A 55,133-nucleotide genomic window follows, 5' to 3' on the forward strand; every position below is an offset into this window, starting at 1 on the left:
CCAAAAAGGGGCCACCCCACAACCACAAGCCGTGGTGCGGCCCCAACTCACGATCCAGCACCGATTCCAACGCGAGGCCAGCGATCCCGCCCCCAGCAGCAGCACCAATCCCGCGCCCACCCAAAATCAAAACGCAACAGGCTCATTTCCGGGGTTTTTCGACATCTATTGCGGGTCAGATCCGCCGCCGGGGACTAGCGCTGGGTGGCGCCGAACCGCTGGGCGGCCAGGTCCACCGCATTCGCCCGGGCCGCCGAGGCCTCCTCGGCGGTCAGCGTGCGGTCGGCCGCCCGGAAGCGCAGCCCGAAGGCCAGCGACTTGCGGCCCGCCGGAATGGCGGTGCCCTGGTATTCGTCAAACAGGGCAACGTCCTCGAGCAGTTCGCCGGCGCCTTCGCGCAGGGCCTCCAGCACGGCCGCGGCGGGGACCTCGGCCGGCACCACCAGCGCCACGTCCTGCGTGGCGATCGGGTAGGTGGAGATCGACCGGGCCACGATGACGTCCGGGGCGGCGTCAAACACCAGGCTGGCGTTGATCTCCATGGCCACGGTACGCGCCGGCAGGTGCCGCTCCGCCAGCAGCTTCGGATGCAGCTCGCCGGCGTAGCCCACGACCTCCCCGGAGCGCAGCGTCAGCGCGGCGGTCCGGCCGGGGTGGAACGCCTGGTGCGAGCCCTGCTCCACGACCAGGTCAACCCCGACGACGTCCGCCACCAGGCGGGCGGCGTCAATGGCGTCGGCCCAATCCCAAGTCCGCGGCGTGTGGCCCGGCGCGGCCGGGGTGTCCTTGCCCGTGAAGAGGGCGCCAATGGTGAGCGGCTGGTACGGGATGCCGTCATAGAGGGCGTCCAGGACGTCCTCGGAGGGCTTCACCCCGAGCGGCGGGATCGACGCGGTGCCCACCGTCCCGGACGGCAGGAAGACCAGGCCGGACTCAAAGAGGGCCAGGTCGTGGAAGCCGCGCGAGTGGTTCCGCTTGGCGGTCTCGATCAGGCCGGGCAGCACCGAGGTGCGCAGGTAGCCGAACTCCTCGCTGAGCGGGTTCGCCAGCTTGATGGCCGCCCGTTCGGCGCCGGCCTGGGCCACCCCAAAGGTGTCGTTGCCGGCCTTGGAGACAAACGGGTAGGCCAGGATCTCGGTCAGCCCCGCGTCCGCCAGGGCCTGGACCACGCGGCGGCGCTGCTGCTGCGGGCGCGAATAGCCCCGGCCGGGAGGCGCCGTCGGCAGGGTCGCCGGGATCAGGTCGTAGCCCACCAGCCGGGCGATTTCCTCGGTCAGGTCTTCCGGGGTGAGCAGGTCGTGACGCCAGCTCGGGGGCGTGACGGCATAACCGCCGTCGACTGCCTCCACCCCGGCACCCAGGTCCGTCAGGGAGCCGGTGATCTGCTCCGTGGTGAAGTCGATGCCGATGCGCGCGGAGGCGAAGCCGGCCGGCAGGAACACGGAGACGGGCGCGGGCGCGGTGCCCACATCGGTGGCCGCGGTCTCCTCGATGCCGCCGGCGAGCTCGACCAGCAGGTTCACGGCACGCTGGGCCGCCTCATCGGCCACCTCCCAGTCCACGCCGCGCTCGAAGCGCTTGGACGCCTCGGAGGGCAACTTGTGCCGGCGACGGGAACGGGCGATCGAGACTTCCTCAAAGTGCGCGGCCTCGATGAGCACGGTGACGGTGGTGCCGGAGACCTCGGTGGCGGCCCCGCCCATGACCCCGGCCACGCCGATGGCGCCGGAATCGTCGGTGATGAGCAGGTCCTCGGCGTCCAGCGCGCGGACCTTCCCGTCGAGGGTCTTGAGCGTTTCGCCGACGGCGGCGCGGCGCACCACGATGTCGCCGGCGAGCTTGTCGGCGTCGTAGAAGTGCAGCGGCTGGCCCAGCTCGATCATGACGTAGTTGGAGATGTCCACGGCCAGGGAGATGGACCGGATGCCGGCCAGGCGCAGGCGCGCGGACATCCACGGCGGCGTCGGCGCGGCCGGGTTGATCCCTCGCACCGTGCGGGCCACGAACCGGTCGCAGCCGGGCCGGCCATAAATGGGTGCCTCGTCCGCCAGTCGGACCGGGTAGCCCGGGCCGCTCGGGGCGGCGACCGTCACCCGTGCGGCGGGATCCGTGAATCCGGTGCCCGTGGCGTGCGCGTATTCGCGGGCCACGCCGCGGATGCTGAACACGTAGCCGCGGTCCGGAGTCACGTTGATTTCCGCGGCCTCGTCGCGTAGGCCGAGCAGCTCCAGCGCGTCCGTGCCGAGCTCCGGGTCCAGGCCCAGGGTGCCGAGCACCAGGATGCCGTCGTGATCCTCGCCGATGCCCAGCTCGCGGACGGAGGCGATCATGCCGGCCGAGACGTGGCCATACGTGTTGCGCGGGGAGATGCGGAAGTCCCCGGGCAGGACGGCTCCGGGCAGGGTGACCACCACCTTGTCGCCCACCTCAAAGTTGTGCGCACCGCACACGATCCCCTGCACGCCGGAGGGATCGATCCCGTCGCCGGACAGCGTCTGGGCCTGCCCCTCGGGGACAACCCGCACGGTGCACCAGTTGATGGTCTTGCCGTTGCTCTGCGGCTCCTCCACCCGTGAGAGCACCTGCCCCACGACGATGGGGCCGCGGATGTCATCCAGGGGACGGTGCACGGCCTCCTCTTCGAAACCAACCTTGACCAGCTCGGTCATTACGTCTTCGGCGGTTGCGCCCGCCGGTACCTGCGCATACTCGCGCAGCCAAGTCAGTGGAATACGCACCGCTTAGATCTCCATCCCAAAGTGTTCGCTGAAACGTACGTCGCCCTCGATCATGTCGTGCATGTCGGCGACCTCATTGCGGAACATCAGCGTCCGCTCGATGCCCATGCCGAAGGCAAACCCGCAGTACTCGTCCGGGTCGATGCCGGCGGCCCGGAGCACGTTCGGGTTGACCATGCCGCAGCCGCCCCACTCGATCCATCGCGGTCCGCCCTTGGCTCCGGGGTGCCAGATGTCCAGCTCGGCGGAGGGCTCGGTGAACGGGAAGAAGTTCGGACGCAGCCGGATGCTCGCCTCGTCGCCAAACATCTGCCGGGCAAAGTGTTCCAGGGTGCCGCGCAGATCCGCCATGGACAGGCCCTTGTCGATAGCCAGGCCCTCGAACTGGTGGAAGACGGGCGTGTGGGTGGCGTCGAGTTCGTCGGTGCGGAACACCTTGCCCGGGCACAGCACGTAAACGGGCAGCTCACGTTCGAGCAGCGAGCGGACCTGCACGGGCGAGGTGTGCGTGCGCAGCAGCAGGTGGGCCTCGGGCGGCTCCACGAAGAAGGTGTCCTGCATTTCACGGGCCGGGTGGTCCGGCGCGAAGTTCAGGGCGTCGAAGTTGAACCACTCGGACTCAAGCTCGGGCCCCTCGGCGATTTCCCAGCCCATGCCCACGAAGATGTCGCTGACCCGGTCCTGCAGGGTGGAGAGGGGGTGGCGGGCGCCGGCCCGTCGGCGGCGCGGGGCGGCGGTGACGTCCACGGTCTCCTCGACCAGGATGCGTGCGGCATTTTCCGCCTCGAGTACGTCGGTGCGGGCCGCGAGCGCCTTGGCGACGCGCCCCCGGGAGGCCCCCATGAGCTTGCCGGCGGCGGCCTTGTGTTCCTTGGCCAGCCCGCCGATCTCCCGGTTGGCCAGGCTCAGCGGCGACTTGTCGCCGGTGTGCGCCAGTCGGGCGGATTTCAGCTCCTCCAGCGTGGCGGCGGCGGCGATGGCGGCGAGCGCGTTGTCCACCGCCGCCGTGATGGCGGCCTCGTCCAACGGGTCCGGCACGGGTTCAGTGATCGATTCCGGCGCGTCGGCCGTCTTTAAGGGATTGTCAGACATCTACAGTTTTTACCTAAGCTCGATTGCGAGTAAGCGGCGGGGCAGCACCTCCCGTCCCGACCATTCTAGTTGACCGGCCGGTACGGCATGGAAATTGGGGCCGGTCCGCCCGCCGGCCCGATCGGTACGCACTCTTTACCCGTTTGCCATCCCCTTCCCGGGCGCACATTGCTACGCTCAAGGCATGCCCACCCGTGCAGCCTCCCCTGTGTGGCGTACGACGCCGGCCACGCGCCTGGCGTTGCTGGCCTGCCTTGCCCTGGGGCTGGGGGCGGGCGGACTGGCCGGATGCGGTGTCTTGCTCCCGGGCCGGGTTACGCATTACACCCCCGGGCCCGCCGCCGTGCAGGGCGCCGCGGACTGCCTGGCCACCTCCTCTTGGCATGGGCCCGGCATGAGCCCGGCGCCGGATGTGGGAGCCACGTTGGGCAGCGTGCCGCCGGGATTTGTCCCGGTGGATGCTGTGCTGTGCTCGCCGGGCCCGCCCACCGCGCAGGGATCGACCGGGCCGCCACGGCAAACAATTCTTGAACAGCATCTCTCCGGAGACTACGAGCCGCTGCTGGCCGCCCTGGAGGAACACAGCGACCGCCAGGAGGGCGGCGTCTGCCCGGCCATGGCCGAACTCATCCCCGACCTCTGGCTGGTCAACGCCGCCGGCAAGGCGGTCCACGTGCAGTGGCCGCTGACCGGATGCGGCTTCAGCAAGCCGGGCGTGCGCAAGGCCCTGGACGCATTGGCCGTCTCGTCCGCCAGGACGCTCAACCTGCCCGCGACCGGCCCCGGGCTGCCTACCCCGGGCCCGCCCGTCCACTACACGCCGGGCCCGGCGGCCCTCCAGGCCGGCGTTGACTGCCTGGCATCGTCGATGGCGCTGCCGGCCCGGGACATCCCGCAGCCGGAGGTGTTGGACCTGATGGGCAGCGTGCCGGAGGGGTTCGTGCCGGTGGACGTGGTGGAATGCAGCCTGCACGTGGGGGCACCCGCAGGCACGTCCGCCCCGACGCCGGTCGCACCCACCATCGTGGAACGGCACTTCGTGGGCAACTATGCCCCGCTGCTGGCGGCACTGGCCCAGCAGAGCGAGCGCCGGGACGGCGTGGTCTGCGAAGCCAGCCTGGAGCTCATCCCGGACCTGTGGCTGGTCAATGCCGCCGGCAAGGCCGTCCACGTCCAGTGGCCGCTGGACGCGTGCAACAAGTCCAAGCCGGAGACGGCCAAGGCCTTGGCCGGGCTGCAGCCCGGGGCCACCCGCTCGCTCGATGTTCCGGCGGCACGATGAGGGCCCTGCTGGCCTGCGTGGCACTTGGCCTGGGCGCCGCCGGGCTCGCGGGCTGCACGGCGTTCGCAACCCACTTCACACCGGGCCCCGCGGTGCTCCAGGACGGCGTCGACTGCCTGGTCCCCTCGGAGTGGCGTCCCGACTACGGTCCCACCGACCCGGCGGCCCGGCTCATGGGCACCGTGCCCGCCGGCTTCGTGCCGGTGGATGTGGTGCGGTGCAGGGAGGACTTCCTGCCGACGCCCAACGCCACCACGGTGAAACGGGTGGTGCTGGCGGAGCACCTCCGCGGCGACTACGCAGCGCTGCTGGCAGCGCTGGCCCAGCCCAGTGATCGGGCGTACGGCGCCAGCTGCACGGACGACGCAGAGTTCATGCCCAATTTGTGGCTCGTCAATGCCGGCGGCCAGGCGGTGCACGTAATGTGGCCGCTGGATGCCTGCGGCAAGACCCGCGGCAAGCCCGACACCGCGAAGGCACTGGCGGCGCTGACGGTCGCATCAACCAGCACACTCGACGCCCCGGTGCTCCCGTGAGGGCCGCCGTGCGGGCCCGGCAGCTGGCCAACGCGCTGAACCTGTCCACGCCGGCCGGGCTGCTGCTGGCGGCGCTGACTCGCACGCCCGTGCAAGGCGGCCCGGACGGGCTGCTGCTCGGAACCGGCTACCGGCCCAGGCTGCCACCTGCGGAGGCCTTCACCGTGGGCAATGTGATCTTCTACCGGGCCGATCGGGGCTTCATCGATGCCCGGCCCACCCTGCTCCGCCATGAGGCGGCGCATGCCACGCAATACGCCTGGTGCTTGGGCCTGCCGTTCCTGCCGCTCTACGCCGCCTGCGCCGCGTACTCGCTGTGGCGCACGGGCGAGCCGGGCAGCCGGAATTTCTTCGAGCGCCGGGCCGGGYTGGCCGCCGGCGGTTATCGCGAGCAGCCCGTCATTGCCAGATGGCGGCGGGACCGCCTGGCCGGGCCCCGGACCATTGGCGGCACGCACCCCAGCGAAAGGACCCTCCCATGAACGAATCCGTCCCGGCCAACGCCCACACCGTCACGGTCACCGGAACCGGCTCCGTGGCCACCGCCCCCGACTACTTCCACATCAACATCGGCATCGAGGCGCAGCGGCCCACCGTCCGGGAGGCCTACGCGGCGGCCGGGGCCGCCCTCGCCGCCATCTCGGCCCGCCTGCTGGAACTGCACGTGCCCCGGGACGTCATCGGCTCCTCCGCCCTGGACGTGCGCGCCGAGACGCGGTGGCAGGACGGCGCGGGCTCCCTGATCACCGGCTACACGGTCTCCAGCACGCTCAATGTCATGCTCCGCTACGACGAGGCGGCCGCGGACATCGTGGCCGCCGTCGTCGACGCCGGCAACAACAGCGTCCGGCTCAACGGCCTGACGCCGGCGGTCTCCGACCCCTCGGCCACGCAGGACGCCGCCCGGGCACTTGCCTGGGCGGACGCGCAGCGCTCGGCCCTGCTGTATGCCGAGCTGGCCGGACGGGCCCTCGGGCGGGCCGTCGCCATCGTCGAGGGCCCCGAAAGATGGAACCCGCCCATGCCGTTCATAACCCAAACATCCCTGACCGGCGATGCCGCCCTGGCGGTGGAGCCGGGGCAACGCAGTGTAAGCGCCGCCGTGACGGTCACCTGGGAACTGATTTAGGCGTGCTTGCTAGATGGTGATTTCCCGCTTGAGGATCTTGCCGGTGGGGCCCTTGGGCAGCGAATCCAGGATGACCACCTTCCGCGGGAACTTGTAGGCGGCCACCCGCTGCTCGACAAAGTCCCGAATGTCGGCGGCGAGCGCCTCCGGATCGTCGGCGCCGGCCGCTCCGGGCTTGAGCGAGACCGCCGCGTACACCTCCTCGCCGTGGATGTCGTCCGGGCGGCCGACGACGGCGGCCTCGGCCACGGCCGGGTGCTCGTACAACACCTCCTCGACCTCGCGCGGGTAGACGTTGTAGCCCCCGCGCAGGATCATGTCCTTTTTCCGGTCGACGATGAAGTACACGCCGTCGTCGTCCATTCGGGCCAGGTCGCCGGTGCGGAACCAGCCGTCGGGGATCGCGGCGGCCGTGGCGTCGGGGTTGTTCCAGTACCCCTTCATCACGTAGGGGCCGGCGACGGCGATCTCCCCCACCGTGCCGGGCTCGACGTCGTGGCCGGCGTCGTCCACGATGCGCAGCCGGGCGCCGCGGACCGGGGTGCCGATGGAGCCCGGCTTGCGGATGCCGTCCACCTGGTTGAAGGTCACCACGGGGGAGGTCTCGGACAGGCCATAGCCCTCCAGCAGCGTGGCGCTGAAGGATCGTTCGAATTCACGCAGGATCTCCAGGGGCAGCGGCGAGCCGCCGGAGGCCGCCACGCGCAGGCTGGAGACGTCATAGTTGTCCCGGCCCGGCGCCCGCAACAGCGCGATGTACATGGTGGGCACGCCTTCAAAGATGGTGACCTTGTCCCGCTGGATGATCTCCAGGGCCTTGAGGGGATCGAACTTGGGCAGCAGCGTCACCGTGGCCCCCGCCATGACGGCGGCGTTCAGCGCGCAGGTCTGTCCGAAGATGTGAAAGAACGGCAGCCCGCCGAAGATCACGTCGCCCCGGCGGATGTCGAAGAGGCCGCGGGAGACCTCGGCGTTGCTGCGCAGGTTCTCGTGCGTGAGCTCCGCGCCCTTCGGCTTGCCGGTGGTCCCGGAGGTGTAGAGGATGACGGCGGTCTCATCCTGCCCGGCCTCCGTCACGCCGGTGCGCGGCTCGGTGCCCGCGAGCAGCCCCATGAAGTCGGCGTCGATGGGGATGACGGCGGTTCCCGCGGCGGCCGCGCCGTCGGCGGCCTCGGCCATGACCCCGTCCCACACGAAGGCCAGCGCGGCCCCGGAGTCATGCAGGTGGTATTCGACCTCCCGGGCCTTCAGCAACGGGTTCAGCGGCACCACGACCGCCCCGAACCGCAGTATCCCGTAGTAGATGGGCGGCATTTGCGGCAGGTTGGGCGAAATCACCGCCACCCTGTCCCCCGCCGTGACGCCGCGGGCGGCCAAGAGTCCGGCGACCTTTGCACTCAGGGCGTCCAGGGCCGCGTACGTGATCTCGATGCCGTCGAGTTTGATGGCGACCCCGCCCGGGTTCTCCGCCGCCGAGGTGGTGAGGATGGTGGCCAGATTGGTCATTGCCGGCTCCTTGCTGTTGGAACGGTTGCCGCGTGGTCGGCGGCAGTGGGTGGGGCGCCCGCCGGTGTGGGGACGGGCTGCCTTTGCCCATAGCCTAGACCCGGCGGTCACGCGGGATGTGATCTGCGGCATAAACCCGGCACGGCCCGCAGCGGGCCCCGCAGCGGGGGATGCTTCGAAACCCTTGACCAGGAATCGAATTTCTGTTCGAATGGAGGCATGCGGTGGACCAATCAGCAGCTCGTCCCGGACCTAGTTGGCAGCGACCTAGTTGGCAGCGATTCAGTTGGCAGCGATTCAGGGACCTCGAGGGCGGGGGCCGTCACGCTGCCCCTGCTGCCGCTGGCCGGGCTGGTCAAGAGCGTGAACACGCCCGAGTTTGCCGGGGTCACCTTTCACGAGGTGATCGCGAAGTCCGCCCTCAACAAGGTCCCGCGGACATCCTCCATGCCCTTTGAATGGACGGTGAACCCGTATCGCGGCTGCTCGCATGCCTGCGTGTACTGCTTCGCCCGCAAGAGCCACACCTACCTGGACTTTGATTCGGGCGCCGACTTTGATTCGCAGGTGGTGGTCAAGGTCAATGTGGCGCAGGTGTTGCGCCGGGAACTGTTCAAGCCGGCCTGGGGCCGGCACCACGTGGCGCTGGGGACCAACACGGATCCGTACCAGCGCGCCGAGGGCCGGTACAAGCTCATGCCCGGCATCATCGCGGCCCTGGCCGACTCCGGCACCCCATTTTCGATCCTGACCAGGGGCACGCTGCTGGCCCGGGACATCCCCCTCCTGCAGGAGGCGGGCCGGCAGGTAAGTGTCGGGATGGGCATTTCCCTGGCCCTGCTGGACGAGGACCTGGCCGCGGCGGTGGAACCGGGCACCCCCGCACCGCGGGCCAGGCTGCACCTGATCGCCAAGCTCCGCGACGCCGGCCTGCCCTGTGGGGTCATGGCCATGCCCATCCTGCCGTGGCTGACGGATTCCCAGGAGTCCCTTGACGCGTTGTTTGCCGCGCTGGCCGGGGCCGGCGCCACCGGGGTCACCGCGGGGGCGCTCTACCTGCGTCCCGGGACGCGCGAATGGTTCATGCAGTGGCTGGCCCGGGAGCATCCGGCCCTGGTGGGCCGGTATCGGCGCCTCTACGCAACGGGCGCCTACGCGCCGAAGGAATACCGGCAATGGCTGGCGGGCCGGATCACCGAGGCCAAGCGGCGTCACGGCCTGGCCGGCTCGGCCGGGTTCATCCACGACCCCCGCCCGCAGCGGGCACGCCAGTCCTCCGGCCGCCTCCGGGACGGCCAGGGCGGCGCGGGCAACGAAAAGGCGGGGACGGCCCGCGCCGTCCCCGCCCCCTCCGTGCTCGAACCGACCCTGTTCTAGGGCGGCGTGCGTCTGCCGGCTATCCGCTCTTGCGGCGGAATTCACGCTTGTGCGACGCGGCACCGTGCTGCTGGTTGATCTTGCCTCCGCCGGCGGCCTCGACACTGCCGTGGTGCTGGTTTTTCTTGTTCTCCAGCGCCTGGCGAAACTTTTCCTTGGTTTCTTCGCTGGCACCGCCGGGTGCCGCGGGGGCTTCTCCGTTGTGTTTTCCTGACGACGTCACTGCACAACCTCCTAAGACTTGAGTAACCCCCAGTCTGGCATAGGGAGCGCCGAATCCAACAGCCCTAGTGGCGCGTGTCCAGGGCCTGCAGGGCGTGGACAATCGGCAGGTCCGCCGGAATCCACGGCAGGGCCAGGATCTTCGCCCCGGCCAGCGGAACCCAGCACAGCTCGTCATGATCTTCCAGTGGCGCCGGGGACCCGTCCGTCACCTCCGCCAGCCACACCCGCATGGTGGCGGTGGAATGCAGGGGCCAGCCATCCGGCGTCGGCCCCGCCACTTCGGCGCCCAGGCGCACCGCCACGCCAAGTTCCTCCCGGAGCTCGCGGTGCAGCGCCTCGCGGGGGGCCTCCCCCGGCTCCACCTTGCCGCCGGGGAATTCCCACATGCCGGCAAATTCCGGCGGTGCGGTGCGGCGGGCGGCGAGCAGGCGGGCGGGCTGGGTGATCGAATCAACGATGGCGCCGCCGACGATTTGTTTGTGCAAAGTCACCTGCCCAGTGTAGGGCGAACTAGACTGGTGCGGGACAGCGCCGTCTTGCCCCATCCACGTCCCTGCCGTCCCGCGCAGGGACCGGCCCGTACCCGCACCGCGGAGTTCCGCCGTTTCCCAGTGAAAGCACCCTTCATGACCACGCTGAAATCCGGGCCCGCCACGAGGGCCGGCCACCCCAACGCCGCCGCCTGGGCCATCTTTTCCCTCGCGATCGGCGGGTTCGGCATCGGCACCACGGAATTCGCCATGATGGGGCTGCTGCCCAATGTGGCCGACGGCGTGGGCGTGTCCGTCCCGGAGGCCGGCCACGTCATCTCGGCCTACGCGCTCGGCGTGGTGGTGGGCGCCCCGTTGCTGGTGGCCATCAGCGCCAAGATGCGGCGCAAGACGCTGGCGCTGGGGCTCATGGCGTTGTTCACGCTGGGCAATCTGTCCTCCTTCTTTGCCCAGGACTACGGCACGCTCCTGGTGACCCGGTTCATCGCCGGCCTGCCGCACGGGGCCTACTTCGGCGTCGCGGCCGTGCTCGCCGCCTCGCTGGTGGCCCCCACCAAGCGCGGGCGGGCCATCGCCATGGTCATGATGGGCCTGGCCGTGGCCAACGTGGTGGGCGTGCCGCTGGCGACATTCGTCGGCCAGCAATTCGGCTGGCGGCTGATGTTTGTCATGGTGGCGGCGATCGGGCTGGTCACGATGGCGAGCATCGCAAGGGTCATCCCCTCGCAAAAGGCCCACCCCGACGCCGGGCTGCGCCGGGAACTGAGCACGCTGCGGCGCGGCCAGGTGTGGTTGACGCTGCTGATCGGCGTCGTCGGCTTCGGCGGATTCTTTGCCGTCTACACGTACGTGGCCAACACGATGACGGACGTGGCCGGATTCCCGGCCGACTTCATGCCGGTGATCGTGGGCCTGTACGGGCTGGGCATGGTGGCCGGCAGTTTTGTGGGCGGTAAGCTGGCCGACTGGTCCGTGCTGGGGAGCATCTTCATCATGATGGTCTTCATTGCCGTGATCCTGGTGGTGTATGCGTTCACGGTACACATCCAAGTGCTGGCCCTGGTCATGATCTTCATCATCGGCGCCTCCGGATCCATGCTGGTCCCCTCCCTGCAGACCCGCCTGCTGGATGTCTCCCCCGGCGCCCCCACCCTGGCGTCCTCGCTGAACCACTCGGCCCTGAACATGGCCAACGCGCTCGGCGCCTTCGCCGGCGGCCTGGTGATCAGCTGGGGCTGGGGGTTCACCGCCCCGGCCCTGGTGGGGGCCGGGCTGGCGGTGCTGGGCCTGGGCGTGGCGGCCGTCAGCGGACTGCTGGAGCGCCGTCGCCCGCTCAAGGCCCAACCCGCCCATGCTGCCCCGCGCGAGAACTGGCCCGCAAAACGCGAGAACTGACCCGCAAAAGATGTCGAAAAATGGACGAAAATCGTGATTTTTCGACATCTTTTGCGGGTCAGTTCTTGCGGGAGGGCGCTATGGCCGGGGGTCGGGGTCCTTGGCTGCCGAATAAATGTCCGGCTCCAGGTAGATGACCGTGGCAATGGGCACGGCCGCACGGACGCGTTGCTCGGCGGCATCGATGGCGGCGGCGATCTGGGCCCCCGTTTCGGCCTCGAGCACGGCGATTTTCGCCGCCACCAGCAATTCCTCCGGGCCCAGGTGCAGTGTCTTCAAGTGGATGATGCTGCCCACGCCCTGCCCCACCAGGGCGGCCTCAATGGCCCGGACGTCATCCACCGTGGCGGATTCCCCGAGCAGCAGCGACTTCGTCTCCACGGCGAGCACGACGGCCACGGTCACGAGCAGCACGCCGATGAGGGCCGTGCCGGCCGCGTCCCACAAACCGTTGCCGGTCGCCAGGGTCATCGAGACGCCGAACAGGGCAAAGACCAGGCCGAGGAGTGCCGCCGCGTCTTCCAGTAGGATGACGGGCAGTTCCGGGGCCTTGGCCGTCCGGATGAACTGCCCCCAGCTTTTGGAGCCGCGCGTGGCATTGGATTCCCGGATGGCCACCGCGAAGGAGCGGCCCTCCAGGATGATGGCGCCCACCAGTACCACCAGCGGAACCCAGGCCCATTGGGGCTCCATGGCGTGCGGGTGCTCCCACTTGGAGTAGGCCTCGTAGAGGGCAAAGACGCCGCCCACGCTGAACAAGATGATGGAGACCAGGAACGCGTACACGTAGCGTTCGCGGCCGTAGCCGAAGGGATGCTCGGGGCTGGCCTGCCGGGTGGCCCGCTTGCCGCCGACCAGCAACAGGATCTGGTTGCCGGAATCGGCCAGCGAGTGGATGGCCTCGGCCAGCATGGAAGAGGACAAGGTCAAGAAATATGCCACAAACTTCAGTGCGGCAATGGACAGATTTGCCAGCAGCGCCGCAACGATCGCCTTGCTGCCACCTCCGTGAGCCATGATGGGTTCCCCTCGCTGTTGCGGACCGGGCGGTCGCCGTGTCCAGTGCCAAATATTACCCGGCCCGGCGTTGGGCCCTGGCACTGGCGTAGAGGCAGACCGTGGCCGCGGTGCCCAGGTTCAGCGACTCCGCCGACCCGTACACGGGGACCGCCACGCGGAAGTCGGCCAGGGCCTTTTCCTCCCCGGCCAGGCCCTGGGCCTCGTTGCCGAACAACCAGAGGGTGGGGTGCTCCAGAGAGTACCGGGAGTCGGGCATTTCCTGTTCGAAGCTGCGGGCCGCACTTTCATCCTGGAGCAGGTCCAGGTTCAGCTGGCCGTAGCCGTCGGCGGCCAGCACGCCAAGGCCGGCGGTCCGGGCGGCCGTGACGACGTCGGCGAGTTCCGCCCCGAGGACGACCGGCAGGTGGAAGAGGGACCCGGCCGTGGAGCGGACCGCCTTGGGGTTGTAAATATCCACGCTGGAGTTGGAGAAGATGACCGCGTCCGCGCCGGCGGCATCGGCGGCCCGCAGCACGGTGCCGGCGTTGCCGGGGTCGCGAACCTGGCAGAGCATGGCGATGAGCTTGGGCTTGGCGGCCAGCACCGCCTCCAGCGGCACGTCCACAAAGTTGCACACGGCCACAATGCCTTGCGGGGTGACGGTATCCGTCATGGCCGAGAGCACCATGTCACTGGCGATGCGGATCTGCAGCCTGGCGCCGCGGTGGGCGGCCAGTTCCAGCATCTCCGGATGGCGTTTGAGAGACTCGACCGAGGCATAGACGGCCTCGACGATCGGGCTGCCGCCGGCGTCCAGGGAGTCACGGTGGGCCTGAAGCGCCTCGCGCACGGCCTGCGGGCCCTCGGCAAAGAACTGGCGGCGCTTTAAACGCGCCGAGCGCCCGGCCAGCTTCGCAACGTCCCTGACTCGATCGGCTCGAGGATTGGTCATTGCATCAGCTGGCGGGCGCCCGGATTCACTCATGTTTAGGACTCTAGCAGTCGCCAACCATGAACTCGGAACCTGTTGGTTCCGCGGATTTTTATGCTACTTGGCGGCCGGCGCAGAGGTGTCTGCCGGCAGCGCTGCCTTGGCGATCTTCACCAGCGCGGCGAAGGCGCCGGCGTCGTTGACGGCCAGGTCGGCCAGCATGCGGCGGTCAACCTCGATCTCGGCGGCCTTCAGGCCCTGGATCAGGCGGTTGTAGGTCAGGCCGTTGGCGCGTGAGGCAGCGTTGATGCGCTGGATCCAGAGGCGACGGAAGTCGCCCTTGCGCTTGCGGCGGTCGCCGTAGCTGTACACAAACGAGTGCAGCAGCTGCTCTTTGGCCTTGCGGTACAGGCGCGAACGCTGTCCGCGGTAGCCCTTGGCGCGCTCAAGAATAACCCGACGCTTTTTGTGGGCGTTTACCGCCCGCTTCACACGTGCCACGTGCGTACTCCTTCAAGTTCTGTATCCCAAGCCAATCGTGCCTGAGAAGGCTTTTATGAAATGACGTCGTCCCGGAACGGGACCAACGCCGATCAACTTGCGAAATTAGATGCCGAGCATCTTTTTGATGTTGCGGACGTCGGCCTTGGCGACCAGGAGGTCGCCCTTGAGGCGGCGCTTCAGGCTGGAAGGCTTGTGCTCCAGGTAGTGGCGGCGGTTGGCCTGCTGGCGCCGCAGCTTACCGGAACCGGTGAGCTTGAAACGCTTCTTTGCACCACTGTGTGTCTTCATTTTCGGCATGAGGACCTGTCTCCTTACGTATCCACCGGCGCTGCCTGTGGTTCTCTTGCAGCGACTGGTTGGGTCACTGTGGGGGTGTGTTTTCACCGCTGAGCAAAGGGATGAACCCTACTCAGCCGAGTCTTTCTTGGCGGCCGCGGGCACGCTCTTTGCAGAGCCGCCCTTGGCCGCGGGCTTGACGGCCGGCTTGGCCGCGGGCCGGGCCGCCGGCTTGACGGCGGCGGGCTTGGGCATCGGCTTGGGCATCGGGATCGGCCGGGCCGCGACCGGCTTCGGCGCGGCGGCCGGGGCCGCGACGGCGGGCTTGGCGGCCGGAGCCGGGGCCGGGGCCGCGACGGCGGACTTGGCAGCGGCCGGAGCCTTCGCAACGGGCGCCTTCGCGACGGGGGCCTTCACCGCGGGAGCCGCGGCCGGCGCCTTCGCAACGGGAGCCTTGATCGGCTCAGCCTTTGCCGGCTCAACCTTGACGGGCTCAGCCTTGGCGGGCGGGGCCGTCGTGGTCGCGTCCTCGGCCGGCGCGTCAGCCGACTCGCCGGCAGCGGCCGGTGCGTCGACGACGGCGGCGGAGGCGTCGTCGTCCGTCAGGTGCAGGCCCGAGGGCAGCAGCTCTGCCAGGGACTGGGTCATGGGGACCTTGTTGTCGCGGTCCACGTCGACGCGGGCGGTGCCGTTGGCGACGGCTTCGTTGTGGGCCTTGGCGTCGGCGCGCTGCTGTTGGCGACGGGCCTCTGCCTTGGCTTCGGCCTTGTTCTTCAACGGGCCGATCACCATGACCATGTTGCGCCCGTCAATGCGGGGGCTCGACTCCACGGCGCCGACGTCGGCGACGTCCTCGGCGAACTTCTGGAGCAGGCGGATGCCCATTTCGGGGCGCTGCTGCTCCCGGCCGCGGAACTGGATCATGGCCTTGACCTTGTCGCCGGCGCCGAGGAAGCGCAGGGCATGCCCGCGCTTGGTCTCGTAGTCGTGCTTGTCGATCTTCAGGCGGAAGCGGATTTCCTTCAGGACGGTGTTCGTCTGATTCTTCCGCGCTTCGCGGGCCTTGACGGCGGCCTCGTATTTGTACTTGCCGAAGTCCATCAGTTTGCACACCGGCGGCTTGGCCGTCGGCGCGACCTCAACCAGATCCAAGTCCGACTCAGCGGCAAGACGGAGGGCATCTTCGATGCGGACGATCCCTACTTGTTCGCCTGCTGGCCCAACCAACCGCACCTCGGGGACGCGGATACGATCATTGATGCGTGGCTCGCTAATGTGTAACTCCTGTTGCGAAAGATATGTGAACGCCACCAGCAAAGGAGAAGGCCTCCCATCGCTGATGCAATGTGGAAGCCTCTAAGAAATCGGTGCCGCTCAACCCCTCTGCAGGGGGTGCGGCCAGCCTCCCGTCCGGGACGCTCCGACCTGAACCAGACAACGCCAACTTCTTGGGTCGAAAGGTGGGAGAGGACTCCACTTGCAAACCGGACGCCGTAACCTTTGAACCCTGCCTTGCGGCGGGCATCGAATAACGACATCCAGTCGGTCTGTGACAAGCTTAGCAGTATGAGTAGCTCAGATAACAATCAGGACACCCCGGAGACCCGCCACAGTTTCGACGCCTCCCCCGAAGAGGCGCTCAGCGACGCCGACACCGCCGCCGTGGTGCGAGACATCGCCGAAGTTCCCGCCGTTGAGGTCATTACGACGGCGGCCGTCCACCTGATGAGCGCGGCCGCGGTCAAGTGCGGGCTGGCCGCCGGGCCGGACGCATCGGAGCTTAAGGACCTGGATGAGGCACGCAAGCTGATTACCGCGCTGGCCGGTTTCATCACCGCCGCCGCCCCGGAGATTGGCAGTCAGCATGCCGGGCCGTTGCGCGACGGGCTGCGTTCCCTGCAGCTGGCCTTCCGCGAGGCCTCCGAGTTCCCGGACGCACCCGGCAAGGGTCCCGGCGAGAAGTACACCGGCGCCGTCAACTAGCGTCACGGCCGAGCACAGCCCTTAACGTCCCTACGCCGCGTCGGTCCCGCCCAGGACATCCTTCGACTCCGCCGCCGGCTCCCCGAGCGCCCCTCCCGGCGCAGCGGCCCGGCGGCGCCGGATGTTCTGCGCGGCAAGCCCGGCAAGGGCCAGGACGGCGGCGATGAGGCCGGTGATGGCGAATCCGGCCCAGGGGCCGATGTGGTCGATCATGGCCCCGGCGAACGGTGCGCCCATGGCGCTGCCGATCGTCAGGGACGACCCGTACCAGCCCATGGCCTCCCCGCGCCGCCGCTCGCCGACCAGATCCGCGATGTGCTCGGCACTGGAAGTCAGCACGGGCGCACACAGCAGGCCGGGGAGGATGGAGAGCAGGCCCAGCGTCCAGGCATCGGTGGCGAATCCCATCGGAATGGTCAGCACGGCCATGGCCCCGAGCAGCCACAACGGACTGATGGAGCGTTTCAGGGAGCCGTAGATCAGCCCGCCCAGCAGCGACGCGCCGCACCAGAAGAAGAACACGATCCCCAGCTGGCCCACCTGGCCGTTGGCGCGCAGGACGGCGACCATGCCGACATCGGTGCCGGAGAGCACCAGGCCCGCCCCGAGCGCCGCCCCCAGGACGGCCAGGACCGCCAGGTTGACCCAGGCCAGGTTGTCGCGCGTGCGGTCCCGGACACGGCCAAGGTAGCTGCCGGCGGCCGAGGACTGGCCGGCCACGATTTCCGCCGGGGCCATGTCCGCCAGCGAATCCAGGGCGGCCTGGTCGCCGACGGCGACGTACGCGCCCTGCTGGCCGGTGCGGGTGGGCGGATTGAACCACATGAGCAGCAACCCGGCGACGGCGGAGGCCGCACCAATGATGATCAGGCCCACGACGGTGTGGATGGTGGTGGCGAGCACGACGCCGGCGGCCGGGCCGATCATGAACGTCACTTCGGCGCCCATGGAGTCCAGGGCGTAGGCCGTGCGGCGTTGCTCCGCCGGCACCATGACGCCCAGCGCCTGGCGCACCACCGAAAAGATGGGCACGGCGAAGAGTCCCCCGAGCACCGCGGCAACCACCAGGAGTTGAAAGTTCAGGAACGGGGCAATGGACCACACGACCACCTCGGCGATGACGGACGGTATCAGGGCCCGCCGGAGCCCGTGCAGGTCCACCTGGCGCCCCCGCCACGGTGCGCCCAGGGCCATGCCGAGGGTGATGGCGGCGGCCACCCCGCCGGCGGCCGTGTAGCTCAGGCCCATGGTTTGGACCACATGCAGGGTCAGCAGGACCCCGGCCGCGGCGTGCGGGATCCGGGCAATCATGGCGATCAAGAGCAGCCGTCGCACGGGTGCCAGCGCGAGTAGTTGCCGGTAGGCGGCAAAATTCACGTGCGTCTTCTCTCTCGGCGTTGAAGCAGGGCCACCGGCCCGTCAGGGGCCCGGTGCGGGGTGCGGATTCAAGAGGCGGATCGCGACGGAGTCGACAGTGGCGGCGAAATATTGATTCCCCGCCCAGGTATCCTGCAGGGCCGCTAGGACGGCGGCCACGGCGGGCTGGTCGAGCCCGGGCCGCAACGTGAGGTTGACGGTCAGTTCCGGCCCGGCGCCACCCCCGTGCACCAACCGTCCAGACGGTTCAGCGTTCTTGTCCCACAGGGATTCTATGCCCTGGCCGGCGGTGGCGGAAATGGCCAGCACGGCGGGGTGGGCGAGCGCCGTGACGGAGTCCGCCAGCACCGTCAGCACGGCCGGATCCTGGTAGCTGGGGATCCACGGGCGCTGCTGAGCCAGCGCCCACATCGCCGGGCGGCGGACGACGAACGGCCGCTCGCTCCCCGGGTCCACCACCAGCAACGCAGCGTCCTCGGCGACCGCGGACAGCGCGGCCCGGGCGGCATAAACGGCGACCGGGCGCGCCTGGGGGTGCCACCGCGAAAGGGCGGCCGCGTTGGTGAACACGGGCAGCGCGCGACGACCGTCCGGGGCCTGCACGGTCACCAGGGCCATGTCCGACTCCTTGTCGGCCGCGAGACCGTTCGCGCCCACGGTTTGTTCGGCCAGCTGCGCCACGATCGGGATGAACACCCGCGCCGTCGCCAGGCTCGCCACCACGTCGCCCTCGACCCCGGTCCCGGCGACCAGCCGCTGCACCGCCGCGGCGAAGTGCGCGTCGGTGGCGCCGTCGTCGTTCTCAAAGTTGTGGTATTTTTCCTGCGCCGGCAGATCCCGCCCCTGCCAGGGCTGCCCGGCGGAGTCCGTTGCCCCGCCGGCGCCGGCCAGCTTGGCGGCGATGTGCCCGGGCAGCGGCTTCCGGGGCGTCTGGGTCACGATCGTGCGCCGAGTTAGCGGCGGCCGGCCACGTCGAGGGCCTGGGGCAGCGTGAACTTCCCGGCGTACAGCGCCTTGCCGACGATGGCGCCTTCGACGCCGTCGCCCACCAGATCACGCAGCACGCGCAGGTCCTCAAGGCTGGAGATGCCGCCCGAGGCCACCACGGGCTTGGCCGTGCGGGCACACATTTCGCGCAACAGGTCCACGTTGGGGCCGCGCAGCGTGCCGTCCTTGGTGACGTCGGTGACGACGTAGCGGGCGCAGCCGGCGTCCTCGAGCCGGGCGAGCACCTCCCAAAGGTCCCCGCCGTCCTTGGTCCAGCCGCGGGCCGCCAGGGTGGTGCCGCGCACATCGAGCCCGACGGCGATCTGCTCGCCAAAGCGCGCGATGGCCCGGGCCGTCCACTGCGGGTTTTCCAGCGCGGCCGTGCCCAGATTCACGCGGGCCGCGCCCAGTTCCAGGGCGCCTTCCAGGGAGGCGTCGTCGCGGATGCCGCCGGAGAGTTCCACCTTCACGTTCAGCGCCTGGACCACCTCGCGCAGCAGGGGCAGGTTGGAACCGCGCCCAAAGGCGGCGTCGAGGTCGACCAGGTGGACCCATTCGGCGCCGTCGTTCTGCCAGTTCATGGCCGCCTCAAGGGGTGAGCCGTAGCTGGTTTCGGAGCCGGCCTCGCCCTGGACGAGGCGGACGGCCTGGCCGTCGGCGACATCGACGGCGGGCAGCAGTTCCAGGATGGGGGCGGTGGTGGTCATCGGGTCCTCAACGTTCTTCGGTGGTTACGGGCTGTGCGGCGCGGCCGGCGCCGGCTAGTTGGAAAGCGTGAACAGGTAGGCCGCCAGCAGGGACATGACGGCAAGGGCAATGAAGCTGATGGGGATCCAGCGCGGCGTTTTTTGCTGGTAGAACGCATACGCGCCGCCGATCAGCAACCCGGCGAGCCCCATGAGCAGCAGGGACCACATCTAGGCGGCCTGGCGCAGCGAGTCGACCCAGTTGCGCAGCAGGCGCGCACCGGCGTCGCCGGACTTTTCCGGGTGGAACTGGGTGGCACACAGGGGCCCGTTTTCAACGGCGGCAATGAAGGGTGCGCCGTGTTCAGACCAGGTGACCAGGGGCGGTTTCATCCGGGGCTGGACCACGTCAAAGTCCCAGGTGAGCACACCGTAGGAGTGCACAAAGTAGAACCGCTCCTCGGCGACGCCGTCGAACAGCATGGAGTCCGCCGGGGCCGTGACTGTGTTCCACCCCATGTGCGGGACGACGGCGGCGGGCAGCAGCTCCACCGTCCCGGGCCACTCCCCCATGCCTTCCTGGCGCACCCCGTGTTCCACCCCCGCCTCGAAGAGGACCTGCAGCCCCACGCAGATGCCCAGCACGGGCCGGCCGCCGGCCACGCGGCGACCGATCATCCGCAGCGCGTCAACGTTTTTCAATTCGGCCATGACGGATCCGAACGCGCCCACGCCGGGCACCACCAGGCCGTCGGCGGTCAGCACGTCCTCGGGCCGGGCGGTGAGGGTGACGGCGGCGCCGGCCCGCTCGAGGGCGCGCACGGCCGAGCGGACGTTGCCCGAGCCGTAGTCCAGGACGGTGACGGTGGGCGGGGTCGGGGTGGCGCTCATGCTTACAGCAGGCCCTTCGTGGACGGGATTCCGGTGACCCGCGGGTCCGGTTCGACGGCGGAGCGCAGCGCCCGGGCAAAGGCCTTGAACTGGGCCTCGACGATGTGGTGCGGATCGCGGCCGCCGAGCACGCGCATGTGCAGGCAGATCTGCGCGTGCAGCGTGATGGCCTCAAACACGTGGCGGGTCAGCGAGCCCGTGAAGTGTCCGCCGATCAGGTGGTACTCCTGCCCGGCGGGCTCGCCGCCGTGGACCAGGTAGGGACGGCCGGATACGTCCACGACGGCGTGGGCCAGGGCCTCGTCCAGCGGCACGGTGGCCTCGCCGAACCGGCGAATGCCGGCCTTGTTGCCCAGGGCCTGGCGGAGCACCTCGCCGAGGGAGATGGCCACATCCTCCACCGTATGGTGGGCGTCGATGTGGGTGTCGCCGGTGGCCTTGATGGTCATGTCGATGAGCGAGTGCTTGGACAGGGCGGTGAGCATGTGGTCGTAGAACGGTACCGCGGTGTCGATGTCGGAGACCCCGGTGCCGTCCAGGTTGATCTCCACGAGCACGGAGGATTCGCTCGTGGCGCGCTCGATGCGTGCGGTGCGTCCCTGGCCGGGCTTCGGGCTGTTCTCGGTCATCGTTGGATGGTCCTTAAGTGTGTGGCGTCGCTCAACGCGGTGCTGGCATGTCCCTCCAGTTTAGGAGGAGAGGGCGATTCCACCCAAAGCGGATCATTCTCCCCCGGGTGGGCGGCGGGGCTAGCGCCCCAGCAGGGCGCGCAGTCCCTCCAGGAAGGCCGTGGTTTCCGCCTCGGTTCCGGCCGTCACCCGCAGGTGCCCGGGAATGCCGACGTCGCGAATCAGCACGCCGTCTGCCAGGAGCCCCTCCCAGACGGCCTGGGGGTTGGCGAGCCCGCCAAAGAATACGAAGTTGGAGTCCGACGGCGACGGCGCCAGTCCCATGGCCGTGAGCTCGTTGACGATCCGGTCTCGCTGGACCTTGATGTGCTCCACATTGGCGAGCAGGGAGTCCGAGTTGCGCAGCGCCGCGACGGCGGTGGCCTGGGTGATGGCGGAGAGGTGATACGGGAGGCGGACAAGCCGGACGGCGTCCGTGACTTCGGGCGCGGCGGCCAGGTACCCGACGCGGGCGCCGGCCAGGGCGAACGCCTTGCTCATGGTGCGTGAAACCACCAGGCGCGGGCGGCCCGGAAGCAGGGACAGGGCACTCGGTGTTCCGGCGTGCGCAAACTCGGCATAGGCCTCATCAACGATGACGATGGCCTGCGATGCCGTCCCCGCCTCGTAGACGGCCTCGACGACGTCGAGGCCGAGGGCCGTTCCGGTGGGATTGTTGGGCGAGCACAAGAAGACGATATTCGGCGCCTGCTCGCGCACCTGGCGTGCGGCGGACTCCGCGGTCAGGGCGTAGCCCTCGGCGCGCACACCGGTGACGTAGGCGGTGCCCGTGCCGCTGGCCAGCAGCGGGTACATCGAATAGGTGGGCGGGAAGCCGATGGCCCGGCGGCCCGGCCCGCCGAAGGCCTGCAGGAGCTGTTGGAGAACCTCATTGGAGCCGTTGGCAGCCCAGATGTTCTCCTCGGTGAGGTCGTGGCCAAGATATGCGGCCAGGGCGCGGCGAAGCTCGGTGAATTCGCGGTCCGGGTAGCGGTTGAGTCCGTCAAGTTCGTTGGCGACGGCCTTCAGGATCGCCTCCCGGGCGTCCAGGGGCACCCCGAAGGTATTTTCATTGACGTTGAGCAGGATGGGGACGTCCAGTTGGGGGGCACCGTAGGGGTGCTGACCGCGAAGATCGTCGCGGAGGGGTAGCTGGCTGAGACGTTCAAACTGATCCATGCCACCAGTTTAAGTGGAGCCGGGCAAAGTTCCGAACTTGTGACGGCCCGCGGGCCGGCCGTCTTCGTCACATCAGCCTGCCCGCGGCCGTGGGGCGCCGCTATGGGGCACCGCTATTTGGGGCGTGGCACGTAGAGCTGCTGTCCGGCCTGGATGACCCCGGTGCTCAGGCCGTTCAGGGCCACAATCTCGCTGACCACGGCCCGGACGTCGCGGCCGGGATCGCTGGCCGCGGCGAGGGACCAGAGACTCTCACCCTGGAGGACCGTGACGGTGGAGGCGTAGTCGGCCAGGTTGACCCGGGTTCCGGTCACGGCGGCATTGGCCGGGCTGGCGACGGTTCCCAGCAGGAGGGCCAGCGCGACGAGGGCCACGACGGCGGCCGTGAGAAGCGCCGGGATGCCCAGGAACACCAGGCGGCCGCGGCGGGTCAGCCGGAGCGCGGCCGACGCCTGGGGCCAGCGGAGCGCGGCCGACGCCTGGGGCCGGCGGAACGCGGCCGACGCCTGGGGCCGGCGGGGCGCGGCCGACGGGGCGACCCGCACGGGTTGGGAAGGACCGGCAATGGAAATCATCAATGCGCTCATGACTTCGTTTCCTTTCACACAATGGAGATTCATCCCGAACCGCGATCCCTGCGGATCCCACGCCCGGGCGAACTTCCATGCTCAACATGTTCGATAGAACAGATGTTCTAACGTGTGTTCTCTAGTTTTAGCATCTATTGACTACTGTTGCCAAGACTCGATAGAACAAATGTTTGAAATTCGTCCATTTTTGGCTTAATCTAGGAGGAGGATTCGCAACATAAGGGCAGTCCACCAGCAGGCACTGACATTATTCGATTGCATCCAGGAAAGGACGACGACAATGGCGCCAGCAGAACCGTCGCATCGCATCCCCCAGGCCCCCAGCAGGGCCGGAATGAAGGGGTTGACGGTCCGACAAAAGAAGATTCTTGAGTGCATCCAACGGTCCATTGCCGACAAGGGCTACCCGCCCTCGATGCGTGAAATCGGCGACGACGTGGGCCTGGCGAGCTTGTCCAGCGTCACGCACCAGCTGACCCAGTTGGAACGCCACGGCTACCTGCGCAGGGATCCCAAGCGGCCCCGCGCCATGGAGGTGCTCATCCCGCTGGTCCTGGACAATGGGGTGGTGGAGATCGAAGGGGTCGACTCCCCGGAGCGTGTGCGCAGTTCGAACGGCCTGAACTTTGCCCAGCTGAGCAGTTCCTCGGACACGGCGTTTGTTCCGCTGGTGGGACGGATTGCCGCCGGCGGGCCCATCCTGGCAGACCAGATGGTCGATGACATCATGCCGCTGCCGCGCCAGATCGTGGGCAGCGGGGAGCTGTTCATGTTGAAGGTGGCCGGGGACTCCATGATCGACGCGGCCATCTGCGACGGTGACTGGGTGGTGGTGCGCCGGCAAAACACGGCGAACAACGGGGAAATCGTGGCCGCCCTGCTGGACGACGAGGCCACGGTCAAGACGTTCCGCCAGCGCGACGGCCACACGTGGCTGCTGCCGCAAAACACCCGTTATGAGCCCATCCTCGGCGACAGCGCGACCGTGATGGGCAAAGTGGTCTCGGTCCTGCGCAGCCTCTAGGCTGCCCCCGCACAGGCGCCCCCGTCATCGGACCGGGGCGCCTTGTCGTGTGTGGCGGATCTGTTCCGGCCGGCGTCTTCGCCGCCGGACGGGTTACCGGCCGGAGAGCCGTTGGAGGGCGGCCAGCGCCACGGAGCGGTCCCGGGTGGACCAGAACGGGGGCAGCGCGGCGCGCAGGAAGCCGCCGTAGCCGGCATTGGCCAGGCGGGAGTCCAGCACGGCCACCACCCCCCGGTCCGTGCTGGAGCGGATCAGCCGTCCCACGCCCTGGGCCAGGCGGACGGCCGCATGCGTGGCCGAGACGGCGATGAAGCCGTCGCCGCCGTTTTGGGCCACGGCCCTGGCCCGGGCGGTCACCAGCGGGTCGTCGGGGCGCGGGAAGGGAATCCTGTCGATCACCACCAGCCGGCAGGACGCTCCCTGCACGTCGACACCCTGCCACAGGGACATGGTCCCGAACAGGCACGTGTCCGCCTCCTCGGCAAACTCCTTGATCAGGGCCGCCATGGAGGAATCCCCCTGGCACAGGATCTTCACCGACAGGCTCTTGCGCAGCTTTTCGGCCGCGTCCTCGGCCGCGCGCCGGGAGGAGAACAAGGCCAGCGTTCCGCCGCCGGCCGCCGTGATGAGCGCGGCGAGCTCCGCGAGCTGTTCCGGAGAGGTGCCGAACCCGGGCTTTTGCAGATGGGCGGCCACGTACAGCATGCCCTGTTTCGTGTAGTCGAAGGGGGAGCCGACGTCGGCCCCGGTCCAGGCGGGCGCGTTGGCGCCCAACAGCCCCAGCCCGCCGGCGGTGGGCGTGAAGGAATCCCCGATGGCCAAGGTGGCGGAGGTCAGCACCACGGTGTGGTCGGCGAAAAGCCCCTCCCGGAGCTTGCCGGCCACGCTCAGCGGGGCGATGTTGATGACCGGCGGCTCGGCGTCGTCGGCCTTTTGGTAGCCCCGGCCCGGGGTGAACGTGCCCTGGCGGGACGTCCACACGACCTCGCGGGCGTCCCGTGCATCCAGGAGCCGCTCGCAGAGGTCGAAGACCAGGTTCAGCCGGGACCGGGCGATGGAGCGGCCGCCGTCCGCGGCGGCGTTGCCTTCGGGTTTGGAATCGGAGAGCGCCACACGTGCGGCGTCCCTGACCTGTTCGACGGCGGCGGTGTGTTCTGCGCCGAGGCCGTTGGGCAGCAGGCCGGTGGGGGTGCCGGCAAAGGCGAAGTCCAGGGCCGTGGCGGCGGCGTGCAGCGCCTCAACGGAAATGCCGGTGTGTTTGCGCGCGCTGGAGGCGGCGACCTGGACCATTTGGACGGACAGCTGGCCGGTCACCGCACCGGTCACCCGGTCCTGGAGTTCGTGGGCCTCGTCAATCACCACGATGTCGTAGTCGGGCAGCACGGCGATGCCCTCAAAGGCGCTGATGGCCAGCATGGCGTGGTTGGTGACGACGATGTCGGCCTGGCCGCCGCGGGCCCGGGCCAGCTCGGAGAAGCAGACCTCCGCGAGGGGGCACTTTTGCGCGCCCAGGCATTCCATGGAGGTCACGGACACCTGTCGCCACGCCTTGTCCGTGACGCCGGGCGTGAGTTCGTCGCGGTCGCCGGTGGCCGTTTCCTCGGCCCACTCGCGGAGCCGGACCACCTCGCGCCCCATCGCGGAGGACGGGCCGGCCTTGGCGCCGGGTAGATGGACCACGCTGGTGTCCTCACCCAGGCTGAACAGCGCCCCTTCGGTGGATTCCTCGGTGGGGAACCCGCCGCCGAGCTTGTGCTTGCACACGTAGTTGCTGCGGCCCTTGACGAGGGCGACGTCGATGGGCCGGGGCAGCAGCGGCCCGATCGCCGCGAGCAGGCGGGGCACGTCCCGGCCGACAATCTGGGCTTGCAGGGCCAGCGTGGCGGTGGCCACGACGGAGGGCTTCTCGCTCTCCAGTGCATGCACGATCAACGGGATCAGGTACGCCAGGGACTTGCCGGTCCCGGTGCCGGCCTGCACCAGCAGGTGGTCCCCGGACTCGATGGCGGCCACCACGCGCCGGACCATCTCCTGCTGACCGTCGCGGCGCTGTCCACCCATGGCCTCCACGGCGTGGTCGAGGAGCTCCAGGGCCCGACCGCCGAGCGAGACGGTGTCCACCCTCTCCTGGCGGACGGCCTCACTCATGCTGGACAAAGGGCGCCATCTCGGCGGCCAGGTCCTCGCGCACCTTCACCACGGCAATGGTTCCCGCGGCGCCGTGGTCCAGGCTGACGATCTCGGCATCGCTGCGGTGCAGCCGGTTCAGCACGTCGCCGCGGTCGTAGGGCACCAGCAGTGTCAGTTCCAGGCTGGGGCGGGGAATCGAGTGGCTGATGGCGGCCAGCAGCTCCTCCATGCCGGCGCCGGTGCGGGCGGAGACGACCACGGTGTTGTGCTCGCGCTGCCGCAGCCGCTCCACCACGAAGGGATCGGCGATGTCCGACTTGTTCAACACGATGATCTCGGGGATTTCGCGGGCGCCGACCTCGGCGATGACCGTCCGGACGGCGGCGATCTGGCCTTCGGGGTCCGGGTGCGCGGCGTCCACGATGTGCAAGATGAGATCGGCGTCGGCGACCTCCTCGAGCGTGGAACGGAAGGCCTCCACCAGCTGGGTGGGCAGGGACCGGACGAAGCCGACCGTATCGACCAGCGTGTAGCCCAGGCCGTCGTCCGTCTCGGTCTTGCGCACGGTGGGATCAAGCGTGGCAAAGAGGGCGTTTTCCACCAGGACGCCGGCATCGGTGAGCCGGTTGAGCAGCGACGACTTGCCGGCGTTGGTGTAGCCGGCGATGGCCACGGACGGCACCGCATTGCGACGGCGGTTGGCGCGCTTGGTCTCCCGGGCCGGCTTCATCGCGGCGATCTCCCGGCGCAGTTTGGCCATGCGGGTGCGGATCTTACGGCGGTCCAGTTCCATCTTCGTTTCGCCGGGGCCGCGGGAGCCGATGCCGCCGCCGGCGGTTCCGACCCGGCCGCCGGCCTGACGGGACATGGATTCGCCCCACCCGCGCAGGCGCGGGAGCAGGTATTCCATCTGGGCCAGCTCGACCTGGGCCTTGCCTTCGCGCGACTGTGCGTGCTGGGCGAAGATGTCCAGGATCAGGGCGGTCCGGTCGATGACCTTGACCTGGACGACGTCCTCCAGCGTACGGCGCTGGGAGGGGGCCAGTTCACCGTCAATGATCACGGTGTCGGCCCCCGTGGCCTGGACGATGTCCTTGAGCTCCTGGGCCTTGCCGGATCCCAGGTACGTGGCGGGGTCCGGCTTGGCCCGGCGCTGGACGAGCCCGTCAAGGACCTCGGAGCCGGCGGTTTCGGCCAGGGCCGCCAATTCCCGCAGGGAATTCTCGGCGTCGGCCATGGTGCCCTCCGTCCAGAGTCCGGCCAGCACGACGCGTTCGAGCCGCAGCTGCCGGTACTCGACCTCGGTGACGTCTTCCAGTTCCGTGGACAGCCCGGCGGTGCGGCGCAGGGCATGGCGTGCCGCCAGTTCCGATTGATCGCCGTCGACGCTGCTGTGCGGCTGGGAGAGGGCGGACAGGGCCTGCGCCCGGCCGCTGAAGGGATGGGCCGCGGCGGTCCCGGACTGGGGGTCCTCCGCGTCGAGGCGCTCGTCAACATGCACGGCCCGCGCGGCCGCCGCGTCCTTGGCCAGGATACGGTCGATCACGGCCTCAATCTCGTCCACGGAGAGGTCCGGGCGGGACTTTCCCGCGGAATTGCCGGCGGGCACAGTGTTCCCGGCGGAACCGTGAGGTGCGGATGCGTTGGACATATTCTCCTTATTAGCGATTACCTCAATCGTAGTCCCGGGCACCGACAGACACACCTTTGTCCGTCCGGCTGTGGATAACGCCACACGGGCGGCGCGGTGGGGCGGGACCTAAGGCGGGCCTAGATACCCAACGGCGCCATTCCCCACTAATCTGGCAGAACTATGGGTATTCAGGGTGCAGATCACTATTTCAGTTCACAACCGTCAACGCCGATGAAGCGCCGTCCCCTGCGGGTGGTCCTGGCGTCGGCGGAACGGCAGTTGCAAACCGCCGGCGGCATCTTCAGCCCGGACGGCGTGGACAAGGGCACCGCGATCCTGCTCGGACAGGCGCCGCCGCCGGCCGAGACCGGCAACCTGCTCGACATCGGCTGCGGGTGGGGACCGGTGGCCCTGACCCTGGCCCTGCGCTCCCCCGGCGCCACCGTGTATGCGGTGGACGTGAACGAGCGCTCCGTCGAACTGACCGGCGACAACGCCCGGACCCTGGGCCTGTCCAACGTTCGCGCCTCAACCCCCGACGCCGTGGACCCCGGGCTGCGGTTCAACACCATCTGGTCGAACCCGCCGATCCGGGTCGGCAAGGCCGAGCTGCATTCGATCTTGCTCATGTGGCTCCCCCGGCTCGCCGAGGGCGGCACCGCCTATTTGGTGGTCCAGAAGAACCTGGGCTCGGATTCGCTGCAGCGCTGGCTTGCCGCCGAACTGGCCGAACAGTTCCCGGCCCTGGGACTGAAGGTCAGCCGCGACAGCACCACCAAGGCCTTCCGCATCCTCAAGGTCGCCCGGCCCGCGGCGGGCTAGGCCAGGACCCCGTCGGCCACGATGACGGCCGGGCCGCTTAGTTCCACGTGCTCGCGCCCGTCCGGGCCGGGGAAGAACCGCACGCCCACCACACCGCCGGGAACCGTCACCGACCACGTGTCGGGGGCATCCGCACCGGCCCAAAAACGGGTGGCAACGGCGGCCGCGCACGCGCCCGTCCCGCAGGAAAGGGTCTCCCCCACGCCGCGCTCGTGCACGCGCATGCTGATGTGGCCGACGTCGTCCGTCACCAGGGGCTCGGCCGGCACCGCAAACTCCACATTGGTCCCGTACGTCGGGACGGGGGTGACCACCGGGGCGACGGATAGGTTGGTGCCGTCGAGCTCGGCCCGGTCGGCCAGCGCCACCACGGTGTGCGGGTTGCCCATGCTCACGGACAGCGCCGGCCGGGCCACGTCCAGCCCGGCGGCGTCGACCAGCGCATCCGTGCCGCGCGCCCGTGCCTGTTCGGGGGAGATGAAGTCCCACGGGCCCATGTCCACGCGGTACCCGTCCGCCGTGCGGGCGACCACCTTGACGCCGCCGCGGGTACCGATGGTCAGCGCCTCGCCCTCGGCCAGGACGGCCAGGCCCTGGCCGATGAGGAAGTGGACAAACACACGTACCCCGTTGCCGCACATTTCCGAGACGGAGCCGTCGCCGTTGCGGTAGTCCATGAACCATTCCGCCGCCGGATTAGCCGCGAGCAGGGCCGCGGCCTCGGGCACGTGCCGGGACCGGACGGCGCGGATCAGCCCGTCCCCGCCAATGCCGCGGTGCCGGTCGCACAGGTGTGCCACATCGGCGGCCGTGAGGTCGCGGGCGCCGTCGGGATCGGCCACCAGCACAAAGTCGTTTCCGGTGCCGTGGCCCTTGGCGAAGCGCAGGCCTGCCAACGCCCCGAAGGAGGGACCGGCCGGGTGGTTGGCGGTGGTGGCGGGAGCGCTGTCAGTCATGGTTTAAGCGTACGGCACACCCATTCCGCCGCCGGACCCCGCCGTTAGGCAACCCGCCCTAGGCGGGCGACCCGCCGGGGAGGGCGCACACCAGGGCCGCGGCGGTGTCGGGGAGGTCCGGCCGGTCCCAGTCCAGCCAGTGGACGCGGGGATCGGCGCGGAACCAGGTGAGTTGGCGGCGGGCGAATTGGCGCGTGGCCACAATGGTTTCCCCGGCGGCCGCCGTCACGGTGGCCCGGCCGTCGAGCACGCGCAGGAACTGCTGGTAGCCGAGGGCCTTGCCGGCCGTGCGTCCCTCCCGGAGTCCTTCCTGGACCAGGGCTGCGACCTCCTCGGCCAGCCCGGCGGCCACCATGTGGTCCACGCGGGCGGCGATCCGCCGGTGGAGTTCGGCCCGGTCGCCGTTGAGCCCGATCTGCACGGTGGGCTGCACGTACTCCCGTTCGGGCATGAAGGAACTGAACGGGCGGCCGGTGAGCTCATACACCTCAAGGGCCCGGACCACCCGCCTGGCGTCGTTGATCCGGGCGGCGGACACGGGGTCGACTTCCGCCAGGCGGGCCATGAGCGCGGCCATGCCGTCGGCTGCCAGCCGGTCTTCCAGCCGGGCGCGGACGGCCGGGTTGGTGCCGGGGAAGTCCAGCCGGTCGACGGCGGCCCGCACGTAGAGGCCGGAACCGCCGACCAGGATGGGCAGCTTCCCGCGGGACTGGATGTCCGCGATGGCGGTGCGGGCCAGGTCCTGGAACCGGGCCACCGTGGTGTCCTCGCGGACGGACAAGAAGTCCAGCAGGTGGTGCGGGATGCCGCGGCGCTCGGCCAGCGGGAGCTTGGCGGTGCCAATGTCCATGCCCCGGTAGAACTGCATGGCGTCGGCGTTGACGGCCTCCCCGCCCAGGCGCTCGGCCAGTTGGATGGCCAGCTCCGACTTTCCCGAACCCGTGGGCCCCACGACGGCGACGACGGGCCGCGGCCCGCCGAACCCTTCGGCGTCGGGCGCGGCGGGTGGTCGGGGGGCGCGGCTCACGCCGTGCGGACGGGCAGCGACGGCATGCCCAGCGACACGGAGTTCTTGCCGTTGGCCGCGCCCCGCGCGGGCGTGCCGCAGGAGTCGGCCTGGGCGCGGTCCCAGGCGTCGCCGGCGCGGGAGCGGCGCAGCTGGTAGTCCGCGGTCGTGGCGGGGTCGGCGATCAGGTGGAAGGAGGCCGCCTCGGTGACGGTCAGCGTGACGAGGTCGCCCGGGCGCGGGGTTTCGGCGCCGGCGGGGACGCTGAAGTGCACCAGTCGCTGGTCGCGGGCCCGGCCGGAGAGCCGGTGCGTTGCGGCGGCCTTGCGCCCGGACGCGGCGGTGACCATGACCTCCACCCGGCGTCCGACCTGCTTGGCGTTTTCCTCCGCGGCGATGCGGTCCTGCAGTGCGGTGAGCCGCAGGAAGCGTTCCTGCACCACCTCCTTGGGCAGCTGGTCCGGGAGTTCGGCGGCGGGCGTACCCGGGCGTTTGGAGTACTGGAAGGTGAAGGCGGTGGCAAAGCGTGACTTTTCGACGACGTCGAGCGTGGCCTGGAAGTCCTCCTCGGTCTCGCCCGGGAATCCGACGATGATGTCGGTGGAGATGGCCGCGTGCGGCATCTGCGCACGCACCTTTTCCAGGATGCCCAGGAACTTCGCGGACCGGTAGGAGCGGCGCATGTCCTTGAGGACCTTGTCCGAGCCCGATTGCAGCGGCATGTGCAGCTGCGGCATGACGTTGGGGGTCTCGGCCATGGCGGTGATGACGTCGTCGGTGAATGCGGCCGGGTGCGGGCTGGTGAAGCGGACCCGTTCCAGGCCCGGGATCTGCCCGCAGGCGCGCAGCAGCTTGCCAAACGCCAGGCGGTCGCCAAACTCCACGCCGTACGAGTTCACGTTTTGGCCCAGCAGCGTGACCTCGATGGCGCCGTCGTCGACCAGCGCCTGGATCTCGGCCAGGACGTCCCCGGGGCGCCGGTCGCGTTCCTTCCCCCGCAGGGACGGGACGATGCAGAACGTGCAGGTGTTGTTGCAGCCCACGGAAATGCTGACCCAGCCCGAGTACACGGCGTCGCGCTTGGTGGGCAGGGTGGAGGGGAAGACGTCCAGCGATTCGAGGATTTCCATCTGGGCGTCGGCGTTGTGCCGGGCGCGTTCCAGCAGCACCGGCAGCGCCCCGACGTTGTGCGTGCCAAACACGACGTCGACCCAGGGCGCGCGCTTTTGGATGATGTCGCGGTCCTTTTGCGCCAGGCAGCCGCCCACGGCGATCTGCATGCCCGGGTTGGTCTCCTTGATGTGCGCCAGCATGCCCAGGTTGCCGTACAGCTTGTTGTCGGCGTTCTCACGGACCGCGCAGGTATTGAAGACGACGACGTCCGGCACGGGGTCGCCGTTGGCGTCCCGGACGGGTGCGGGGCCGGCGTCCTCGACGGCGACCATGCCGGCGGCCTCCAGCAGCCCGGCCATGCGCTCGGAGTCGTGGACGTTCATTTGGCAGCCATAGGTGCGCACCTGGTAGGTGCGGGGCCGGCCGGTCACGGGGGTGGCGGATGAATCAACGCCGATTTGCCTCAAGCTCACCCGTCAAGCTTAAGACCTGCACCGGCATGGAGCTAACCGGCGGCCCACGGTCCTAGTACCAGTTCATGGACTGCTCATGGTCCCAGGCCCCGCAGGGCGAACCGTAGCGGTTGGCGATGTAGCCCAGTCCCCAGTCGATCTGCGTCCGGTAATTGGTCAGCCAGTCACCGCCGGCGTCCGCGTATTTCCCCGGCGGGAGGGCCTGGGCAATGCCGTAGGCGCCGCTGACGGGGTTGGTGGCGTTGGTCAGCCAGCTGGATTCGCGGGTCCAGAGCTGGAGCAGGCATTGGAACTGGCCCTGCGACCAGCCGTGGGCGCCGAGCCGCCCGGCCGCGTACGCCTGCGCCCCGGCGGGGTCGTTGACCGTCCCGCCGGGGATGTTGGGCAGGAGCACGTTGACCGGAATGTAGCCGTCGTTGGGGTCCGGATCCACGGCGGGTGCCGGGTTGGGGCCCGCGGCCCTTTCCTGTGCCGCACGCTGCCGGGCGGCCGCCTCCGCCGCGCGGCGCTTCGCCTCCTGTGCGGCCTCATAGGCGGCCTGGGCTTCCTGGCCCTGACGGTATTTTTGTTCGACCGCCGCCGTGGTGTTGTTCAGCGCCGCCAATTGCGCGGTCAGGGTGCCGCTTTGTTGCTTTTTGGCGGCCAGCTGGGCCGTCACGGCCCGCTGCGCGGCCACGGCCGCCGCCAAGGCGGTGCCGGCTTCGGCCGCCAGCCGTGCCCGCTCGGCCTCGGCCGCCTGCCTGGCCTTGGTCAGTGTGGCGGCGACGGTTTGGGCGTCCCGGGCCCGGGTCTGTTTGTTGACGGCCTGCTGGCCCACCAGGTGCAGCAGGTCCAGGCTTTGCAGGGTGTCGGTGGACTCCAGGGCCGAGAGCGTGTCAAAGAGGCCCAGCGTTGCCCCGCCGGACTTATAGCTTTGCACCGCGACGGCGGTGACCTCCTTGTGGTACTTCGCCGCGTCCTGCCCCGCACGGTTCGACTGCGCCTGCAGCACGCCCACCTGGCCGCTGACAATGTCCAGCTGGCGCCGGGTGGCCGCATAGGCCGCACCGGCCTGGACGGCGGCCGTGCCCAGGGCCTCGGACTCGGCGGACAGGCCGTCGAGCAGGGTGTTGATCTTGGCGATCTCCGCCTGCGTGGCGGCCGCATTGCCCTTGGCGTTTTGTACGTCCTGCCAGCTCGGAAACCCGCGCGGCGGGCCGTCGTCGGCAGCCACGGGCCCGGCGGCCAATCCGGAAAACAGCAAGACCCCGGCTGCGATGACGGCAACCAGGGAGCGAACGCTGCGGCGGGCGGAACTACTCATATGCGGCCAGCATAACCGCCGCCGGTCATTCCTGCGGTGATTGGCGCGCCAGGAACTCGTCGATCACCGCCGCCACCGTGTGAAAGGCGCTCGACGGGGGGTATCCCTTCCGGGCCAGCATCGCCACCCACCGGCGCGTGTATTTCTCCCGTTCCTCCCGGTCCGCCAGGTTCATTGAGCCACGCAGTTTCCGCCTGACCAGCGACTCGGCCGACTCCCGTTCGTCCTCGTCGCTGACCTGCGAGAGGGCTTCCTCGGCCAGGTGCGGGGCAATCCCCTTCTCCGCCAGCTCCCGTTTCAGGGCACCCCGGGCCAGGGACCGGTTTTGCTGGCGGCTGCGCACCCACAGCTGCGCGAACTCGGCATCATCGATGAGCTTGACCTCCTCAAAGCGGTCCAGCACCGCCTCCGCCACGTCATCGGGGACGTGGCGTTCGGCGAGCTTGAGAGCCAGTTGGTGCCGGCTCTTGGGCGAGTTGGTCAACTGCCGCAAAATGATGGCCCGGGCCACCGAGGCGGGATTGGCTTCGGGGTCCAGCTCCGGCGCCGGTCTTTTCATGCTCACCGATCATCCTTCCTGCGGCGGGTTTCCCGCCCGGCTTCCAGCCGGGGGTACCGGGCCTAGAAGCCGTCAACTGCCTTCAGCTTCGGGGCCTTCTCGGCCTCCGGGGCGGCGATCACGCCGACACCCAGCTTTTCCTTGATGAGCCGTTCCAGTTCCGCAGCCAGCTCGGGGTTGTCCTTGAGGAAGCGGCGGGAATTTTCCATGCCCTGTCCCAGCTGGTCGCCGTCGTAGGTAAACCAGGAGCCGGACTTGCGGATGAGCCCGTGCTCCACGCCCATGTCGATGATCCCGCCCTCGCGCGAAATGCCCTGGCCGTAGATGATGTCGAATTCGGCGATCTTGAACGGCGGGGCCATCTTGTTCTTGACGACCTTGGCCTTGGTGCGGTTGCCGACGGCCTCGGCACCTTCCTTGAGCGTCTGGATGCGGCGCACGTCGATGCGGATGGACGCGTAGAACTTCAGCGCCTTGCCACCGGTGGTGGTCTCCGGGCTGCCGAAGAACACGCCGATCTTTTCACGCAGCTGGTTGATGAAGATGGCGGTGGTCTTCGTCTGGCTCAGGCGGCCGGTGATCTTGCGCAGGGCCTGGCTCATCAGCCGGGCCTGCAGCCCGACATGGCTGTCACCCATGTCCCCTTCAATTTCGGCGCGCGGGACCAGGGCTGCCACGGAGTCGATGACAATGACGTCCAGGGAGCCGGATCCAATGAGCATGTCCATGATTTCCAGGGCCTGCTCGCCGGTGTCCGGCTGGGAGACCAGGAGTGCATCAACGTCAACGCCGAGCCTGGCGGCGTAGTCGGGGTCCAGGGCGTGTTCGGCGTCGATGAAGGCGGCGATGCCGCCGGCCTTTTGCGCGTTGGCCACGGCATGCAGGGCCACGGTGGTCTTACCGGAGGACTCCGGTCCGTAGATCTCCACAACGCGGCCGCGGGGAAGTCCGCCGATGCCCAGGGCCACGTCCAGGGCGATGGAGCCCGTGGGGATGACCTCTATGGGGGCCCGGACGTCGTCGCCCAGTCGCATAATGGAGCCCTTGCCAAATTGCTTGTCAATTTGAGCCAATGCTGCTGCCAGCGCTTTGTCACGGTCTTGGGGAGCGGCCATGGTTCACCTCGGTCTTTCATATATGCCGTTGCCGGCTTGCATTCCCGAGCGCACTGCACGCGGAGAACGGCTGGTGGGTTGTGCCAAATGGCCGGTGACCTGATTGGTGCGCGGCCGTTTGGCGATGTCTGTCAATGGTGTCTGGCTGTGGTTTATAGGGTGTCTGTACTAGGCGTATGTAGTTATGGTGCGGGAACCGGGCTGTTGGCTTGATCCGCTACTTAAGACGCTAGTTCACGCCTCCGACATTTTTCAGTGCCGTCCCGATCGCCGGGCGGAAACTGTGGACAATCCTTCCGGCCCAACGGATCTTCCGGCCCAGCGGATCCGACACTCTCCATTTTAGGCCCCATCACCCCATTATTCGAATTTATGTTCGGCGAGTCTTAATTTGGGTGTCACATGGCCGGTGCACGGTTCGAGGCCCTAGCTCTTGACCGGCAGGTCCCGGCCGAGCCGCCTGGGCTCGGGCACGTCCTGGATCTTGCACACTTCCAGCCAGACCTCCCGGGGCTCGTAGCCGGCCCGCAGCGCAGCCTCGGCCGTGGTCCCGCCGACGCCGGCCAGGATCAACTCCCGGGCCAGGACGCGGGAATAGGCCGGGCTGAATTCATCGTCCATTAGTCGCCAAAACTCGCTCACTCGCACGCCTCCATTCTCGCACGATTGGCACCGGCGGCGAACGGTCCGCGCCACAGGAGGATCGGCGCCCCTACACTGGTGGAATGACCCGTTCCGCCCCCAAGCCGGCCAGCACCCAGGCCGCCGGCACCCGGCCCGCCGGCACCGAGCCGGTCGCGGTCGACTCCGCCGCGGGGGCCAGCGACGTCGATCATGCCATGGCGGCGCTGGAGACGCAGTTGAGCCTGCCGTGGCGCAGGGCCCGCGCCATAAGCTACGGGCTGACCCGCAGCGTGCACCCGGAACTGGAACCGGCCGCCTATGGGCTGTTGTCAGTGCTGGCCAAGGACGGCGCCATGCGGCTGACGGACCTGGCCCGGTGCATCGGCGTCGGCAAGCCGTCGGTGAGCCGGCAGATCAGTTTGCTCGAAACCCTTGGCCTGGTCCGCAGGCAGGCGGATCCGTTGGACGGGCGGGCCCAGCTGATTGGGCTGACCCCGGCCGGGCAAAGCAAGATGACCACGGTGCACGCCGCCCGCCAACGCGCATTCCACGCCATGCTTGAACACTGGGACGAGGCCGAACTGCGCCAGCTGGCCGAGTTGATTGCCAAGCTCAATGATGGCTTCGGCCAGCACTTCACGGCCGGCGGACACTGAGGCGGGGCCGCCACGGCAGGCACCGGGCCACGGCACAAGAATGGCCCGGCCAATTGGCCGGGCCATTCTTGGGTTTGCTGACCGTGTCATCACCACACGGCCTGCGGAGGTTCAAGGGCCGGAACGGCAGGTGCCGCCCTGGCATCGAGCGAAAAGTAAGGAGCCTAGAAAGCGCTGGACATAAGGCCCTTGCTCAATTCGTCGGACAATTCCTGGTTCAGGTCCCGGCCATAGCGGGCCGCGAATTCCTGGGGGACGGTGTCCGGGACGGCCACGCCTTCGGCGATGGCCAAACGGTCGCTCACTTCACGGAGCATGAGGGACAGGGGTACGTCCAGAGCCGAACAAATGGAGGACAGCAACTCGGAGGACGCTTCCTTTTGCCCACGTTCAACTTCACTCAGATAGCCCAGTGAAACACGCGCATTGTGTGAGACTTCACGGAGTGTACGGCCTTGACGCTGTCGAACATCGCGCAGAACGTCTCCAATTTCGTGGCGTAATACCACCATCTTGCGCTCCTTCTGCTCGTGCTTCGCTTGGTCCGCCAAACCCACATCCCGCCAGCGCACTACGCCGTTTACGGATACGGGTTGTTTCACCATCGGTATCGCCTTACTCCTCGTTCAATCGGTACAACCCTTTCGGCTGGTCCGAAAAGGCTACGCCGGTTGGCGTACTTAATCCTAAAGCGGATCACCACTCATTGCGGTCACTATGACTAACTATCTGGTCACAACTTTTGTTCCCGGGCCGCCTTGACCACCTGGTGCAGCAGCGCCAAGGCCTCGTCGGTCGCCTGCTGGCGGATCATGGCCCGGTCCCCGCCAAAGTGGTATTCATAGGCCTGGACCGCCCCGTCAAGGCAGACGCCGATGAAGACATGGCCCACGGTCTTTCCCTGGTGCGGTTCCGGTCCGGCCACCCCGGTGGTGGACAATCCCACCCGCGCCCCCGTGATCCGGCAGGCGCCCAGGGCCATGGCGCAGGCCACCTCGGCGTCCACGGCCCCGCGGGTCTCCAGGAGGTCCTCGGACACTCCCAACACCCGGGACTTGACGTCGTTTTGATACGCGATGACCCCGCCGCTGAGCATGCCCGAGGCCCCGGGCACCTTGACGATCTCCGCGGCGAGCATCCCGCCGGTGAGGGATTCGGCGGTGGAAACCGTCAGCCGCGCCGCGACGGCGTCGGCCACCAGCGCCTCCATGTCCAATCCGGGTGCCGCCATGGCCGCTAGTCCTTGGTCCGGGGGATGCGGCGGCCCGCGGCGCGCAGCTGCACCGCCTTGATGACGTAGTCCACACCCGTGACCACGGTGACGGCCAGTGCCGCGAGCATGACGATCAGCGCGACGACGCCCAGCCACGGCACGGTGGGCGTGACGGGCAGGAGGTAGACGAAGATGGCCACGGTTTGCAGCACGGTCTTGAGCTTGCCCCCGCGCGAGGCCGCCATGACCCCGTACCGGATCACCACAAAACGCAGCACCGTGATCCCGACTTCGCGCACCAGCATCAGGATCGTGACCCACCACCACAACTCCCCCGCGGCGGAAAGCATGATCAAGGCCGAACCGATCAGCAGCTTGTCCGCGATGGGGTCGGCGATCTTGCCAAAGCTGGTGATCAGCCCGCGCGCCCGGGCGATGTCGCCGTCGAGCTTGTCGGTGTAGATGGCCACCAGAAAAACCACCACGGCGGCCCACCGCAACAGCCCGTAGTGGTCCAGGTCGGCCACGAAGAACCAAATGAAGAACGGCACCAGCACGATCCGCAACATGGTCAGCGCATTGGGCAGGTTCCAGTTGGACGGGGTGGGGCCGGTTGCTGCGGTTTCAGTCACGATGCAAGGCTATCGTCAAAGCCGGCGACGGCGTGAGCGGCTACCGGCCCGTGAGGGACCATGCATCCTCGCCGCCGTCCTCGTCGTCGCTGCCGTCCGCGCCGTCGTAATAGCTCACGGCCTCGGTGCGGTTCGCCAGATCCTCCGCCACGAGGTCGGTGCCCCAGCCGTGGTTGGCGTTCGCGTTCTCGGCCAGTGCGGCCGCCAGGGCGGTGCCGGTCCCGGTGGAACCCGGCCCGACGCTGCTGTCCTCGCCGGGTGCGTCCGCGCCGCCGGAGCCGTCGCCGCGGATCGCAGCCAGCGTGGCGGCCAGATCATCAGGCTTGACCAGGACGTCGCGGGCCTTGGACCCCTCGGAGGGCCCGACGACGCCGCGCGATTCCAGCAGGTCCATGAGCCGGCCGGCCTTGGCGAAGCCCACCCGCAGCTTGCGCTGGAGCATGGAGGTCGAGCCGAACTGGGTGGTGACCACCAGTTCGGTGGCCTGGAGCAGCACGTCGAGGTCGTCGCCGATGTCATCTTCGACCTGCTTCTTGGGCGCCTCGACGGCGACGTCGTCCCGGTAGTGGACGGTCAGCTGGCCCTTGACATGCTCCACCACCCGCTTGATCTCGGCCTCGGTGACCCACGCGCCCTGGACGCGCATGGGCTTGGACTTGCCCATCGGCAGGAACAGCGCGTCGCCCTGCCCCAGCAGTTTCTCCGCACCGGGCTGGTCCAGGACCACGCGGGAGTCGGTGACGGACGACGTCGCAAACGCCATCCGGGACGGGACATTGGCCTTGATCAGGCCGGTGACGACGTCCACGGAGGGGCGCTGGGTGGCAAGCACCAGGTGGATGCCGGCGGCCCGGGCCAGCTGGGTGATGCGCACGATCGAGTCCTCCACGTCGCGCGGGGCCACCATCATGAGGTCGGCAAGTTCATCGACTATGACCAGCAGGTACGGGTAGGGCCGGATGACGCGCTTGGAGTCGGCCGGCGGGTGCACCTTGCCGGCCTTGACGGCCTTGTTGAACTCGTCGACGTGCTTGAATCCGTAGTTGGCCAGGTCGTCGTAGCGGGTGTCCATCTCCCGGACCACCCACTGCAGGGCTTCGGCCGCTTTTTTCGGGTTCGTGATGATGGGGGTGATCAGGTGCGGGACGCCCTCGTAGGCGGTCAGCTCAACGCGCTTGGGGTCCACCATGACCATGCGCACCTCGTCGGGGGTTGCGCGCATCAGGATGGAGGTGATCATGGAGTTCACAAACGAGGACTTCCCGGCCCCCGTGGCGCCGGCCACCAGCAGGTGCGGCATTTTCGCCAGGTTGGCCACGACGAAGCCGCCTTCGACGTCCTTGCCCACGCCCATGATCATCGGGTGGTCGGTGCGGCGGGCGTTGGCCGAGCGCAGGACGTCGCCGAGGGCCACGATCTCCTTGTCCGCGTTGGGGATCTCGATGCCGATGGCGCTCTTGCCCGGGATCGGGGACAGGATGCGCACGTCCGAGGATGCCACGGCGTAGGAGATGTTTTTGCTCAGCGCCGTGACGCGTTCGACCTTGGTGCCCGGGGAGAGCTCGATCTCGTACCGGGTGACGGTGGGGCCGCGGCTGAACCCGGTCACCTGGGCGTCGACGTTGAATTGGTTCAGGGTGTCGGTCAGGGCGGCCACGACGGATTCGTTGGCCTCGGTGGCCTCTTTCGCCGGCGGGCCCGACGGCAGGAAGTCGGACCGCGGCAGCGTGTAGGCGACGTCGCCGGAGAGCTGGAGCTGCTCCGTGCGCTGCGGGATGGGTGTGGGCACCGCGGTCGGCGGGGACGGGATGTGGCGGGTGGCCGCCGCGTCGGCACCGGCCACGATGCTGATGGCCTCCGTGTCGGCGGAGAGGTCCGGGCCGTGTCCGCCGGTGGGTAGGCCCTGGCGGGCCTTGATCTTATCCGCCGCGAGTTCGTCGCGTGTTGGCCGGCGCACACCGGGCGGCAGCAGTGGCGCGGACGACGGCGCCAGGTGGGCGTCGTCGTCGTCCCCGCCGACCAGCGGGGTCTCGAAGGCCGGCTCGCCGTCGTAGCCCAGCTCCGCGGCTTCCTCGGCGGCACGCTTGCGGCCGCGCAACCCGCGCGGCTTCTTCACCTTGGCGGGGGGATCGTCACGGTCGTAAAGATAACTTTGGTCATGGCCAAAGTCGCCGTCCGCCGGGGCGGCACCGACCAGCTGGTCATAGAGGCCGCGCAGCCGGGCCGGGATGTGCCGGATGGGGGTGGCCGTCAGGACCAGGATGCTAAAGAACGCGAGGGCGGAGAAGACCGCGACGGCCAGCACGGGGCTCGCCGCGGCGACCAGGCCGCCGGCAATCATGCCGACCATGCCGCCGGCGGCGCTGACGCCGGCGAAGCCCGCCGCGGCGTCGGGCAGGCCCCCGGCCACGTGGGCCAGGGCGCACCCGGAGAGGATCAGCACGGAGAAGCCGATGGCCACCCGGTTGTTGCCGCGGACGTTGGTGGGCTGGCGGAACACGCGCAGGGAGAAGATGAGCAGCATGGGCGGCAGCATGGCCGCGAACCAGCCAAAGGTGCCGCGGAAGACCCCATGCACCGCGTCCGCGGCGGGGCCGGTGAGTCCCCACCATTCAAAGGTGGCGATGGTGGCGGCGAGCAGGATGAAGAACAGGCCGCTACCGTCGCGGCGGTCCTCGGCGGGCAAGGCGCTGACGTCCGCGCCCATGCGCCGCACGGCCCCGCCCACCAGGTGGGCCAGGCCCTGCCACAGCCCGGCGACCATGCGCACCGGCCACACCAGCCGGGGCGCGGGATCCGGTTTTCTGGCGCGGGTGCCGGGCGACTTTGCGGTCCGTGCAGGGCGCGCCGAAGCGCCGCCTTGCTGGCCGGCGGACGCGCGGGCGGGGGAGGAACGAGTCGCCATACCCGTAACGGTACCCGCATTTACGCGGTTTTCCGCGGATTTCCGCTCCGAACGGAGCATTGCGTCGTCGCCCGCCGATCCCCGGCCCGTCCCCCGCACTCCGGCGCCCAAAACCAAAACTGGCCCGCAAAAGACGCTCAAAATCACGCGAAGTTCGGTGAAATCGAGCATCTATTGCGGGCCAGTTCAGCCGGGGCTAGGCCTCCAGGACCACCGGGATGATCATGGGGCGGCGGCGCAGCTTGCGGTTGACCCACGTGCCGATCACCCGGCGCACCACCTGCTGGAGCTGGTGGGCGGTGTGGTCCGTGCTGGACATGACGGCCTCCTCCAGGGCCTTGGCGATCTTGGGCTTGATGTCGTCAAAGACGGAGTCGTCCTCGGCCACGCCGCGGGCGTGGATGTCCGGACCGGAGACAATCTTGCCGGTGGAGCGGTTGACCACGGTGATGATGGAGATGAAGCCCTCGTCGCCGAGAATGCGGCGGTCCTTGAGGTCCTCGTCGGTGATCTCGCCCACGCTGTGCCCGTCAACGTATACGAACCCGCACTCCACCTGGCCCACGATGCGGGCGACGCCGTCGACGAGGTCGACCACGGAGCCGTCGTCGGTGAGCAGGACGTTTTGCGCCGGGATGCCGGAGGACTGGGCGATCTTGCCGTTGGCGATCAGGTGGCGGGTCTCCCCGTGCACCGGCATGACGTTCCTGGGCTGGAGCAGGTTGTAGCAGTAAAGCAGCTCGCCCGCGGCGGCGTGGCCGGACACGTGCACCTTGGCCGTGCCCTTGTGGATGACGTCCGCGCCGAGCTTGAGCAGGCCGTTGATGATGCGGAACACGGCGTTCTCATTGCCGGGGATGAGCGAGGACGCCAAGATGACGGTGTCGCCCGGACCCACGGAGACCTTGTGGTCGCCGGCGGCCATGCGGGACAGTGCCGCCATGGGCTCGCCCTGGGACCCCGTGGACATGAGCACCACCTTGTGGTCCGGCAGGCTGTCCACGTTCTTCAGATCCACCAGGACGTTGGCCGGCACGTGCAGGTAGCCGAGCTTGGCCGCGATGGCCATGTTGCGCACCATGGAGCGGCCCACGAAGGCCACGTTGCGGTTGTGCAGCACGGCGGCGTTGAGGACCTGCTGGACGCGGTGGACGTGCGAGGAGAAGCTGGCCACAATGATGCGCTTGTCGGCCTTGCCGAACAGCATCTCCAGGGTCGGCCCGATCTCGGCCTCGCTGGTGGTGAAGCCGGGGACGTCGGCGTTGGTGGAATCCACCAGGAACAGGTCCACGCCTTCCTCGCCCAGGCGGGCAAAGTGGCGCAGGTCGGTCCGGCGCCCGTCCAGCGGCAGCTGGTCCATCTTAAAGTCGCCGGTGTGCAGCACGTTGCCGCCGGCGGTGCGGATGAACACGGCCAGGGCGTCGGGGATGGAGTGGTTGACGGCCACGAATTCGCACTCGAACGGGCCGAACTGCTCGACCTGCCCCTCCGTGACGGTCAGCGTCCACGGCTTGATGCGGTGCTCGGCCAGCTTGGCCTCCACGAAGGCCAGCGTCAGTTGGGAGCCGATCAGCGGGATGTCGTTGCGCAGGCGCAGCAGGTACGGCACGGCGCCGATGTGGTCCTCGTGGCCGTGCGTGAGCACCACGCCCACCACGTCCTCGAGCCGGTCCTCGATGTAGGAGAAGTCGGGCAGAATCACGTCAACGCCGGGCTGGTCCTCCTCCGGGAAGAGCACCCCGCAGTCCACGATCAGCAGCTTGCCGTCCATTTCAAAGACGGTCATGTTGCGCCCGATTTCACCAATGCCGCCCAACGGAACAATGCGCAACGTGCCGTTGGCCAGTTTTGGCGGCGTGCGCAGTCCGGGTTCAGTCATTTGGCTCATGTTTACAATTCCATTCCAGCTTCCGCAAGGTCAGCTTTGATCATGGCGATCTCGGCCTCGTCCGGCTCCACCAGGGGAAGCCGGACCACCGAGTTGGACAGGATCCCCTGCCACTTAAGTATTTGCTTGACGGCCACGGCGCCCTGCACATGTCCCATGGTGGCCCGGATGACCGGGTCGAGTTCAAAGTGGATGCGCCGGGCCGTGACGAAATCGCCGGCCGCGGCCGCGTCGACCAGGGCGCGGAACCGGCCCGGGGCCACATGGGCGCTGACGCTGACCAGCCCGACGGCGCCGGCGGCCATCAGCGGCAGCGTCAGTCCGTCGTCGCCCGAGTACACGTCGAGGTCCGTCTTGGCCAGCACGCGCGAGGTGGCCGTGAAGTCGGCCTTGGCGTCCTTCAACGCCACGATGCGCGGGTGGCCGGCCAGCTTGATGATGGTTTCGGTGGCGATGGGAACGCCGGCGCGGCCCGGGATGTCATAGAGCATGATGGGCAGCTCGGTGGCGTCGGCGATCGCCTCAAAGTGGGCCTGGATGCCGGCCTGGCTGGGCTTGTTGTAGTACGGGGTGACGATCAGCAGGCCGTCAACGCCCAGGGCCGCGGCGCGCCGGGACAGGCTGACGGAGTGCCGGGTGTCGTTGGTGCCGGTGCCGGCGATGACCTTGGCCCGCCCGCCCACGGCGTCCAGGACGGCCTGGAACATGCCCAGGTTTTCCTCGTCCGTCAGGGTGGAGGTTTCCCCGGTGGTGCCGGTGACCAGGATGCCGTCACAGCCGCCGTCGATGAGCTTGTTGGCCAGAAGCGCTGCCTGCTTATAGTCCACTTCCCCGCCGCTTGTAAAGGGGGTGACCATGGCGGGCACCAGCGTACCGAAGGGGAGATGGCGAATTTGCGAATCAGACATGGGTAAAACGTTACCCGCTCCTCCACCGTTTCGTTGCACCCAGGCCACAGGGCGGACGCGCTCGGCCGGCCGGAGTTTAGTTCAGGTCGGCCAGGAACGGCAGCCACTCGGCGAGGACGGGATCGGCCGGGATGAGGGTGGAGCCGTGGTTGCGGCCGGGCAGTTCCACGACGCGGGCGCCCGCAATCAGTTCGGCGGCGCGCCGGGAGTCCGTCAGCCGTCCGGGATCCCTGGTGCCGGCCATCAGGAGCGTCGGCAGGCGGATGGCGGCGATGTCCGCCTCGGGAATGGCCGGGTCCAGTTCGGTTTGACGGAAATAGGCCCGCAGCGCGGCGGCGTCGTTGGCCAGGAACGCGGCCCGGGTCATGGCGTCCAGCGGCTGCCCGATCCGCCCTTCCCAGCCGGCCACGAAGGCGGGCATGCCGCCCTGGCCGAGGGCGGCGTCGTACTCGGGGAAGAACAGTTCGCCGATGGTGCCGGGCTGGATGCGGAAGGTGCCGCCCAGGGTGGTCAGGGACAGCAGTCTCTCGGGTGCGGCGACGGCCAGCGAGAAGCCGACCCGGGCGCCCACCGAGTAGCCGCCAAAGTGGGCCTGGGGCGCCCCGGCGGCGTCCAGGACGGCCAGGGCGTCGGCCACCAGCACGTCCATGGCGTACGCGGCCGGGGTGGCGGGCTTGTCGCTGCGCCCGTGCCCGCGCAGGTCCATGGTGATGACCCGATGGGTCTCACGCAGCGCCTTCGTGTACCCGAAGCCGCGCCAGATCGCACGGCTCAGTGCGCTGCCGTGGATCAACAAAATGGGGTCGCCCTCGCCCACCGCGTCATAGGAAAGTTCGACGCCGTCGGCCGGGTTGTGTGTGCTGCTCGCCATGGATTCATCCTAATCGCCGAGGTAGCCGGTCCGCGCCGAGACTCGCCCCGGTCTGGGCTGTCTAATCGCACTAGGTTGTTTACACACGCTCTCATGAGGTTGTTTACAACCTCTCTCGTAACCTTGTTTACACTCGCTCTCGTGACGTTGTTTACATACGATCTCATGAGGTTGTTTACACCCGGCGTCCTATTCCCGTCGGGCACCGGGAATAGGCGCTGTGGCTATGATTCCTCGGGGTTGTTCTTCTTCATGTAGGTCCGTTGCTTGTCCGTCCAGTCCGGTTTCTGGTCGCGGACTCTGGCTCCGCTGACTTGCCAGAGGGGAAAAATATGGCGGGTGACGGCAGGGCGTATGGGCAACGGGAAGTATATGCTTTCGATCCCGGTGGTGGTGTCGAACATGCTGTAGTCGTTTTCGGTGCTGATCATCTGGTAGGTCCCGGCCAGATTGCTGGGAATCATGATCTTGAGCCCCTGGAAGTAGATCTGGGGATTTCCTCGAGTGACCACTATCAGGTCAGCGGCGGCATCCCGGAGCCGCCCTCCTGTCGGCACGCGCGGTTCTGTTTCCGGTGCGGCAGGGGTGGCCCGTGTGAGGTCCTGGATGTCCCCGTCGGGTGCTGCGGCGGCCCGCTGGGCGAGTGTCTTGTCGCGGTAGGAATCGGCACGAGCCTGGAGTTCCTTGTGGCTGATCGGCGTCCGATCCGAGGGCCGGTGTTCGGCCGCCTCCCACGCCTGTCCCGGCGTCATTGCGCCGGGCAGGGCTTGATGCCTGCGGCGATAGTTGTAGTAGTTGCGGAAGTCGGCGATCAGTGTGGTGAGCCCCTCAAGGCTCGCCGGTGCGTTGGCTTCTAGGAAACGCCGCAAGGTCTGGTGGCTGGGTTCGTTCTTCCCTTGGGTCTGCGGATGGTATCCGCGCCCGCTGATGCCCAGACAACCATGGTCGGCTAGGAACCGTTCGGTCCCCGAGACGATGCCGTGCCGCGCCTGGTTGAAGGCCCTGCCGTTGTCACTGAGGAGTTCCCTGGGTACTCCGTGGTCGGTGAATGCGGCCCGGAGCGTGGCGATGGCATCAGTGCCGTTCTCCGGATCCGGGCAGCACCTGGTGCCGACATCGAAGCGGGTGGAATCATCGAGGAGCTGGTAGATCGTCACCTTGGTGCCGGTCTCGTCGGCCAGTCGATATTCAAGGGCATCCAACTGCCACATCTCCATGGCCGCCGAGCGGGCGAACCGCGGCCACGCCGTGCGCGGTCGCTTGCGGGGATTTGCCTTCACCGCCCCGGCGGCGGACAGTATCCTCGCGATGGTCGCCACCGAGGGCACCGGCTGCCCGAACTCGCCGGTGTCGATCCCGGCGAACCAGATCGACTTCGGTCCACTGTCCCAGCCCTCTTTTTCCAGCCGGGTACGAATCCGCAAGACGATATTGGTGGTGTTCTGGTCAAAGGTCCGCACCGGGTTCTTCGGCGCCGAGGAACGTGGATTCAGTGCCTTGTTTCCCTCCTGAAGGAAACGGCGGCGGATGTTATAGAAGGAGGGACGACTGATGCCCAGCCGCTGACAGAACTCGGACACGCTGGGTCCGTCGGCGGACAAGGGGTCGAATTCGGCAATCTGGCGGCGCACGGAAGGAGTTAGTGACTTAGGCATCCTCAATTATCGAAACCGAGCTCACGGACGTGCTTCTACAAGTCGCCACAGGTGTAAGCAAGGCCCTGAGACATCCCGTAACAAGGGTGTTGAGACATGCTGTAAACAACGTCATGAGAGAGTCTGTAAACAAGGTAGTGAGACAGCACAGCCCCGGTCTGGGCGGTTCTCGGCGCGGACCGGCTACCTCGGCGAGGCGGGGGCGAGGCGAGGGGCGCGTTAGCCGCGCGTGCGGAACAAGGCGATGGCGTCGCGCATGGCCTTGCGGGCGCGTTTCCGGTCGCCGGCGGCGTCATAGGCGCAGGAGAGACGGAACCAGGAGCGCCAGTCGCCGGGGGCGGCCTCGGCCTCGGCCTTGTACTTGCCAAACTCGGCGTCCGCGGCGGCTCGGACAATGCGGCCGCCGGGGGTGCGGGGCAGATTGTCCACGGGCAGCCCGCCCTCGGATTCGAGCACCTTGGCCATCGCCTCGGTGCGGGCGCCGAAGAGCACCTCGGTGATCAGCGCCCACGCGGCCACCATGGGAATGAGCAGGTAGGCGGCGCCAAGCAGCTTGGCGATCCAGTCCGGGTCGCCCAGCAACAACACGGCCCGCTGCAGCATGATCACCAGGTAAAACACGAGCAGCAGGGCGATCGCCCCGACCCAGATCTTCGTTTTCGTCACGGTCTCAGCCCTCAAGGTCCAGGTAGCCGTCCAGGCCCACGGTCAGGCCGGGCCGGGTGCCCACGATCCGCACACCGAGCAGGACCCCGGGCATGAAGGATTCACGGTTGAAGGAGTCATGCCGGATGGTCAGCTGCTCCCCCGGGCTGCCGAGCAGCACCTCCTGGTGGGCGACCAGCCCGGCCAGGCGGACGCTGTGCACGGGGATGCCGTCGATGGAGGCGCCGCGCGCGCCGTCCAGGTTGGAGGTGGTGGCATCCGGGGCGTCGGGAACACCGGCGGCGGCGCGGGCGGCGGCCACCAGTGCGGCGGTGCGCAGCGCCGTGCCCGACGGCGCGTCGACCTTGCGGGGATGATGCAGCTCGATGATTTCCACCGACTCGAAATATCGTGCGGCCTGCTGCGCAAACCGGGTGGCCAGCACGGAGCCGAGGGCAAAGTTGGGTGCAATGAGCACGCCGGTTTGGGGATGCCGGGCCAGCAGCGATTCCAGCGCCGCGAGCCGGCCGGCATCCCAGCCGGTGGTGCCCACGACGGCGTGGATGCCGTGTTCGACGGCGAAGCGCACGTTCGCCTCGGTGGAGTCCGGGACGGTGAGGTCCACCACCACGTCCGCGCGGGCCGCCAGCACGGCGTCCAGGGAGTCTCCCCGGCCCAGGGCCGCCACCAAGTCCAGGTCGGCGGCCTCGTTGAGGGCCGCAACGGCGGCCGTACCCATTCGTCCCTTGGCGCCGAGTACGGCCACCCGCAGCTTTTCAGTCATGGTCCCAAGCTTAATGGCTGCCCGGGACCTCGCCGGCCCCCACCCATTCCACCGAGCCGTCCGTGAAGAACTGCTCCTTCCAGATGGGCACCTCGTGCTTGACCCGGTCCACCAGCGCCGAACACAGCTCAAAGGCCTCGCCGCGGTGCGCGGCGGAGACGGCGCACACCAGGGCCGGGTCGCCGATCTCCAGCGTCCCCACCCGGTGCGAGACCCAGATCTTCACCGCATGCCCGCCCGAGCCGGACTGTTCCAGCAGGGACGCGACCACCCCGTTCAGCACCCTCTGGGCGAGCGGATGGGCGCTGTAGGCCAGCCGCGCAACCTGCCGGCCGCCGTCGTGGTTCCTGACCACCCCGCTAAAGCTGACCACCGCCCCGGCCGTGTCCGATTCCACGGCGGCGATGGCGTCGGCGACGGTGATCGGCTCGGCGCTCAACTGGGCAAATACAACATCGAAGTCAGTGTCCATGACGGCCGCTCAATTGCTCGCAGAGGTGTTTGATGATGGGGTCCAGCACGGCCAGCCCGTCCATGACGCCGGCGGGTGACCCGGGCAGGTTCACGATCAGGGTCAGCCCGGCCGCGCCCGCATGCCCGCGGCTAAGCATGGCCATGGGGGTTTTCGCCAGCCCCGCCGCGCGGATGGCCTCCATGATGCCGGGGATTTCGCGGTCCAGCAGCGGCAGGGTCATCTCGGGGGTTTCGTCGGTGGGGCTCAGCCCCGTTCCGCCGCTGGTCAGCACGACGGCGGGATGTTGCATCAGCAGCGCCCGCAGCGCCGCCCCGACGGGAGGCCCGTCCGGGACCACGATCGGTGCGGTGACGTCAAAGCCGTGCTCGGCGAGCCAGTCGGTGATGATGGGGCCGGTCTTGTCGTCATAGACGCCCAGGGCCGCACGCGTGGAGGCGATGACCACCCCGGCCCGGCCAAGTTCGGTGCCGGGCTCGCAGGTATTCATCTCTGTGTCCCGCCGCCGTCTGCATCCACGGACCAGTCGCCGCTCTTGCCGCCGCTTTTGGCCAACACCTGGATGTCGGAGATCACGGCGTGCTTGTCCACGGCCTTGATCATGTCGTAGACGCTCAGCGCGGCAACCGTGACCGCGGTCAGCGCCTCCATCTCCACGCCGGTGACGCCAAGGGTTTTCACCGTGGCCCGCACGGTGACCTCGGCGGCGCCCAGGTCAAAGTCCACCGTGACCTTGGCCAGGGGCAGCGGGTGGCACAGCGGAATCAGCTCGGGCGTTTTTTTCGCGCCCATGATGCCGGCCACCCGGGCCACGGCGAGGGCGTCCCCCTTGGGGAGGTCGCCGGCGCCGAGCAGCGCCATCACCGCCGCGGTGGTGTGGACGGTGCCGGTGGCGGTGGCCTCCCGGGAGGTGGCGGACTTCGCGGACACATCGACCATGTGGGCCGTGCCGTCGTGGCGCAGATGCGTTAATTCGGGAGCTTGGGGATCGGTCACAACAGCCATACTTCCACCTTTGACCCGGCCTGCAAGTCCGTGACGCCCGGCGGGATCTGGATCAGCGCATTGGCCCGGGCCAGGGCCGCCAGCAGGTGCGACGCCGGCCCGCCCACTTCCCGCACGGACGCGGCGGATTCATACCCGGGGCCCTCGTAGATCCCGCGGCGCACCTGGTGTTTTCCGGCCGGCGACGTCAGGTCCTCCCGCAGCGTTGCCAGCACGACGGGCCGCGGTGCCGGCGCCCCGGTCAGGGCGGTCAGGGCGGGGCGCAGGAACATTTCAAAGGAGACGGCGCCGCTGACCGGATTGCCGGGGAACCCGATAAACGGGACCCCCTTGTACGTGCCCAGGGCCTGCGGACCGCCCGGTTGCAGCCCCACGGAGACAAAGTCGACGTCGAACTCGGCCAGCGCCTGTTTGACCACCTCAAAGGCCCCGGCGCTGATCCCGCCGGTGGAGACGATCAAATCCACCTCGGGGCGGTCGCGGTTGGGTCCGGCAAACCGGTCGAGCACCTCCAGCAGCGCCCGCGGCCGGTCCTGGACGATCGGGCCCAGCACCACCTCGACGCCGGCCTCGACCAGCATGGCCCGCAGCAGGGCGGCGTTGGCGTCAAAAATCTTCCCGGCGGGCAGTCCGCCGGCAGCCTGGGGATCGCCCGGCAGCAGCACCTCATCCCCGGTGGTCATCAGCAGCACGCGTTTCCTGCCCCGCACCACGACGCTGGTCAGCCCCAGCGCCGAGGCCAGCCCGATGTGCGCGGCGTTCAGGAGCGTGCCGCCGGCGATGGCCACGGCGTCCCGGGCCAGGTCGCTGCCCTGGGCGCGGACGTACGTTCCCGGCACGGTGGCGGGCAGCGTCACGGATTCCCCGGGCGCGGGGAAGACGGCCGGCTGCGCTTGCTCCACGGGAACGACGGCGTTGGCCCCGCTGGGCAGCATGGCCCCGGTCATGATGGGGGCGGCGGCGCCCGGCGCCAACTCTGCCGGGACGACGCCGGCAGGGATGGTGGCGGCGGCACGGTAGCTGGTTGATTTCATCGAATCAACGGATCCCGATTGATGGTGCCGGTGGTGGGCCGGCGCGTTGACGGCAAAACCGTCCATCTGGGAGTTGGCAAAGGGCGGCAGGTCCAGGGGGGCGGGCAGGTCGGCGGCGAGCACCCGCCCAACGGCCTCCAGCAGCGGCACGCGATCGCCGCCGTCGTCCGGGCGGTGCGCCCACGCCGCGGCCAGGAGATCGTGCACGGCCCGCCGGTGCTCCTCGACTGTTCTGCGCATCAGATTCCCCTCCACAACCGGCCCGTGGTGCTATTTGTCACCAATCCTATGTGAGCCGCCGCGCAACGGGCGCGAGGGCGCCGGCGCGGGCCGGCGCGTCAGGCTAGCCGACCGTGAACTCCACCGTGTGATGGCCCGTGGCACCATCGGGTGCCGGCGGCGCCGGCACGGACGTCTGCACAGCCCCGGCCCCGTCAATGGCCCGGACCGCCAGGACGTGCCGGCCGGCGGCCACCGCCAGGGGCGCTTTCCATTGCACCCACGTGTCCTTGTTCAGTGCCGCGGCCAGCACGGCGTCCTGCCAGGGCCCGTCATCGAGCTGGACCTGCACGCCCGATATGCCGCGTTCCGGCGCCCAGGCGACCCCGCCGGCCATGATCGTGCCGGCCCCGGGCGTGTCCCCGCGCCGGGGCACATCGATGCGCGACGCCGTCTTGATGGGACCCAGCGCGCTCCAGCCCCGCGGCGACCAGTAGCCCTGGTCGGCCGCGAAGGTGGTGACCTTGAGCTCCGCCAACCATTTGGTGGCCGAAACATACCCGTAGAGGCCTGGCACAATCAGGCGGGCCGGATAGCCGTGCTCGAGCGGCAGCGGTCCCCCGTTCATGCCCACGGCGATGATTGCCTCCCGGGCATCGGTGAGCGCCGCCAGCGGCGTGCCGGCGGTGAACCCGTCGGTGCTGCGTGAGAGCACCATGTCCGCCCCGGGCTGCACCCCGGCCAGGGCCAGGAGCTCACGCACCGGCCAGCCCAGCCAGCGGGCGTTCCCGACCAGGTCCCCGCCCACCTCGTTGGAGACGCAGCCGATCGTGACGTATTTTTCCACCATCGGCTTGGCCAGCAGTTGGGCAAAATCCAGCGTCACCTCGCGGTCCACCCGTCCAGTCACCCGCAATTGCCACGTGCCGGAATTCACCGCCGGCACCACCAGGGCGGTGTCGATCCGGTAGAACGCATCAGCCGGGGTGATCAGCTCGGTCACCCCCGGAACCCCCAGCACGGCTCCGGCCGGGACCGGCGGCGCCGCGATCGCGGGGCTCGGCAGCCGCACCCGGGCGCGCAGGTCCACCACGACGACGGCGGCCCGGCGGATCAGCACCGACGCACCGGCGGCGACAACCGCCACCCCGGCGCCGACGCCCATGGTCCGGACGAAGGAGCGGCGCGTCGGCCCGTCGAGGGTCGGCTGGTGGAGGGTCGCCGCGGCGGGACGAAGAAAGCGCCGGCCCACCCATGCAAGCAGCATGCCGGCCACGGCGGCGGCGACCACTGGGGCAAGGAACGCCATCGACGTGACGCCGGCCCGCGTGGCGACGGCGGCGATCCCCAGCACGCCGAACACGCCAATGCCCGCCAGTCCGAATCCGCGCCTGCGGCCTTCCAGCACCCCCACGGTGGCGGCGAGGAGGGCGATCACGAGGATCATCGAGGCCAGAAAGACGGATTTGTCGCCCGTGCCAAACAGGCCGATGGCCCAGTCCTTGACCCCGCTCGGCATGCCGTCGATGACGCTCTGGCCAACCGCGGAGACGGGCGAGACCGTGGGGCTGGTGACCGCGGCGACCAATTCGCCGGCGGCCACACCCACGCCCACGCACACCAGGCCGGCCGCGATCCATCCTCCACGCTGCGCCATGGCATCCTTTCCTGGCTGGCCCCGTCGTCACAAGTCTAGTTTCACGCCCGGGACAAAGCACCGGCGCCCTTAAAAGGGGCGGATGGCGTAGCGTGGTGCCATGCAAACGGATCGCGTCCCCCTCGGCCTTCCGGCCGTGCTGGCCGGCCCGCCCCCGGCGGCGGCGCGTCCGGCCGGCACCGGCGCGGGCCTGACGGACCAATTTGGCCGGGTCGCCACGGACATGCGGCTCTCCCTGACGGACAAGTGCAATCTGCGCTGCCACTATTGCATGCCGGCGGAGGGGCTGCAGTGGCTCGCGAAGGACAAATTACTCACGGCCGCCGAAATTGCCCGGCTGGTGGGCATCGGCGTGGACCGGCTGGGCGTGCGCGAGCTGCGGCTCACCGGCGGCGAACCGCTCGTGCGGGCCGACCTGGTGGACATCATCGCCGTGCTGCGCCGCAACCACCCGTCGCTGCCGATCTCGCTGACCACCAACGGAGTGGGCCTGGCGCGGAAGGCGCAGGCGCTGGCCGACGCCGGGCTGACGCGGTTGAACGTATCCATGGACACACTGCGCCACGATGCGTTCGTGCAGCTGACCCGGCGCCCGTTCCTGGACCAGGTGCTCGCCGGCATCGAGGCCGCCGCGCGCGCGGGGCTCGGGCCCATCAAGGTCAACGCCGTGCTCATGCGCGGCATCAACGACGGCCATGCGGCCGAGCTCCTGGCGTGGTGCCTGGCCGGCGGCTACGAGCTCCGCTTCATCGAGCAGATGCCCCTGGATGCCGACCACGGGTGGACGCGCGAGGGGATGATCACGGCGGCGGAGACCCGAAGCCTGCTGGCCGCGGATTTTGACCTGGCCCCCGACCCCCGCGCCCGGGACGGCGCTCCGGCCGAACGCTTCGAGGTACGTCACAGGGGCTCGAGGGCACTCCTGGGCACCGTGGGCATCATCGCCTCCGTCACCGAACCTTTTTGCGCGGACTGCCGCCGTACCCGGATCACGGCCGAGGGCCAGGTCATGAGCTGCCTGTTCTCCCGCACCGAAGTCGACCTGCTGGACCTGCTGCGTGCGGGGACGACACCGGCCGACGACGACGCCGTCGCCGACCGCTGGCGGGACGCCATGTGGGCGAAGCCGCGGGCCCACGGCATGGGACACCCCGGCTTGGGCGACGCCGACTTTGTCCAGCCCGACCGCAGCATGAGCGCCATTGGAGGATGAGATGAACGTACGATTCTTTGCCGCCGCCGCGGCCGCCACCGGGGTCGAGGAGCAGCAGGTGGACCTCCAGGACGTGACCCGGTCCGGGCCGTTCACGCTGGCCGACCTCTCCGTCCTCCTGGAAGAAACCTTCCCGGTCTCCGCCTCGGCGAGCACGCCGCCCTTGTCCGAGCTGCTGACCCGGTGCAGCTACCTGCTCAACGAGGTGGCCGCGCGGGATCTGACCGTGGCCCTGAAACCCGGCGACGTCGTGGACGTGCTCCCCCCGTTCGCCGGCGGGTAGGCCCCGGCGGCGCGGCGGTCGGGACCAGGCTCAGCCCCCGGAAGGGGTCAGCGGACCCAACGCCATGGCCAGCAGCGCGCCCCTGCTCTGGACATTGCATTTGGCGAAGATTGTCTTGAATTCATCCTGCACGGTGTAGCGGCTGATGGCCTGCCGCCGGGCCAGGGCCGCCGTGTCCAGTCCGGCGGCCGAGAACTCCAGCAACTGGCATTCACGCGGGCTCAACGCCAGACTCCGCTCGAACACGTCGATCCGCTCCGCCACGAGGCAGTCCTGGATGGTCACGGCGATGGGCGCCGCCCCACCTTCGAGCGGCGGTTTCATCCTGGCAGCGGCGAGGCGGGCCCACACGCCGTGGCCCACGTGCACGCGGGACGTGGCCGGACGCGCGTCGACGCCCGCTTCCGTGGCGAGCAATTGCGCCGCCACGTTCAGCACCTCGGCCGGGATCCCCTGGTGGGGCCGCGGCCCCCGCTGCAGCAGCTCAAGCCAGGGGCGGGCGGATTCCGTTTGGCTGACAATGGACAAATCGTCGGCCAGGACCAGCACGGCCTGCTGGTGGCCCCCGCCGTTTCCGCCGGACCGGGGCGTGCCGTCGACCTGGAACTCGCGGGCGGAACAAGCCCTCAGGCCGGCGGTGACCACGCCGGCCAGCGACGATATGTAGCGCAGCTCAGCGGGGGAGAATTCGCCCTCCCCGGGCCCGCGCCACAAATCAAGCCACCCCCAGAATCCCAGCCGGTCGGCGAAGGCCACCGAGAGGACGTCGACTATCCCATACCGGCACAGCAATTCGGCCCACAGCTCGCTGCGGGCCGGTTCGCCACCGGTGGCGTCCCGCAGGGACGCGGCAACGGCGGGGTTCGTGGGCAATCCGGTCCACCGGTTGACCCGCGTGCGGTACTTGAGCGTAATCAACAGCGGCAGTTCCGCCGGGCAGGGCACTTCCGCCATGGGTGCGATGCCCACGCCGGACCGTGGGTCGGTCAGCGGCCAGACCCACGCGTCATGGGCCACCACCGCACGCAGCTCCTGGCGTACCGCCGCCCGGTACCCGTGGCTGTCCAGGCGTTCCTCGGCCAAGGCCCGCACACGCTCCAGGCTGCGGCTGACCATCCAGTTGCCGGTCATGGGTCAAGTATGCCCCGTGGCACATGCCGTCAAGGGGTTCCCGGTCCCAGATATCTGGGATTTCACGGGGCGGCCGGTCCGCCTACAGTCAGGGAATCGGAACCAGCGGAAGGACCATGTGATGTTTACCTTGCAGATAGAACACGGCATCAAGGACTTTGCCATGTGGAGGGGCGCCTACGATGCCGATCCGCTGGGGCGAACCGCCTCCGGTGTTGTGGCCGAGCGTGTGTCGCGTCCCGTTGACGACAAGCACTATGTGGTGCTGGATCTGGACTTTGCCACCGCCGCGGAAGCCCAGGACTTTCTTGACCGGCTCCGGGCGCAGGTGTGGTCGACGCCGTCGGCCTCACCTGCCCTCG

At 68.9% G+C, this 55,133-nt stretch carries 56 protein-coding genes (1 of these 56 running past the window's edge); 13 read left to right on the forward strand and 43 right to left on the reverse strand.

Annotated features, from left to right (window positions below; all coding sequences use genetic code 11):
* Positions 1-194 precede the first annotated feature (194 nt).
* Both pheT and pheS read right to left on the reverse strand, forming a co-directional pair.
* Positions 195-2,738, reverse strand: a complete 2,544-nt coding sequence (pheT, locus tag AB4Y80_RS11040) for a phenylalanine--tRNA ligase subunit beta (protein ID WP_442214176.1) — start codon at positions 2,736-2,738, stop codon at positions 195-197.
* Between the two features lie 3 nt (positions 2,739-2,741).
* Positions 2,742-3,830: a phenylalanine--tRNA ligase subunit alpha gene (gene pheS / locus AB4Y80_RS11045; protein WP_442214177.1), complete on the reverse strand. Its 1,089-nt coding sequence runs from the start codon at positions 3,828-3,830 to the stop codon at positions 2,742-2,744.
* A gap of 184 nt (positions 3,831-4,014) precedes the next feature.
* Here pheS and AB4Y80_RS11050 point away from each other — a divergent pair, with 184 nt between their 5' ends.
* From AB4Y80_RS11050 to AB4Y80_RS11065, 4 genes are read left to right on the forward strand one after another with little or no spacing between them, the layout of a single operon-like run.
* Entirely contained in the window at positions 4,015-5,112 is a 1,098-nt protein-coding gene (locus AB4Y80_RS11050; protein WP_442214179.1) for a hypothetical protein, read from the forward strand.
* Positions 5,109-5,648 carry a hypothetical protein gene (locus tag AB4Y80_RS11055; RefSeq protein WP_442214180.1) on the forward strand — a complete coding sequence of 180 codons (540 nt, stop codon included), beginning with the start codon at positions 5,109-5,111 and terminating at the stop codon, positions 5,646-5,648. Before AB4Y80_RS11050 ends, AB4Y80_RS11055 begins: the two co-directional genes overlap by 4 nt.
* Positions 5,645-6,130 (forward strand): hypothetical protein, encoded by a 486-nt coding sequence (locus tag AB4Y80_RS11060; protein ID WP_442214181.1) that lies wholly within the window; start codon positions 5,645-5,647, stop codon positions 6,128-6,130. The genes AB4Y80_RS11055 and AB4Y80_RS11060 overlap by 4 nt, the downstream gene beginning before the upstream one ends.
* On the forward strand, positions 6,127-6,777 hold the full coding sequence (locus AB4Y80_RS11065) for an SIMPL domain-containing protein (protein ID WP_442214182.1): 651 nt from the start codon (positions 6,127-6,129) through the stop codon (positions 6,775-6,777). The genes AB4Y80_RS11060 and AB4Y80_RS11065 overlap by 4 nt, the downstream gene beginning before the upstream one ends.
* A gap of 9 nt (positions 6,778-6,786) precedes the next feature.
* Here the strand turns inward: AB4Y80_RS11065 and AB4Y80_RS11070 are convergent, their stop codons facing one another.
* Complete coding sequence (locus tag AB4Y80_RS11070; RefSeq protein WP_442214183.1) at positions 6,787-8,283, reverse strand: long-chain-fatty-acid--CoA ligase; 1,497 nt, start codon at positions 8,281-8,283, stop codon at positions 6,787-6,789.
* A 219-nt stretch (positions 8,284-8,502) separates the two neighbouring features.
* Here AB4Y80_RS11070 and AB4Y80_RS11075 point away from each other — a divergent pair, with 219 nt between their 5' ends.
* Positions 8,503-9,660 (forward strand): Rv2578c family radical SAM protein, encoded by a 1,158-nt coding sequence (locus tag AB4Y80_RS11075; RefSeq protein WP_442214185.1) that lies wholly within the window; start codon positions 8,503-8,505, stop codon positions 9,658-9,660.
* A gap of 19 nt (positions 9,661-9,679) precedes the next feature.
* On the opposite strand, the gene AB4Y80_RS11080 is transcribed toward AB4Y80_RS11075, so the two are convergent.
* A complete protein-coding gene (locus tag AB4Y80_RS11080) occupies positions 9,680-9,883 on the reverse strand; it encodes a DUF5302 domain-containing protein (protein ID WP_442214186.1) in 204 nt (67 codons plus the stop codon).
* Positions 9,884-9,947: 64 nt separating this feature from the next.
* Entirely contained in the window at positions 9,948-10,376 is a 429-nt protein-coding gene (locus AB4Y80_RS11085; protein WP_442214187.1) for a (deoxy)nucleoside triphosphate pyrophosphohydrolase, read from the reverse strand.
* 135 nt (positions 10,377-10,511) lie between these two features.
* Between AB4Y80_RS11085 and AB4Y80_RS11090 the strand changes: the two genes are divergently transcribed.
* Positions 10,512-11,771 carry an MFS transporter gene (locus AB4Y80_RS11090; RefSeq protein ID WP_442214188.1) on the forward strand — a complete coding sequence of 420 codons (1,260 nt, stop codon included), beginning with the start codon at positions 10,512-10,514 and terminating at the stop codon, positions 11,769-11,771.
* A gap of 78 nt (positions 11,772-11,849) precedes the next feature.
* Here AB4Y80_RS11090 and AB4Y80_RS11095 read toward each other — a convergent pair whose 3' ends face one another.
* From AB4Y80_RS11095 to infC, 5 genes are all read right to left on the reverse strand, one after another.
* Positions 11,850-12,788, reverse strand: a complete 939-nt coding sequence (locus AB4Y80_RS11095; protein ID WP_442214189.1) for a cation diffusion facilitator family transporter — start codon at positions 12,786-12,788, stop codon at positions 11,850-11,852.
* Between the two features lie 55 nt (positions 12,789-12,843).
* Complete coding sequence (locus AB4Y80_RS11100) at positions 12,844-13,755, reverse strand: TrmH family RNA methyltransferase (RefSeq protein ID WP_442214191.1); 912 nt, start codon at positions 13,753-13,755, stop codon at positions 12,844-12,846.
* Positions 13,756-13,818: 63 nt separating this feature from the next.
* Complete coding sequence (gene rplT, locus AB4Y80_RS11105) at positions 13,819-14,202, reverse strand: 50S ribosomal protein L20 (protein WP_442214192.1); 384 nt, start codon at positions 14,200-14,202, stop codon at positions 13,819-13,821.
* Between the two features lie 105 nt (positions 14,203-14,307).
* Complete coding sequence (gene rpmI / locus AB4Y80_RS11110) at positions 14,308-14,502, reverse strand: 50S ribosomal protein L35 (protein WP_038467906.1); 195 nt, start codon at positions 14,500-14,502, stop codon at positions 14,308-14,310.
* 108 nt (positions 14,503-14,610) lie between these two features.
* Complete coding sequence (gene infC, locus AB4Y80_RS11115; RefSeq protein WP_442214193.1) at positions 14,611-15,792, reverse strand: translation initiation factor IF-3; 1,182 nt, start codon at positions 15,790-15,792, stop codon at positions 14,611-14,613.
* A gap of 255 nt (positions 15,793-16,047) precedes the next feature.
* On the opposite strand from infC, the gene AB4Y80_RS11120 reads away from it, so the two are divergent.
* Positions 16,048-16,464: a DUF1844 domain-containing protein gene (locus AB4Y80_RS11120; protein WP_442214194.1), complete on the forward strand. Its 417-nt coding sequence runs from the start codon at positions 16,048-16,050 to the stop codon at positions 16,462-16,464.
* A gap of 30 nt (positions 16,465-16,494) precedes the next feature.
* On the opposite strand, the gene AB4Y80_RS11125 is transcribed toward AB4Y80_RS11120, so the two are convergent.
* The 8 genes from AB4Y80_RS11125 to AB4Y80_RS11160 form a co-directional block, all read right to left on the reverse strand.
* A complete protein-coding gene (locus AB4Y80_RS11125; protein ID WP_442214195.1) occupies positions 16,495-17,841 on the reverse strand; it encodes an MFS transporter in 1,347 nt (448 codons plus the stop codon).
* 42 nt (positions 17,842-17,883) lie between these two features.
* Positions 17,884-18,783 (reverse strand): SseB family protein, encoded by a 900-nt coding sequence (locus tag AB4Y80_RS11130; RefSeq protein ID WP_442214248.1) that lies wholly within the window; start codon positions 18,781-18,783, stop codon positions 17,884-17,886.
* An 11-nt stretch (positions 18,784-18,794) separates the two neighbouring features.
* The gene (gene priA, locus AB4Y80_RS11135; RefSeq protein ID WP_442214196.1) at positions 18,795-19,535 is read right to left on the reverse strand and encodes a bifunctional 1-(5-phosphoribosyl)-5-((5-phosphoribosylamino)methylideneamino)imidazole-4-carboxamide isomerase/phosphoribosylanthranilate isomerase PriA; all 741 of its coding nucleotides are present in this window, start codon (positions 19,533-19,535) and stop codon (positions 18,795-18,797) included.
* A 54-nt stretch (positions 19,536-19,589) separates the two neighbouring features.
* On the reverse strand, positions 19,590-19,745 hold the full coding sequence (locus AB4Y80_RS11140) for a hypothetical protein (RefSeq protein ID WP_442214197.1): 156 nt from the start codon (positions 19,743-19,745) through the stop codon (positions 19,590-19,592).
* Complete coding sequence (gene hisH / locus AB4Y80_RS11145; protein ID WP_442214198.1) at positions 19,746-20,405, reverse strand: imidazole glycerol phosphate synthase subunit HisH; 660 nt, start codon at positions 20,403-20,405, stop codon at positions 19,746-19,748.
* Positions 20,406-20,407: 2 nt separating this feature from the next.
* Positions 20,408-21,034: an imidazoleglycerol-phosphate dehydratase HisB gene (gene hisB, locus AB4Y80_RS11150; RefSeq protein WP_442214199.1), complete on the reverse strand. Its 627-nt coding sequence runs from the start codon at positions 21,032-21,034 to the stop codon at positions 20,408-20,410.
* A 120-nt stretch (positions 21,035-21,154) separates the two neighbouring features.
* Entirely contained in the window at positions 21,155-22,252 is a 1,098-nt protein-coding gene (locus AB4Y80_RS11155) for a histidinol-phosphate transaminase (protein ID WP_442214201.1), read from the reverse strand.
* Between the two features lie 113 nt (positions 22,253-22,365).
* Positions 22,366-22,839, reverse strand: coding sequence for a LysM peptidoglycan-binding domain-containing protein (locus tag AB4Y80_RS11160; RefSeq protein ID WP_442214203.1), 474 nt, complete (start codon positions 22,837-22,839; stop codon positions 22,366-22,368).
* Between the two features lie 283 nt (positions 22,840-23,122).
* Between AB4Y80_RS11160 and lexA the strand changes: the two genes are divergently transcribed.
* On the forward strand, positions 23,123-23,866 hold the full coding sequence (gene lexA / locus AB4Y80_RS11165; RefSeq protein WP_442214205.1) for a transcriptional repressor LexA: 744 nt from the start codon (positions 23,123-23,125) through the stop codon (positions 23,864-23,866).
* A gap of 93 nt (positions 23,867-23,959) precedes the next feature.
* Here the strand turns inward: lexA and AB4Y80_RS11170 are convergent, their stop codons facing one another.
* Together AB4Y80_RS11170 and hflX are read right to left on the reverse strand one after the other, a co-directional pair.
* A complete protein-coding gene (locus AB4Y80_RS11170; protein WP_442214206.1) occupies positions 23,960-26,014 on the reverse strand; it encodes an ATP-dependent DNA helicase in 2,055 nt (684 codons plus the stop codon).
* A complete protein-coding gene (gene hflX / locus AB4Y80_RS11175; RefSeq protein ID WP_442214207.1) occupies positions 26,007-27,647 on the reverse strand; it encodes a GTPase HflX in 1,641 nt (546 codons plus the stop codon). Before hflX ends, AB4Y80_RS11170 begins: the two co-directional genes overlap by 8 nt.
* Before the next feature lie 213 nt (positions 27,648-27,860).
* Here hflX and AB4Y80_RS11180 point away from each other — a divergent pair, with 213 nt between their 5' ends.
* On the forward strand, positions 27,861-28,451 hold the full coding sequence (locus tag AB4Y80_RS11180) for a class I SAM-dependent methyltransferase (RefSeq protein ID WP_442214208.1): 591 nt from the start codon (positions 27,861-27,863) through the stop codon (positions 28,449-28,451).
* On the opposite strand, the gene dapF is transcribed toward AB4Y80_RS11180, so the two are convergent.
* From dapF to AB4Y80_RS11215, 7 genes are all read right to left on the reverse strand, one after another.
* The gene (gene dapF, locus AB4Y80_RS11185) at positions 28,448-29,407 is read right to left on the reverse strand and encodes a diaminopimelate epimerase (protein ID WP_442214209.1); all 960 of its coding nucleotides are present in this window, start codon (positions 29,405-29,407) and stop codon (positions 28,448-28,450) included. The two genes, AB4Y80_RS11180 and dapF, sit on opposite strands and share 4 nt — an antisense overlap.
* Before the next feature lie 58 nt (positions 29,408-29,465).
* Positions 29,466-30,434 carry a tRNA (adenosine(37)-N6)-dimethylallyltransferase MiaA gene (gene miaA / locus AB4Y80_RS11190; protein WP_442214210.1) on the reverse strand — a complete coding sequence of 323 codons (969 nt, stop codon included), beginning with the start codon at positions 30,432-30,434 and terminating at the stop codon, positions 29,466-29,468.
* Positions 30,431-31,999, reverse strand: a complete 1,569-nt coding sequence (gene miaB, locus AB4Y80_RS11195) for a tRNA (N6-isopentenyl adenosine(37)-C2)-methylthiotransferase MiaB (RefSeq protein ID WP_442214212.1) — start codon at positions 31,997-31,999, stop codon at positions 30,431-30,433. The genes miaA and miaB overlap by 4 nt, the downstream gene beginning before the upstream one ends.
* A 52-nt stretch (positions 32,000-32,051) precedes the next feature.
* Entirely contained in the window at positions 32,052-33,302 is a 1,251-nt protein-coding gene (locus AB4Y80_RS11200) for a transglycosylase (protein ID WP_442214213.1), read from the reverse strand.
* A gap of 25 nt (positions 33,303-33,327) precedes the next feature.
* Complete coding sequence (locus AB4Y80_RS11205; protein ID WP_442214249.1) at positions 33,328-33,861, reverse strand: regulatory protein RecX; 534 nt, start codon at positions 33,859-33,861, stop codon at positions 33,328-33,330.
* A gap of 62 nt (positions 33,862-33,923) precedes the next feature.
* The gene (gene recA / locus AB4Y80_RS11210) at positions 33,924-34,976 is read right to left on the reverse strand and encodes a recombinase RecA (protein ID WP_442214214.1); all 1,053 of its coding nucleotides are present in this window, start codon (positions 34,974-34,976) and stop codon (positions 33,924-33,926) included.
* A gap of 426 nt (positions 34,977-35,402) precedes the next feature.
* Positions 35,403-35,624: a DUF3046 domain-containing protein gene (locus AB4Y80_RS11215; RefSeq protein ID WP_442214215.1), complete on the reverse strand. Its 222-nt coding sequence runs from the start codon at positions 35,622-35,624 to the stop codon at positions 35,403-35,405.
* A gap of 77 nt (positions 35,625-35,701) precedes the next feature.
* Here AB4Y80_RS11215 and AB4Y80_RS11220 point away from each other — a divergent pair, with 77 nt between their 5' ends.
* Positions 35,702-36,256: a MarR family winged helix-turn-helix transcriptional regulator gene (locus AB4Y80_RS11220; RefSeq protein ID WP_442214216.1), complete on the forward strand. Its 555-nt coding sequence runs from the start codon at positions 35,702-35,704 to the stop codon at positions 36,254-36,256.
* A 164-nt stretch (positions 36,257-36,420) separates the two neighbouring features.
* On the opposite strand, the gene AB4Y80_RS11225 is transcribed toward AB4Y80_RS11220, so the two are convergent.
* The 15 genes from AB4Y80_RS11225 to AB4Y80_RS11295 form a co-directional block, all read right to left on the reverse strand.
* Positions 36,421-36,861 carry a helix-turn-helix domain-containing protein gene (locus AB4Y80_RS11225; protein WP_442214217.1) on the reverse strand — a complete coding sequence of 147 codons (441 nt, stop codon included), beginning with the start codon at positions 36,859-36,861 and terminating at the stop codon, positions 36,421-36,423.
* A 128-nt stretch (positions 36,862-36,989) separates the two neighbouring features.
* A complete protein-coding gene (locus tag AB4Y80_RS11230; protein WP_442214218.1) occupies positions 36,990-37,487 on the reverse strand; it encodes a CinA family protein in 498 nt (165 codons plus the stop codon).
* A 5-nt stretch (positions 37,488-37,492) separates the two neighbouring features.
* On the reverse strand, positions 37,493-38,101 hold the full coding sequence (pgsA, locus tag AB4Y80_RS11235) for a CDP-diacylglycerol--glycerol-3-phosphate 3-phosphatidyltransferase (RefSeq protein WP_442214219.1): 609 nt from the start codon (positions 38,099-38,101) through the stop codon (positions 37,493-37,495).
* A gap of 40 nt (positions 38,102-38,141) precedes the next feature.
* Positions 38,142-41,066, reverse strand: a complete 2,925-nt coding sequence (locus AB4Y80_RS11240) for a DNA translocase FtsK (RefSeq protein WP_442214220.1) — start codon at positions 41,064-41,066, stop codon at positions 38,142-38,144.
* A 136-nt stretch (positions 41,067-41,202) separates the two neighbouring features.
* Complete coding sequence (locus AB4Y80_RS11245; RefSeq protein ID WP_442214221.1) at positions 41,203-42,894, reverse strand: ribonuclease J; 1,692 nt, start codon at positions 42,892-42,894, stop codon at positions 41,203-41,205.
* Positions 42,895-42,896: 2 nt separating this feature from the next.
* Entirely contained in the window at positions 42,897-43,802 is a 906-nt protein-coding gene (gene dapA / locus AB4Y80_RS11250; protein ID WP_442214222.1) for a 4-hydroxy-tetrahydrodipicolinate synthase, read from the reverse strand.
* Between the two features lie 76 nt (positions 43,803-43,878).
* Positions 43,879-44,673: an alpha/beta fold hydrolase gene (locus AB4Y80_RS11255; RefSeq protein ID WP_442214223.1), complete on the reverse strand. Its 795-nt coding sequence runs from the start codon at positions 44,671-44,673 to the stop codon at positions 43,879-43,881.
* A gap of 224 nt (positions 44,674-44,897) precedes the next feature.
* Positions 44,898-46,328 (reverse strand): integrase core domain-containing protein, encoded by a 1,431-nt coding sequence (locus tag AB4Y80_RS11260; protein ID WP_442214224.1) that lies wholly within the window; start codon positions 46,326-46,328, stop codon positions 44,898-44,900.
* A 219-nt stretch (positions 46,329-46,547) separates the two neighbouring features.
* Complete coding sequence (locus tag AB4Y80_RS11265; protein ID WP_442214250.1) at positions 46,548-46,931, reverse strand: hypothetical protein; 384 nt, start codon at positions 46,929-46,931, stop codon at positions 46,548-46,550.
* Between the two features lie 67 nt (positions 46,932-46,998).
* Positions 46,999-47,757, reverse strand: coding sequence for a 4-hydroxy-tetrahydrodipicolinate reductase (dapB, locus tag AB4Y80_RS11270; RefSeq protein WP_442214225.1), 759 nt, complete (start codon positions 47,755-47,757; stop codon positions 46,999-47,001).
* Between the two features lie 10 nt (positions 47,758-47,767).
* Positions 47,768-48,229 carry a molybdenum cofactor biosynthesis protein MoaE gene (locus tag AB4Y80_RS11275; RefSeq protein WP_442214227.1) on the reverse strand — a complete coding sequence of 154 codons (462 nt, stop codon included), beginning with the start codon at positions 48,227-48,229 and terminating at the stop codon, positions 47,768-47,770.
* Positions 48,219-48,719, reverse strand: coding sequence for a MogA/MoaB family molybdenum cofactor biosynthesis protein (locus AB4Y80_RS11280; RefSeq protein ID WP_442214229.1), 501 nt, complete (start codon positions 48,717-48,719; stop codon positions 48,219-48,221). The genes AB4Y80_RS11275 and AB4Y80_RS11280 overlap by 11 nt, the downstream gene beginning before the upstream one ends.
* Positions 48,716-49,234: a cyclic pyranopterin monophosphate synthase MoaC gene (gene moaC / locus AB4Y80_RS11285; RefSeq protein WP_442214230.1), complete on the reverse strand. Its 519-nt coding sequence runs from the start codon at positions 49,232-49,234 to the stop codon at positions 48,716-48,718. Before moaC ends, AB4Y80_RS11280 begins: the two co-directional genes overlap by 4 nt.
* On the reverse strand, positions 49,222-50,508 hold the full coding sequence (locus AB4Y80_RS11290; RefSeq protein ID WP_442214231.1) for a molybdopterin molybdotransferase MoeA: 1,287 nt from the start codon (positions 50,506-50,508) through the stop codon (positions 49,222-49,224). The genes moaC and AB4Y80_RS11290 overlap by 13 nt, the downstream gene beginning before the upstream one ends.
* A gap of 103 nt (positions 50,509-50,611) precedes the next feature.
* The gene (locus AB4Y80_RS11295; protein WP_442214232.1) at positions 50,612-52,144 is read right to left on the reverse strand and encodes a molybdopterin-dependent oxidoreductase; all 1,533 of its coding nucleotides are present in this window, start codon (positions 52,142-52,144) and stop codon (positions 50,612-50,614) included.
* 100 nt (positions 52,145-52,244) lie between these two features.
* On the opposite strand from AB4Y80_RS11295, the gene moaA reads away from it, so the two are divergent.
* Positions 52,245-53,357, forward strand: coding sequence for a GTP 3',8-cyclase MoaA (gene moaA / locus AB4Y80_RS11300; RefSeq protein ID WP_442214233.1), 1,113 nt, complete (start codon positions 52,245-52,247; stop codon positions 53,355-53,357).
* Between the two features lies 1 nt (position 53,358).
* Positions 53,359-53,640, forward strand: a complete 282-nt coding sequence (locus AB4Y80_RS11305) for a MoaD/ThiS family protein (protein WP_442214234.1) — start codon at positions 53,359-53,361, stop codon at positions 53,638-53,640.
* A gap of 30 nt (positions 53,641-53,670) precedes the next feature.
* Here AB4Y80_RS11305 and AB4Y80_RS11310 read toward each other — a convergent pair whose 3' ends face one another.
* A complete protein-coding gene (locus AB4Y80_RS11310) occupies positions 53,671-54,771 on the reverse strand; it encodes a helix-turn-helix transcriptional regulator (protein ID WP_442214235.1) in 1,101 nt (366 codons plus the stop codon).
* A 121-nt stretch (positions 54,772-54,892) separates the two neighbouring features.
* Here AB4Y80_RS11310 and AB4Y80_RS11315 point away from each other — a divergent pair, with 121 nt between their 5' ends.
* Positions 54,893-55,133 carry the 5' portion of a hypothetical protein gene (locus tag AB4Y80_RS11315; RefSeq protein ID WP_442214236.1) on the forward strand. The gene runs 47 nt beyond the window's last position, so the window shows 241 of its 288 coding nt (coding positions 1-241); its start codon is at positions 54,893-54,895; its stop codon lies off the right edge, out of view.

This window comes from Specibacter sp. RAF43, assembly GCF_052114065.1.
Classification (GTDB): Bacteria; Actinomycetota; Actinomycetes; order Actinomycetales; family Micrococcaceae; genus Specibacter.

Bases quoted from the DNA above. Each gene is read 5' to 3' on its own strand.
- moaA (WP_442214233.1), top strand. From the start codon at position 52,245: ATGCAAACGGATCGCGTCCCCCTCGGCCTTCCGGCCGTGCTGGCCGGC.
- AB4Y80_RS11240 (WP_442214220.1), bottom strand. From the start codon at position 41,066: ATGCTCCGTTCGGAGCGGAAATCCGCGGAAAACCGCGTAAATGCGGGT.
- AB4Y80_RS11310 (WP_442214235.1), bottom strand. From the start codon at position 54,771: ATGACCGGCAACTGGATGGTCAGCCGCAGCCTGGAGCGTGTGCGGGCC.
- AB4Y80_RS11290 (WP_442214231.1), bottom strand. From the start codon at position 50,508: ATGCGCAGAACAGTCGAGGAGCACCGGCGGGCCGTGCACGATCTCCTG.
- AB4Y80_RS11225 (WP_442214217.1), bottom strand. From the start codon at position 36,861: ATGGTGAAACAACCCGTATCCGTAAACGGCGTAGTGCGCTGGCGGGAT.
- AB4Y80_RS11295 (WP_442214232.1), bottom strand. From the start codon at position 52,144: ATGGCGCAGCGTGGAGGATGGATCGCGGCCGGCCTGGTGTGCGTGGGC.
- AB4Y80_RS11220 (WP_442214216.1), top strand. From the start codon at position 35,702: ATGACCCGTTCCGCCCCCAAGCCGGCCAGCACCCAGGCCGCCGGCACC.
- AB4Y80_RS11155 (WP_442214201.1), bottom strand. From the start codon at position 22,252: ATGGATCAGTTTGAACGTCTCAGCCAGCTACCCCTCCGCGACGATCTT.
- AB4Y80_RS11055 (WP_442214180.1), top strand. From the start codon at position 5,109: ATGAGGGCCCTGCTGGCCTGCGTGGCACTTGGCCTGGGCGCCGCCGGG.
- lexA (WP_442214205.1), top strand. From the start codon at position 23,123: ATGGCGCCAGCAGAACCGTCGCATCGCATCCCCCAGGCCCCCAGCAGG.
- hflX (WP_442214207.1), bottom strand. From the start codon at position 27,647: ATGTCCAACGCATCCGCACCTCACGGTTCCGCCGGGAACACTGTGCCC.
- AB4Y80_RS11305 (WP_442214234.1), top strand. From the start codon at position 53,359: ATGAACGTACGATTCTTTGCCGCCGCCGCGGCCGCCACCGGGGTCGAG.
- AB4Y80_RS11205 (WP_442214249.1), bottom strand. From the start codon at position 33,861: ATGAAAAGACCGGCGCCGGAGCTGGACCCCGAAGCCAATCCCGCCTCG.
- AB4Y80_RS11255 (WP_442214223.1), bottom strand. From the start codon at position 44,673: ATGGCGAGCAGCACACACAACCCGGCCGACGGCGTCGAACTTTCCTAT.
- AB4Y80_RS11160 (WP_442214203.1), bottom strand. From the start codon at position 22,839: ATGAGCGCATTGATGATTTCCATTGCCGGTCCTTCCCAACCCGTGCGG.
- AB4Y80_RS11275 (WP_442214227.1), bottom strand. From the start codon at position 48,229: ATGGACACTGACTTCGATGTTGTATTTGCCCAGTTGAGCGCCGAGCCG.
- AB4Y80_RS11180 (WP_442214208.1), top strand. From the start codon at position 27,861: ATGAAGCGCCGTCCCCTGCGGGTGGTCCTGGCGTCGGCGGAACGGCAG.
- AB4Y80_RS11140 (WP_442214197.1), bottom strand. From the start codon at position 19,745: ATGTGGTCCCTGCTGCTCATGGGGCTCGCCGGGTTGCTGATCGGCGGC.
- AB4Y80_RS11200 (WP_442214213.1), bottom strand. From the start codon at position 33,302: ATGAGTAGTTCCGCCCGCCGCAGCGTTCGCTCCCTGGTTGCCGTCATC.
- hisH (WP_442214198.1), bottom strand. From the start codon at position 20,405: ATGAGCGCCACCCCGACCCCGCCCACCGTCACCGTCCTGGACTACGGC.
- AB4Y80_RS11170 (WP_442214206.1), bottom strand. From the start codon at position 26,014: ATGAGTGAGGCCGTCCGCCAGGAGAGGGTGGACACCGTCTCGCTCGGC.
- AB4Y80_RS11075 (WP_442214185.1), top strand. From the start codon at position 8,503: ATGCGGTGGACCAATCAGCAGCTCGTCCCGGACCTAGTTGGCAGCGAC.
- AB4Y80_RS11120 (WP_442214194.1), top strand. From the start codon at position 16,048: ATGAGTAGCTCAGATAACAATCAGGACACCCCGGAGACCCGCCACAGT.
- rpmI (WP_038467906.1), bottom strand. From the start codon at position 14,502: ATGCCGAAAATGAAGACACACAGTGGTGCAAAGAAGCGTTTCAAGCTC.
- AB4Y80_RS11095 (WP_442214189.1), bottom strand. From the start codon at position 12,788: ATGGCTCACGGAGGTGGCAGCAAGGCGATCGTTGCGGCGCTGCTGGCA.
- moaC (WP_442214230.1), bottom strand. From the start codon at position 49,234: ATGGCTGTTGTGACCGATCCCCAAGCTCCCGAATTAACGCATCTGCGC.
- hisB (WP_442214199.1), bottom strand. From the start codon at position 21,034: ATGACCGAGAACAGCCCGAAGCCCGGCCAGGGACGCACCGCACGCATC.
- AB4Y80_RS11065 (WP_442214182.1), top strand. From the start codon at position 6,127: ATGAACGAATCCGTCCCGGCCAACGCCCACACCGTCACGGTCACCGGA.
- AB4Y80_RS11265 (WP_442214250.1), bottom strand. From the start codon at position 46,931: ATGCTGCAGCGGGCCGTGTTGTTGCTGGGCGACCCGGACTGGATCGCC.
- AB4Y80_RS11230 (WP_442214218.1), bottom strand. From the start codon at position 37,487: ATGGCGGCACCCGGATTGGACATGGAGGCGCTGGTGGCCGACGCCGTC.
- AB4Y80_RS11100 (WP_442214191.1), bottom strand. From the start codon at position 13,755: ATGAGTGAATCCGGGCGCCCGCCAGCTGATGCAATGACCAATCCTCGA.
- AB4Y80_RS11245 (WP_442214221.1), bottom strand. From the start codon at position 42,894: ATGAGCCAAATGACTGAACCCGGACTGCGCACGCCGCCAAAACTGGCC.
- recA (WP_442214214.1), bottom strand. From the start codon at position 34,976: ATGGCCGCTCCCCAAGACCGTGACAAAGCGCTGGCAGCAGCATTGGCT.
- priA (WP_442214196.1), bottom strand. From the start codon at position 19,535: ATGACCACCACCGCCCCCATCCTGGAACTGCTGCCCGCCGTCGATGTC.
- AB4Y80_RS11090 (WP_442214188.1), top strand. From the start codon at position 10,512: ATGACCACGCTGAAATCCGGGCCCGCCACGAGGGCCGGCCACCCCAAC.
- AB4Y80_RS11280 (WP_442214229.1), bottom strand. From the start codon at position 48,719: ATGAATACCTGCGAGCCCGGCACCGAACTTGGCCGGGCCGGGGTGGTC.
- dapB (WP_442214225.1), bottom strand. From the start codon at position 47,757: ATGACTGAAAAGCTGCGGGTGGCCGTACTCGGCGCCAAGGGACGAATG.
- dapF (WP_442214209.1), bottom strand. From the start codon at position 29,407: ATGACTGACAGCGCTCCCGCCACCACCGCCAACCACCCGGCCGGTCCC.
- dapA (WP_442214222.1), bottom strand. From the start codon at position 43,802: ATGTCTGATTCGCAAATTCGCCATCTCCCCTTCGGTACGCTGGTGCCC.
- AB4Y80_RS11050 (WP_442214179.1), top strand. From the start codon at position 4,015: ATGCCCACCCGTGCAGCCTCCCCTGTGTGGCGTACGACGCCGGCCACG.
- AB4Y80_RS11260 (WP_442214224.1), bottom strand. From the start codon at position 46,328: ATGCCTAAGTCACTAACTCCTTCCGTGCGCCGCCAGATTGCCGAATTC.
- AB4Y80_RS11070 (WP_442214183.1), bottom strand. From the start codon at position 8,283: ATGACCAATCTGGCCACCATCCTCACCACCTCGGCGGCGGAGAACCCG.
- pheS (WP_442214177.1), bottom strand. From the start codon at position 3,830: ATGTCTGACAATCCCTTAAAGACGGCCGACGCGCCGGAATCGATCACT.